This window comes from Myxococcus sp. AM009 (genome assembly GCF_013372605.1).
Classification (GTDB): Bacteria; Myxococcota; Myxococcia; order Myxococcales; family Myxococcaceae; genus Myxococcus; species Myxococcus vastator.
The window spans coordinates 1-52,212 of record NZ_JABXEP010000045.1 but is presented as its reverse complement, the minus strand read 5'-3'; the positions used below and the strand labels follow the sequence as shown (position 1 = coordinate 52,212).

At 70.0% G+C, this 52,212-nt stretch carries 40 protein-coding genes and 2 pseudogenes; 14 read left to right on the top strand and 28 right to left on the bottom strand.

Features of this window, described 5'->3' with window-relative positions; translation table 11 throughout:
- From HV824_RS13850 to HV824_RS13830, 5 genes are all read right to left on the bottom strand, one after another.
- Window positions 1–830 (bottom strand): RNA 3'-terminal phosphate cyclase (locus HV824_RS13850; protein WP_176423476.1); only part of this gene is annotated, 830 nt, incomplete at its 3' end.
- A gap of 154 nt (window positions 831–984) precedes the next feature.
- Window positions 985–2,922 carry a CocE/NonD family hydrolase gene (locus HV824_RS13845; protein WP_176417872.1) on the bottom strand — a complete coding sequence of 646 codons (1,938 nt, stop codon included), beginning with the start codon at window positions 2,920–2,922 and terminating at the stop codon, window positions 985–987.
- A 132-nt stretch (window positions 2,923–3,054) separates the two neighbouring features.
- Entirely contained in the window at window positions 3,055–3,255 is a 201-nt protein-coding gene (locus HV824_RS13840; RefSeq protein ID WP_176417871.1) for a hypothetical protein, read from the bottom strand.
- A 260-nt stretch (window positions 3,256–3,515) separates the two neighbouring features.
- The gene (locus tag HV824_RS13835; protein WP_176417870.1) at window positions 3,516–4,127 is read right to left on the bottom strand and encodes a YdeI family protein; all 612 of its coding nucleotides are present in this window, start codon (window positions 4,125–4,127) and stop codon (window positions 3,516–3,518) included.
- A 46-nt stretch (window positions 4,128–4,173) separates the two neighbouring features.
- Complete coding sequence (locus HV824_RS13830) at window positions 4,174–5,454, bottom strand: hypothetical protein (protein ID WP_255208017.1); 1,281 nt, start codon at window positions 5,452–5,454, stop codon at window positions 4,174–4,176.
- Window positions 5,455–5,603: 149 nt separating this feature from the next.
- On the opposite strand from HV824_RS13830, the gene HV824_RS13825 reads away from it, so the two are divergent.
- Window positions 5,604–6,911: an MFS transporter gene (locus HV824_RS13825; RefSeq protein ID WP_176423481.1), complete on the top strand. Its 1,308-nt coding sequence runs from the start codon at window positions 5,604–5,606 to the stop codon at window positions 6,909–6,911.
- Window positions 6,912–6,934: 23 nt separating this feature from the next.
- On the opposite strand, the gene HV824_RS13820 is transcribed toward HV824_RS13825, so the two are convergent.
- A complete protein-coding gene (locus tag HV824_RS13820) occupies window positions 6,935–8,149 on the bottom strand; it encodes a low specificity L-threonine aldolase (RefSeq protein ID WP_176423475.1) in 1,215 nt (404 codons plus the stop codon).
- A gap of 292 nt (window positions 8,150–8,441) precedes the next feature.
- Between HV824_RS13820 and HV824_RS13815 the strand changes: the two genes are divergently transcribed.
- The 3 genes from HV824_RS13815 (at window position 8,442) to HV824_RS13805 (ending at window position 12,778) form a co-directional block, all read left to right on the top strand.
- The gene (locus HV824_RS13815) at window positions 8,442–9,863 is read left to right on the top strand and encodes a triacylglycerol lipase (protein ID WP_217917374.1); all 1,422 of its coding nucleotides are present in this window, start codon (window positions 8,442–8,444) and stop codon (window positions 9,861–9,863) included.
- A gap of 110 nt (window positions 9,864–9,973) precedes the next feature.
- On the top strand, window positions 9,974–11,389 hold the full coding sequence (locus HV824_RS13810) for a hypothetical protein (RefSeq protein WP_176423473.1): 1,416 nt from the start codon (window positions 9,974–9,976) through the stop codon (window positions 11,387–11,389).
- Between the two features lie 33 nt (window positions 11,390–11,422).
- Window positions 11,423–12,778 carry an MFS transporter gene (locus HV824_RS13805; protein ID WP_176417865.1) on the top strand — a complete coding sequence of 452 codons (1,356 nt, stop codon included), beginning with the start codon at window positions 11,423–11,425 and terminating at the stop codon, window positions 12,776–12,778.
- Here the strand turns inward: HV824_RS13805 and HV824_RS13800 are convergent.
- The gene (locus tag HV824_RS13800; RefSeq protein ID WP_217917373.1) at window positions 12,732–13,502 is read right to left on the bottom strand and encodes a 3-hydroxybutyrate dehydrogenase; all 771 of its coding nucleotides are present in this window, start codon (window positions 13,500–13,502) and stop codon (window positions 12,732–12,734) included. The genes HV824_RS13805 and HV824_RS13800 overlap by 47 nt on opposite strands.
- A 111-nt stretch (window positions 13,503–13,613) precedes the next feature.
- Here HV824_RS13800 and HV824_RS13795 point away from each other — a divergent pair, with 111 nt between their 5' ends.
- The 3 genes from HV824_RS13795 to HV824_RS13785 all read left to right on the top strand — a co-directional run bounded on the left by HV824_RS13795 (window position 13,614) and on the right by HV824_RS13785 (window position 16,451).
- Window positions 13,614–14,612 carry a bile acid:sodium symporter family protein gene (locus HV824_RS13795; protein ID WP_176423472.1) on the top strand — a complete coding sequence of 333 codons (999 nt, stop codon included), beginning with the start codon at window positions 13,614–13,616 and terminating at the stop codon, window positions 14,610–14,612.
- A 126-nt stretch (window positions 14,613–14,738) separates the two neighbouring features.
- Window positions 14,739–15,293, top strand: coding sequence for a DUF2378 family protein (locus HV824_RS13790; RefSeq protein WP_217917372.1), 555 nt, complete (start codon window positions 14,739–14,741; stop codon window positions 15,291–15,293).
- A gap of 81 nt (window positions 15,294–15,374) precedes the next feature.
- Complete coding sequence (locus tag HV824_RS13785) at window positions 15,375–16,451, top strand: hypothetical protein (RefSeq protein WP_176423471.1); 1,077 nt, start codon at window positions 15,375–15,377, stop codon at window positions 16,449–16,451.
- A gap of 11 nt (window positions 16,452–16,462) precedes the next feature.
- Here the strand turns inward: HV824_RS13785 and HV824_RS13780 are convergent, their stop codons facing one another.
- From HV824_RS13780 to HV824_RS13765, 4 genes are read right to left on the bottom strand one after another with little or no spacing between them, the layout of a single operon-like run.
- Window positions 16,463–17,752 carry an Nramp family divalent metal transporter gene (locus HV824_RS13780; protein ID WP_255208016.1) on the bottom strand — a complete coding sequence of 430 codons (1,290 nt, stop codon included), beginning with the start codon at window positions 17,750–17,752 and terminating at the stop codon, window positions 16,463–16,465.
- A 36-nt stretch (window positions 17,753–17,788) separates the two neighbouring features.
- Entirely contained in the window at window positions 17,789–18,832 is a 1,044-nt protein-coding gene (locus HV824_RS13775; protein ID WP_176423470.1) for an alpha/beta fold hydrolase, read from the bottom strand.
- Window positions 18,829–20,400, bottom strand: a complete 1,572-nt coding sequence (locus HV824_RS38215) for a GMC oxidoreductase (RefSeq protein WP_368670935.1) — start codon at window positions 20,398–20,400, stop codon at window positions 18,829–18,831. The genes HV824_RS13775 and HV824_RS38215 overlap by 4 nt, the downstream gene beginning before the upstream one ends.
- A 12-nt stretch (window positions 20,401–20,412) precedes the next feature.
- Window positions 20,413–22,776 carry a GMC oxidoreductase gene (locus HV824_RS13765; RefSeq protein ID WP_176423469.1) on the bottom strand — a complete coding sequence of 788 codons (2,364 nt, stop codon included), beginning with the start codon at window positions 22,774–22,776 and terminating at the stop codon, window positions 20,413–20,415.
- A 532-nt stretch (window positions 22,777–23,308) separates the two neighbouring features.
- Between HV824_RS13765 and HV824_RS13760 the strand changes: the two genes are divergently transcribed.
- Window positions 23,309–23,650, top strand: a complete 342-nt coding sequence (locus tag HV824_RS13760) for a hypothetical protein (RefSeq protein ID WP_176417858.1) — start codon at window positions 23,309–23,311, stop codon at window positions 23,648–23,650.
- A 417-nt stretch (window positions 23,651–24,067) separates the two neighbouring features.
- Here HV824_RS13760 and HV824_RS13755 read toward each other — a convergent pair whose 3' ends face one another.
- On the bottom strand, window positions 24,068–25,543 hold the full coding sequence (locus HV824_RS13755) for an ELWxxDGT repeat protein (protein WP_176423468.1): 1,476 nt from the start codon (window positions 25,541–25,543) through the stop codon (window positions 24,068–24,070).
- Window positions 25,544–25,844: 301 nt separating this feature from the next.
- Between HV824_RS13755 and gspG the strand changes: the two genes are divergently transcribed.
- On the top strand, window positions 25,845–26,297 hold the full coding sequence (gene gspG / locus HV824_RS13750) for a type II secretion system major pseudopilin GspG (protein ID WP_176423467.1): 453 nt from the start codon (window positions 25,845–25,847) through the stop codon (window positions 26,295–26,297).
- A gap of 251 nt (window positions 26,298–26,548) precedes the next feature.
- Here the strand turns inward: gspG and HV824_RS38050 are convergent.
- The 4 genes and pseudogenes from HV824_RS38050 to tesB form a co-directional block, all read right to left on the bottom strand.
- Window positions 26,549–26,927: pseudogene (locus HV824_RS38050) on the bottom strand (hypothetical protein).
- 40 nt (window positions 26,928–26,967) lie between these two features.
- The gene (locus HV824_RS13740) at window positions 26,968–27,246 is read right to left on the bottom strand and encodes a hypothetical protein (RefSeq protein WP_255208014.1); all 279 of its coding nucleotides are present in this window, start codon (window positions 27,244–27,246) and stop codon (window positions 26,968–26,970) included.
- 116 nt (window positions 27,247–27,362) lie between these two features.
- Window positions 27,363–28,739 carry a DUF1552 domain-containing protein gene (locus HV824_RS13735; RefSeq protein ID WP_368738057.1) on the bottom strand — a complete coding sequence of 459 codons (1,377 nt, stop codon included), beginning with the start codon at window positions 28,737–28,739 and terminating at the stop codon, window positions 27,363–27,365.
- A 158-nt stretch (window positions 28,740–28,897) separates the two neighbouring features.
- Complete coding sequence (gene tesB, locus HV824_RS13730) at window positions 28,898–29,767, bottom strand: acyl-CoA thioesterase II (RefSeq protein ID WP_176423466.1); 870 nt, start codon at window positions 29,765–29,767, stop codon at window positions 28,898–28,900.
- A gap of 189 nt (window positions 29,768–29,956) precedes the next feature.
- Here tesB and HV824_RS13725 point away from each other — a divergent pair, with 189 nt between their 5' ends.
- Together HV824_RS13725 and HV824_RS13720 are read left to right on the top strand one after the other, a co-directional pair.
- Window positions 29,957–30,877 carry a bile acid:sodium symporter family protein gene (locus HV824_RS13725; RefSeq protein ID WP_176417854.1) on the top strand — a complete coding sequence of 307 codons (921 nt, stop codon included), beginning with the start codon at window positions 29,957–29,959 and terminating at the stop codon, window positions 30,875–30,877.
- The gene (locus HV824_RS13720) at window positions 30,877–31,854 is read left to right on the top strand and encodes a hypothetical protein (RefSeq protein WP_176417853.1); all 978 of its coding nucleotides are present in this window, start codon (window positions 30,877–30,879) and stop codon (window positions 31,852–31,854) included. The genes HV824_RS13725 and HV824_RS13720 overlap by 1 nt, the downstream gene beginning before the upstream one ends.
- A gap of 82 nt (window positions 31,855–31,936) precedes the next feature.
- Here HV824_RS13720 and HV824_RS13715 read toward each other — a convergent pair whose 3' ends face one another.
- From HV824_RS13715 to HV824_RS13705, 3 genes are all read right to left on the bottom strand, one after another.
- Window positions 31,937–32,422 (bottom strand): peptidylprolyl isomerase, encoded by a 486-nt coding sequence (locus tag HV824_RS13715; protein ID WP_176417852.1) that lies wholly within the window; start codon window positions 32,420–32,422, stop codon window positions 31,937–31,939.
- 118 nt (window positions 32,423–32,540) lie between these two features.
- Entirely contained in the window at window positions 32,541–34,082 is a 1,542-nt protein-coding gene (locus HV824_RS13710) for a ribonuclease H-like domain-containing protein (RefSeq protein ID WP_176417851.1), read from the bottom strand.
- Window positions 34,083–34,097: 15 nt separating this feature from the next.
- Complete coding sequence (locus HV824_RS13705; RefSeq protein WP_255208013.1) at window positions 34,098–36,515, bottom strand: DEAD/DEAH box helicase; 2,418 nt, start codon at window positions 36,513–36,515, stop codon at window positions 34,098–34,100.
- 121 nt (window positions 36,516–36,636) lie between these two features.
- Between HV824_RS13705 and HV824_RS13700 the strand changes: the two genes are divergently transcribed.
- Entirely contained in the window at window positions 36,637–37,884 is a 1,248-nt protein-coding gene (locus HV824_RS13700) for an SLC13 family permease (RefSeq protein WP_176423477.1), read from the top strand.
- Window positions 37,885–37,899: 15 nt separating this feature from the next.
- Here HV824_RS13700 and HV824_RS13695 read toward each other — a convergent pair whose 3' ends face one another.
- Window positions 37,900–38,730: a hypothetical protein gene (locus HV824_RS13695; RefSeq protein ID WP_176417850.1), complete on the bottom strand. Its 831-nt coding sequence runs from the start codon at window positions 38,728–38,730 to the stop codon at window positions 37,900–37,902.
- Between the two features lie 173 nt (window positions 38,731–38,903).
- Here HV824_RS13695 and HV824_RS13690 point away from each other — a divergent pair, with 173 nt between their 5' ends.
- Complete coding sequence (locus HV824_RS13690) at window positions 38,904–39,605, top strand: general secretion pathway protein GspE (protein ID WP_176417849.1); 702 nt, start codon at window positions 38,904–38,906, stop codon at window positions 39,603–39,605.
- Between the two features lie 2 nt (window positions 39,606–39,607).
- Here HV824_RS13690 and HV824_RS13685 read toward each other — a convergent pair whose 3' ends face one another.
- From HV824_RS13685 to trpS, 6 genes are all read right to left on the bottom strand, one after another.
- A complete protein-coding gene (locus HV824_RS13685; protein WP_176417848.1) occupies window positions 39,608–41,653 on the bottom strand; it encodes a cyclic nucleotide-binding domain-containing protein in 2,046 nt (681 codons plus the stop codon).
- Window positions 41,653–43,773, bottom strand: coding sequence for a HEAT repeat domain-containing protein (locus HV824_RS13680; RefSeq protein WP_176417847.1), 2,121 nt, complete (start codon window positions 43,771–43,773; stop codon window positions 41,653–41,655). Before HV824_RS13680 ends, HV824_RS13685 begins: the two co-directional genes overlap by 1 nt.
- An 86-nt stretch (window positions 43,774–43,859) precedes the next feature.
- Window positions 43,860–46,208, bottom strand: a complete 2,349-nt coding sequence (locus HV824_RS13675) for a pseudouridine synthase (protein ID WP_176423465.1) — start codon at window positions 46,206–46,208, stop codon at window positions 43,860–43,862.
- A gap of 24 nt (window positions 46,209–46,232) precedes the next feature.
- Window positions 46,233–47,222, bottom strand: a complete 990-nt coding sequence (gene scpB, locus HV824_RS13670; RefSeq protein WP_176417845.1) for an SMC-Scp complex subunit ScpB — start codon at window positions 47,220–47,222, stop codon at window positions 46,233–46,235.
- Window positions 47,209–48,078 carry a segregation/condensation protein A gene (locus HV824_RS13665; protein WP_176417844.1) on the bottom strand — a complete coding sequence of 290 codons (870 nt, stop codon included), beginning with the start codon at window positions 48,076–48,078 and terminating at the stop codon, window positions 47,209–47,211. The genes scpB and HV824_RS13665 overlap by 14 nt, the downstream gene beginning before the upstream one ends.
- 163 nt (window positions 48,079–48,241) lie before the next feature.
- Window positions 48,242–49,285 carry a tryptophan--tRNA ligase gene (gene trpS, locus HV824_RS13660; protein ID WP_176417843.1) on the bottom strand — a complete coding sequence of 348 codons (1,044 nt, stop codon included), beginning with the start codon at window positions 49,283–49,285 and terminating at the stop codon, window positions 48,242–48,244.
- 248 nt (window positions 49,286–49,533) lie between these two features.
- Between trpS and HV824_RS13655 the strand changes: the two genes are divergently transcribed.
- Window positions 49,534–50,706 carry a DUF4388 domain-containing protein gene (locus HV824_RS13655; RefSeq protein WP_176417842.1) on the top strand — a complete coding sequence of 391 codons (1,173 nt, stop codon included), beginning with the start codon at window positions 49,534–49,536 and terminating at the stop codon, window positions 50,704–50,706.
- 16 nt (window positions 50,707–50,722) lie between these two features.
- Here HV824_RS13655 and xerD read toward each other — a convergent pair whose 3' ends face one another.
- Together xerD and HV824_RS13645 are read right to left on the bottom strand one after the other, a co-directional pair.
- Window positions 50,723–51,655, bottom strand: coding sequence for a site-specific tyrosine recombinase XerD (gene xerD, locus HV824_RS13650; protein WP_176423464.1), 933 nt, complete (start codon window positions 51,653–51,655; stop codon window positions 50,723–50,725).
- 45 nt (window positions 51,656–51,700) lie between these two features.
- A pseudogene (locus HV824_RS13645) lies at window positions 51,701–52,212 on the bottom strand (hypothetical protein); the annotation flags it as partial.

Below are 52,212 nucleotides of genomic sequence, written 5' to 3'. Positions count from 1 at the left end.
CGCCCCACGTCCTCGGCGAGACGGCCCCGCTCCCCCAGCGCGGTGAAGCCCGCGATGGTGTGCTCGAACTGGGCCAGCACGAACGTCACGGTCCCCACCGAGCGTGTCACCGCCAGCGGGCGGTTGTCCGCCTCCGCCAGGATGCCGCGCTCACGCAGCGCCCCCACGGCGGCACGGGACTGGCGCTCGGCGATGGTGAAGGGCAGCCCGCCGGTGAAGGACGACACGCGGACCTCGCGCAGCATGCCGCGCGCGGGCAGCTCCACCAGCCGGGGTGGCTCCTGCGGAGGCCCCACCTCCGCGACAAGCTCCCCCGCGCCCTCCGGGTAGAAGCCGGCATGCACCAGGGACAGCAACACGGGCAGGCCATACGCGTGCGCCACCGGCTGCCAGACGGTGGCCACGTAGTGGAAGCTGGGGCTGTGCGGCAGGTGCGTGCCGCCTCGCAACGTCAGGCGCCCCCCGCCGGCCAGGGCCAGCGGATAGACGAGGCACTGGAAGAGCAACGGCGTGCTGCCCGCGGTGCCCACCTCCAGCAGGTAGTCGCCGGCGCGCACGGGGGCCGGGGTGAAGGCGAGCTCAGACGCGCCGACGGTGGCGCCCTCGGCGGAGGCGCCGCCACCACACAGCGCCTCGGCGCCGCGCACGCAGGCCAGGTGCTGGGGACGCAGACCGGGCGGCTCACGCCGCTCGCGCAGGCGGGTGAGGTGGAACGGGCGGCCGGTGATGAGGGACAGCGACAGCGCGGTGCGGAGAATCTGCCCGCCCCCCTCGCCCTCACTCCCATCCAGCCGCACCAGCCCGGTGTCGGGCCCCTGGGTGCCGGTCATGTCCCTCCCGTCTCGGGTGCCACCGCGTGAACAATCAGGCTAACAGGAACGCAAGTCAGGCACCCCCAGGAGAACACCCGTCCCTCCACCGCTGCACAGAAGCAGCCCTGATGGCGTGACGCATGGTGGGTTCCCCGTGGGAGTGCCCTTCGCGCTACTCGTCCAGGCCGGGCAGCACGCCCACCTTGATGAAGCTGGGGTTCGCCGCGGAGTGGTAGACGCGGTGGAAGGCGCGCGTGAAGTGCTCCTCTTTCGCCTCGAAGATGTTGGGCACGTACGTCTGCGGGTTGCGGTCGATGAACGGGAACCAGCTCGACTGCACTTGAATCATCACGCGGTGCCCGCGCTGGAAGGTGTGGAACACGTCGTTGATGACGAAGCGCACCTTCGTCACCTCGCCAGGCTTGAAGGGCTTGGGTTCGCTGTAGCTGTCGCGGAACCGGCCCCGGAAGGGCTCGCCGCGCACCAGCGTCTGCTGATGGCCCCGGTTCTTCGTCCCCTGCGCGTCATCCCCCTTGCGCCACCCGCGCACCTTGCCCGGGTTGACGTCCACCAGCTTCACCACCCAGTCCGCGTCGGTGCCCGTCGTGGAGACCCACAGCTCCGCCTCCAGCGGGCCCGCCAGCGTGAGGTCGCGCTCCAGCGGCTCCGTCTCGAACACCAGCACGTCCGGCCGGCGCGCGGCGAAGCGCTGGTCCTCCGTCATGTAGTCCTTGCTCCAGCCCGTCATCATCTCCTGCGTGTACGGCACGGGCTTGGCCGGGTCGCTCACGTACTCCGCGAAGGACGCGCCCGTCGTCTTCGGCGCCGTCGTGGCCAGTCCCCCCTTGGGCTGGAAGTACAGCCGCGTCTCGCGCAGCCCCTTGGGCGGCCACGTGTCGAAGCGGCGCCAGCGGTTGGCGCCCGTCTCGAACACCAGGGCCTCCGGAACGTCCGGCTTCCCCCCGCCCTTGAGGTGGTGCTTGAAGAAGTCGAACGCCAGCGCCTGGTAGGCCTCGCTGGTGGCGAAGCCGAAGTCCGCGTCGCCCAGGGACTCGCCACCGCCGCGCTGCCAGCCGCCGTGCGGCCACGGGCCCATGATGAGGCTGTTGGAGATGCCGGGGTTCTGCTTCTCGATGGCGGCGTAGGTCCGCAGCGGGCCGTACAGGTCCTCGGTGTCGTACCAGCCGCCAACCGTGAGCACCGCCGCCTTGATGTTCTTCAGGTGCGGCAGCAGGTTCCGCGCCTGCCAGAAGCTGTCGTAGTTGGGGTGCGCCGAGACGTCCTTCCAGAAGGCGACGTCCCCCTTCAGGTGCTTCGCGTCCGCGTTGCCCAGCGGCCCCAGGTCCAGGAAGAACTGGTAGCCGTCCGGCGTGCCGTGCTCGAAGCGCTGCCACTCCTCGTTGTCCGTGGGCTGGGGCCGGGGCTTGCCGAAGGTGGAGAAGAAGTTGAACGCCAGCGCCAGGTTGAAGGCCCCGTGGCGGTGCATGTCATCCCAGAACCAGTCCGCGATGGGGGCCTGCGGCGACACGGCCTTGAGCGCCGGGTGCGAATCAATGGCGCCCGCCGACGCGTAGAAGCCCGGGTACGAAATCCCCCACTGCCCCACGCGGCCGTTGTTGTGCGCCACGCGCTTCACCAGCCATTCAATGGTGTCGTACGTGTCGGTGCTCTCGTCGAAGTCCTTTGGCCCGGCCTTCTTCGGCTTGTGGGGGCGGACGTTGACGAACTCGCCTTCGGACATGTTGCGCCCGCGCACGTCCTGGAAGGCGAAGATGAAGCCGTCCTTCTCGAACGCCTCGGTGGGGGCCAGCGCGGGGGGATACCGGTCCACGCCATAGGGCGCGACGCTGTACGGCGTGCGCACCAGGAGGACGGGATAGCGCTTCCCCGGTGACGCGTCCGCGGGGACGTAGACGGAGGTGAACAGGCGCGTCCCGTCCCGCATGGGGATGCGGTACTCGAACTTGGTGTACCGCGAGCGGACGCGCTCGGTGCGCTCGGGAGAGATGCTGTAGGGGCGCTTCGGGGCTGGCGGGGTGGACTGCGCCTGCGCCGGGCCTGCGGCGGTGGCCAGCAGGACAGCCGCGAGGCATCGGGTCACGGGATGCATGGATGCTCCTGGAGCGATGACGCTGGAGGGACGGCCCGCAACACCCAAGCGGCCCGCTTGTTCCCGGAATCAGCTCCGCGCTTCCTCGCCGTCATCCCGCCAGGAGCAGGTGAAGGCGCTCCCCCGCCACGCTCATCGAGCGTCAGCCGCGCCCCCGTCAATGACCGTCAACCGGGGCGCCTCCCGCTCCGGGGCGCGCGCCTCGGCCGCGGCCTTCACTCCGGAAGCCGCGCGCTCGGCGGAGGACGTGAGGGGTTGGCTGGCCTGGGACGCAGCGCGGCGCGGCGCGGGCCGCAGTGGCAGGCCGAAGTACAGGTACATGTCGAGCAACATGGAGTGCCTTCCCCTTGGCGGATGCGGGGGCGATGAAACGCATCCGGCCTGGAGCAATGGTGATGCCACCGGCAGTCCGGCCATTCACCGGGGCATGCCGCGTCCCGAGGATGCAGCGAAACGCACCGTGCCATGGGCTCCATGCGCCCTTTCGTGAAAAAGGATGAAGTTGGTGGTGGCAACCCCCGAGGTGACGTGCACCTGAGCCCACCATGCGGGGTCGAGGCTCCGGAATGGGGCTTGCCGTGCCCCCGCCCGGCTCAAGCGCCCAGCGATTCGTGCCGGGCCAGCATCTCGACGAACTGCTCGATTCGCCGAGCCCGCGTCTCCGCCTTCTTCGCGGTGTGGACGCGCCACAGGATGGCGTACCGGTTCGCCGCGTTGAGCGTAGAGAAGAACGCGGCCGCCTTGGCGTTCGCGGCCAGGGCGCGAGCCAGGTCTTCGGGCACCGTGGCCTTGCTCTGGGAGGCGTAGGCCGCATCCCAGCGGCCATCCTTCCGGGCCTGCTCCACGACCGCCAGTCCGGACGGCTTCATCCGGCCCGCGGCGATGATCGCCTCCACCTTCTCGCGGTTGATCTGGGACCAGACGCTCTTCGCGCCCCGGGGGGTGAACTTCTGGAGCCACGCGGTGTCGTCGAAGGCGTTCTTCTGCCCGTCAATCCAGCCCCACTCGAGCGCGACGTCGAGCGCCTCGGCGTAGGTGACGGAGTCGATGCCCGAGCCCTTCTTCGCCAGCTTCAGCCAGAGGCCGCGCGACGAGGCGTGGTTCGCTTCGAGCCAGGACGCCCACGCCGCGGGCGACGCGAAGGCAATCGTGGGGAGCTCAGCGGCGGGGGCCTTCTTCGCGGCGGTCTTCTTCGTCGGGCTCATGGCGCCGTCAGCGGATAGCACGGCCCCCCAGCGCACCGCCAACACCCTACGGAGGACTCTCCGCCGCCGTCTTCGTGTCTCCCCCACCGCCCAGCAGCTTCTCCTTCAATGCGCTCAGCCCCTTGCCACCAGCGGCCCGCACGCCATCAAAGGAATCCCCCGCCGCGCGGGAGAAGTCGTCCATGGAGCGCTGTGCGAGGCCTTGACGCACCCGGTCCATCCAGAGGAGGGGCGCCAGGACCTGCCCGGCCCGCTCCGCGCCCAGGAGTGAGACGAGGATCTTCTCCGCCCCTCCCGCCCGCGCCAGCAGCGCCTGCCCCAGGATGGCGGCGGCCCGGGCCTGGAGGAAGATGGGCAGCCGTTCGCCGTGCTCGCGCATCGCGTCCGCGCTGGCCTGGAGGTCCCGCCGCTCGGTCTCGCCCAGGTACGGGCTCCTGGCCAGGGTGTCGAGGTAGCGCGCGGATTCGTCGTAGCGCTCCCGGCGGAAGTGGATGAAGGCCCAGCCCCACCACGTCAGCTCGTTCTCGATGCCAAGCTTCTCCAGGGAGCCCAGGCCCCGCTCCAGGTCGTCCTCCGCCGCACGCTCGCGCTTGAGGCCCATGCGGTTCCAGGCTCGCAGGAAGTACCCGGCGGCGAGCAGCGACTCACGCGTCTGTTCCGGCGAGGCATCCCGCAGCGCGGGAAAGTCGCTGGCGGGCAACGCCTCGGCTTCGGCCAGGAACGCGCTCAGCTCCTCCTCGGCCGCGTAATGATACCCCGCGCCGCAGAAGGCCATCCCCCGGCTGCCGCGAACCGACACGCGCAGCCCTGGCGGCCACGCGGGCTGAGGCGTGGCGCGCGACAGCTCGTAGAGCACCAGGTCGGTCGCGGGCACGCGGTTGCCCGAGTCCGCCGTATCCAGAACGAACCACAGCGCGGAGAGGAACGCGTGCTCCTGACCCGCGTCGTAGCCCGGCAGCGGAAACGGCTGGCCCGGCTGCATGCGGCTCCACAAGAGGGGAAACTCGTCCTCGTCGCGCTGCTCCAGCGTCTTCTTGGCCTTGTAGAACGCGACGCCCAGGTCCAGGTACGACTTCGCCACGCGGAGCGCCTCTTCCTCCGAGGCAGGCTTCGTCGGCAGCGCGCGCGTGGCCGACAGCATCTGCCCGAGCGCGACGACCTCGGCGGGAGCGTTCGGTTGGCCCTCCGCGCGCATCGTCAGCTTGAGCGCCCGGTACGGGACCAGCGAGTAGGCGTCGCGAATGCGCGCTTCGATTTCTTTCCGCTCCAGTGCGGCGCGCTCCGCGTCTGACTTGCGGCAGCCGCTCAGGACCGCCAGCAGCATCATTGCGATGACGCCTCCCGGGAGGCGCGGCGCCGAGCGTGGCTTGGCGCCCTGGCACACCCCGTCCTTCGCATCATTGTTCATCGGGAGCGGAAGGTACCACGCCGACGTTGGCGTACCCATGCCTCCTGGGGAGCCGACACACGCAGGCGGTGGCGCGCGACGGGCCCGTGGATTACAGCGCCGCGAGCATGACTCAACAGGCCGCGGCTTCCGGGCGCTCCATCTTCCAACATCGCGACTTCCGCTTCTATCTGCTGGCGCGCCTGTGCGCGGTGCTGGCCGTCCAGATTGAGTCGGTGGCCATCGGCTGGCAGGTCTACGAGCTCACGGGCAGCGCGCTCGCGCTCGGCTACACGGGCCTGGCGCAGTTCGTGCCGTTCCTGTCGCTGTGTCTGGTGGGCGGCCAGGTGGCGGACCGCGTGGACCGGCGGACCATCTTGGCGGTGTGCCAGACGGTGATGTGGGTCTGCAGCCTGTTGCTGCTCGCCTTCACCCTGGGCCACATCCGCGACGTGCGCTTCGTCTATGGCGTCCTGGTGCTGTTCGGCGCGGCGCGCGCGTTCCATGCCCCGGCGGGCTCCGCGCTCACCCCGCATCTGGTGCCGCCCGAGCACCTGACCCGCGCGGTGGCCATCAACTCCACCACCTGGCAGGTGGCCACCATTGGCGGCCCGGCCGTGGGCGGCATCCTCTATGGCTGGGCCGGCGCCACGGGCGCCTATACGGCCTCCGCGATGTTGTGTGCCCTCTCCGTCGTCTGGATTCTCACCCTCAAGGTGCGGACCGGGCGCGCGTCCGCCGAGCCGCTCTCCCTCTCGACCCTGGTCGCGGGGCTTGCCTTCGTTCGCCGGCAGCGCCTGCTGCTGGGCAGCATCACCCTGGACCTGTTCGCCGTGCTCTTCGGTGGCGCGGTGGCGCTCCTGCCCATCTACGCGCGGGACATCCTGCACACGGGGCCATGGGGCCTGGGGCTGCTGCGCTGTGCGCCCGCGTTCGGCGCGGCGGTGGTGGCCGTCTTCCTGGCCATGCGGCCCATGGGCGGCAACACCGGCCGGAAGATGTTCATCGCGGTCGCCATCTTCGGCGCGGCCACGCTCGTCTTCGGGATGAGCCGCTCGTTGCCCCTGTCGCTGGCGGCGCTGGCCATCGCGGGCGCCGCGGACATGATCAGCGTCGTGGTCCGCCACACGCTGGAGCTGATGGCCACCCCGGACGACATGCGCGGACGCGTGGGCGCGGTGAACATGATGTGCATTGGCGCCTCCAACGAGCTGGGCGAGTTCCGCGCGGGAGGGCTCGCCGAGTACGTGGGCGCCGTGCCCGCGGTGGTCGCGGGAGCGGTGGGCACGTTGGCGGTGGTCGCGCTCTGGGCCTGGGCCTTCCCCGAGCTGCGGCGGGTGGACCGCCTGGAGTCCTTCGCGAGGACGAAGGAGCCCCCAGCGGCGCCCGCGAGTTGAGGGCCCGCGGCTGGCCGCCGGGCTCAGTCCGCGTCCAGCAGCCGCTGGAACGCCTTCGCCGCGGCCTCCTCGGTCAGGTCGCTCAGCTCCTCGCTCACCTGCAGCTCCGTCTCCGAGACACCCGGAACGCGCGTGGCGCTGAAGCCGTTGGCCACCCAGACCTTGTCCTCGCGCGCGATGACATCTCTCCGGGCGGACAGCTCGACGGGGTCGCCCCGCAGGTAGACGCGGAACATGTTCGTCTGCACCGGCTGGGGCAGCACGCTCAGGCGCTCATCGGCGGCCAACGCGCCCGCCAGCAGCTTCGCGCGCCGGACGTGTTCAGGGATTCGCGCCAGCGCGTCATCCAGCCGCATGGCCGCCGAGGCCACGTACGGCAGCATCTGATAGAGGTTGCCCCCGTGGCGGTGCCGCCAGGTGCGAGCGCTCCGGATGAACTCACGCTCGCCGGCAATCATGGCCCCGCCGATGGCGCCCACCGTCTTGTAGAAGGACACGTAGACAGAGTCGAAGCCCCGGCAGATGTCCGCGTAGGCGCGCTGATAGAACGGCTGACACGCCCAGAGCCGCGCCCCATCCAGGTGGAGCTTCACGCCCTTCGAACGGCAGGTCCGCTTGAGGTCCTCCAGCTGCGCCCACGTGGGCAGCTGACCGCCCAGCCAGCGCACCGGCAGCTCCACGCTGACCGTCCCCAGGGGCTCTCTCGCCCCGCGCACGTCCGAGGCCCGCAGCGGCCGGTTCCACGGCGCGATGAGGACGTCACGCAGTCCGTGGAGCACCTCGTGGCTGTTGTTCTCGTGCAGCACGTGGTGTGACGACGGGTGCACGCCCACGTTCCGGTTCCCACTGGCGTCCGCGTAGATGCGCAGCGCGATGAGCTGGCCCATGGTGCCCGTGGGCATGAAGCACGCATCCTCACAGCCGAGCAGCTTCGCGATGCGCGCCTCGAAGTCCTGCACGAACGCGCCGTTGCCGTAGAAGTCTTTATCCAGCCCCTTGCCCTGGACCCATTCGCCAATGCGGATGAGCTCGGCGCCCGGGTCCACCGGCGCGCCAGATGACAGCGCGGCCCGACAGCTCCGGCGCAGCGCCGCGGAAGACACGGGCGTTGCCACCGTCACCTTCGGAGCTGGCGCGGCAGGCACGGCCGCCTGGGCGCCGCGAGGCAGGAGCGCGGACCCCGAAAGCAGCCCGGTCAGGGCCAGGAACTCACTCCGGCTGAGGTGGCGAGGACTCATGGGACATGAGCCTACCGCAGGTCCCAATACATGACGCACCGCAACGCCGACTCACCCAGCCCAACCCCTGACGCGGCGCGACGCACACGCCATCCCTCAGTTGACTGAACGATTGGAATACTGAATCACCATTCAACTCCTGACGCGCTGCGATGACGCCATGGGCCGGGGCCAGCGCGACCGAAATATGAATCACCCTTCAAGTCTGATTTGATTCATTGGCGTGGCATTTGGTACGGATCGTCATCCCTGTCAGCGATTGAAACGGAGCGAGCGAATGGCAACACGTCGCATGAGTGTGCGGACTGTAGCTGCGGTGATCGGTCTGTGTGGTCTGGCGTGCCAGAACCAGGATCCTGGCGAGGACCCGACGCCCACGGACCCGACGCCGGCCGATGTCGTGGCCTGCCGGGAGCGCATCGCCGCGAAGACGGCGGAGGTCACCGCCGCGGGCATCGACATCACGGCCTGGCCCATCACGGACGCGCCCGAGATGGCGGAGATCACCACCACGGTGCCGCAGAACCGGGACAACTACCAGAGCTACGACGGCCACTACCGGCCGCTCACGAACCACCCCGGTTGCTCCATCGAAAACCTCTACTACGACAGGGCCAACACCACGGGCACCACGCCGTACGTCGATGGCAACAACGACGGCAAGTGGACGGGCAACAGCGCCTTCGGCGGCCCCAACGCGACCAGCGGCTTCATCAACGGCCAGCGGGCGGTCATCGAGGGCTTCCCCTGCGCGGCCAAGGAGTACATCCAGAACAACGAGGACGCCACCAGGCCCATCATCATCCTGGTCCACGGCAACTCCACCCGGCCGCACACCTGGGAGAAGTTCCTCCTGCCAGCGGGCACCACCGTGGAAACCGCGTATGAGCAGGTGCAGTTCACCGCGGACAGCACGGCGCGGGAGCAGCTGGCGGAGCGGCTCATCGCCCAGCGCTACCGCGTGCTGGCGGTGGACTTCCGCACGGACATCGTCACCAACGTGGACCCGGCGGAGAACAGCCAGACGCAGAACTCGTCGGGCAACATCGACCATGGCTGGGCCACGCCCATCCTCCAGTCGATGGTGAAGGCCGTCATGCAGAACAACCCCAACCGGAAGGTAGCGCTCATCAGCCACTCCCTGGGCGTGACGGTGGCGCGCGACGCGCTCCGCCGGCTCTACGTCGACTGGACCCAGGGCCGGGCGGGCAGCTTCAACCCCTTCACCCAGGTCAGCCACGTCATCATGGGCTCGGGCGCCAACCACGGCGTGTCCACCTATGACCCCGCGCTGGGCGAGCTGTGCGCACGGAACCCGACGATGCGCGGCACCATCGTCTGTGAGATGGGCAGCCGCTCCAACTATGTCCAGACGTACTTCCACAAGCCGCTCAACGGCCCGCGCGACCTCTTCAGCACGCCCTGCGCGGACGGCGACTACGCCTTCGGCAAGACGGGCCAGTGCGGTGGGAACGTGGTCCGCTACTACACCATCACCATGACGGACAAGGAGCAGGGCCGGAACTACCAGGACCTCTACGTGTCCGAGGCCGCCTCGCGCATCGAGATGGACGGCTGCGTGACGAACACGCTCACCACGCTGAACGACTACGACACCAGCGGCTACTTCAACAAGGGCTTCATCGCCAACCACTTCGGCTCCATGCGCTCCAACGCCGGCATGGACCTGGTGCTGCGCTACCTGGCCGAGTAACGCGCCGCCCGCCCCTTCTGGCCGCCGCCGCGGGCCCGCGCCCCTCCCCTCCAGCGCGGGCCCGCGGCGGCGGCCTCTCACGTCACCGCGCCTCCTCCTCGAGCCTGTCCATGAAGCTGAAGCGACTCCCCGTCCTCGCCCCCCTGTGCGCGGTTGTCCTGGGCGCATCGCCCGGGGCCTGGGCCCAGACCGCCGCGCCCGCCTCCTCGGAGGTCTCCACCCCGCCGGAGGCCACCTCGGCCGCTCCGCCCTCCGGGAGCGAGCCTGTCTCCCAGGCGCCCCAGGAGGACGTGCTGGCGGCCTCCACACCCGAGGAGATGGCGGGCACCACCGAGGTGGTGGATTCCCGCCCGCCGCCCGTCATCCGGCCCCGCATCGCCGTGGGCAACGAGACGTTCTACGTGAAGCCCGTGCTGGCCATCGCGGGGGGCGTGCACGTGGAGAACCTCATCCAGACGCTCAACCGCAACCGGGAGAGCCGCGCCACCACGCTGGCCCTCACGCGCTTCGGCTTCGAAGGCCGCCTGGGCCCGTACGTCTCGTTCCGCAGCGAGTTCGAGCGCAACATCAAGGCGCACGGCTCGGGCGTGTGGGAAGGCACGGCCTCCCTCAGTGTCCGCGACCAGGTGATTCGGCTCCAGCGGTGGAACACCACCCTGGAGGCGGGCATCGTCCTGGACCCCGCGAGCGTGGACTTCATCTCCACCCACGTGGCGGACACGCTGCTGGCCGACAAGTACACGCGGGACCCGCTGCTCTACAGCGGCTTCAACCGGGGCCAGGGCGCCCAGGCGGCCTATGAATGGAACGGCTTCCGCGTGGGCATGGGCTTCACCGCCGCCAACCCGCTCAGCACCTCCAGCTCCTACCAGGTGGGCGGCTCGTTCGGCGGCGGCAGCCGCTTCTGGGAGCGGCCCCTGGCGAACTACCGCAACGGCCAGCCCGATGACGACCTGCACTTCCAGGTGCTCAGCCCGTCCCTCACCTATGCGAGCGACCTGGTGGAGTTCAAGGCGCAGGCCCAGGTGTTCGACGTGAACTACCAGACGTCGTCACGCACCGACCCGCTGCTGCGTGGCAACAACCTGCGCGGCAACGTGATGCTGAAGCTGCATACGAACGTGGGCATCCCCCTGTTCATCACGCCCTTCTTCAACATCGCGCGCGTGCAGAACGACGTCGTCAACAGCGCGCCCGGCTTCGCCGACCAGCTGCTCGACACGCACTACACCGCCACCACCGTCTCCGCGGGCATGGACATCAACGTCCTCGGCCGGTCCGGCATCGGCTTCCAGTTCGCGCGCGTCTCCGACCGCTCGCCCGGCTTCGTGGTCCCCACGGGAGAGACGCCGGCGAGCGAGCCCATCACCCGCACGCTCCAGACGTTCCTCAACGTGGGCGGCACCTACTGGTTCACCGACGACGTGGCCATTGGCGCCCGCTACGCGCGCTACCAGAAGAAGCAGGACGGGCTGCGGGACGAGATTGACGCGTCGTACTTCGCGACGCTGCGACTGGTGCTCTAACGTCGTCGGAAGTCCAACCCGGGAGGGGAAGGCATGGCTGGGACACAGGACTCCATCTTCAAGGTGGCGGTGGCCAGCTTCATTGGCACCGCCATCGAGTGGTACGACTTCTTCCTCTATGGAACAGCGGCGGCGCTCGTCTTCAACCGCCTCTTCTTCCCCTCCTTCGATGCGCTGACGGGCACGCTGGCCGCCTTCGGCACCTTCGCCGTGGGCTTCATCGCCCGGCCCCTGGGCGGCGTGGTGTTTGGCCACTACGGCGACCGGATTGGCCGCAAGGCCATGCTGAGCGCCACCCTGATGTTGATGGGCGTGGCCACCTTCGCCGTGGGGCTGCTGCCCACCTACGACACCGTGGGCCCCTGGGCCCCCGCCCTGCTCGTGCTGTTGCGGCTGGTCCAGGGCTTCGGGCTGGGCGGCGAATGGGGCGGCGCGGTGCTGATGGCCGTGGAGCACGCGCCCGCCCACCGCCGAGGCTTCTACGGGAGCTGGCCGCAGATGGGGGCGCCCGCGGGGCTGCTCGTCGCCACGGCGGTGTTCTCCGTGTTCTCCCGGCTCCCCGAGGCGCAGTTCCTCGCCTGGGGCTGGCGCGTCCCCTTCCTGCTCAGCGCGGTGCTGATTGGCATGGGCGTGTTCATCCGCCTGCGCGTGGCGGAGTCCCCCGTCTTCCAGCAGCGCCAGCAGGAGCCACACCCTCCCGGCCTCCCGGTGATGGAGGCGCTGCGCACGTACCCGAAGCAGATCCTCCTGGCCATGGGCGCGCGCTTCGCGGAGAACGGCTTCTTCTACATCATCACCACGTTCGTCCTCTCCTACGGAACCGAGCGCCTGGGCCTGCCCCGCTCCACGCTGCTCAACGGCGTGCTGGTGGCCACGGCGGTCCACCTGGTGGCGATTCCCCTCTTCGGCGCCGCGTCGGACCGCTTCGGGCGCCGCCCCGTGTACCTGGCGGGCGCCGTGGGCTGCGCGCTGATGGCCTTCCCCTTCTTCTGGCTCATCGACACGAAGGCGACGGCGCTCATCTGGCTGTCCATTGTCCTGGGCATCATCGCGCACGCGGCGATGTATGGCCCCCAGGCCAGCTTCTTCTCCGAGCTCTTCGGCACCCGCGTCCGCTACAGCGGCGCGTCGTTGGGGTATCAGCTGGCGTCGGTGTTCGCGGGCGGCCTGTCACCGGTGATTGCCACCGCGCTGCTCGCCTGGTCGGGTGGACAGTCCTGGCCGGTGTCGCTCTACATGGTCGCGCTGGCCGTCATCACGCTGGTGTCCGTCTACCTGTCCGCGGAGACGTTCCGGGAGCAGCTCACCGAAGCGCCTCCGGGAAGTCCGGCTCCGGACGCGCTCAGCGCGCCGTCCAGCCACAGTCCATCACCTGCGCCGCCCCGGTGATGCCGGCCGCGGCGTCCGAGCACAGGAAGGTGATGTAGGCGGCGACCTCGGAGGGCTCGAGCAGCCGCTTCACGGCCGCGGGCGCCAGCATGACCTTCTCCACGACCTCCGCCTCGCTGATGCCGTGGACGCGGGCCTGGTCGGCGATCTGCCGCTCCACCAGCGGCGTCCGGACGTAGGCGGGACAGACGGCGTTCACCGTGACGCCCTTGTCCGCGGCCTCCAGCGCCACCGTCTTCGTCAGCCCCATGAGGCCGTGCTTCGCGGAGACGTAGGCGGACTTGTAGGGCGACGCCACCAGGCCGTGCAGCGAGGACACGTTGATGATGCGTCCCCACTTGCGGGCGTACATCAGCGGCAGCGCGTAGCGCGTCAGCAGGAAGGGCCCCACCAGCATGATGCGGAGGAGCTGCTCCCAGCGGTCCTCGGGGAAGTCCTCCACCGGCGAGACATGCTGGACCCCCGCGTTGTTGACCAGGATGTCCAGGCGTCCCCATTCCCGCTCGGCGGTGGCCACCAGGGCCCGGCAGTCCTCGCGCGAGGAGACGTCCGCGCGCTGGAAGCGGGCGCCAGTCAGCCTTCTGGCCGCCTCCGCCCCGGCCACCTCGTCCAGGTCCGCCAGCAGCACCCGCGCGCCCTGCGCCGTGAGGGCCTCCGCCACCGCCAGGCCGATTCCATGAGCCGCCCCCGTGACCAGCGCGCACCGACCTGAATGTGGATTCATGTTCATGTCCGCATGGTGGACCATGGCGCCGGCGCCGGCAATGGCTCCGCCTGCCCGCCCCGCGCACTCCTCGGTGGAGGTCCGCCGCCGCCCGGAGTAAGGGGGGCGGACATGCCCCTTCGCCTCGTGAAACGACTTGCCCGGGACTGGTTCCTGCTGGGGATGCTCGGCGCCGTCCTCCTGGCCGCGCTCTTCCCGGCGTTCGGCGCGTCGGGCGGGCCGATGCACGCGGACGTCGTCGCCGACGTGGGCATCTTCGCGGTGTTCCTGCTCCACGGCCTGGGCCTGCCCGCGGCCCAGCTCCGCGCGGGCGTGGTGAAGTGGCGCGTCCATGTGGTGGTCCAGGCCTTCACCTTCGTTGTGTTCCCGCTGCTGTGGTGGCTGGGCGACGTGCTGGTGGGCCGCTGGCTGCCGTCCGACGTGTCGATGGGGCTGCTCTATCTCTGCGCGGTGCCGTCGACCATCTCCTCATCGGTCGCGATGACGGGCGCCGCCCGGGGCAACGTGCCCGCCGCCATCTTCAACGCCAGCCTGTCCAGCCTGCTGGGCATCGTGCTGACGCCGCTCATCATCGGCCTGTTCGCCAGCGCCACCGGCCAGTCGCTGTCCATGGGTCAGGCCGTCCTCAAGCTGGCGACCCTGTTGCTGCTCCCCCTGGCGCTGGGGCAGTTGCTGCGCCCGCTGGTGGGCGGCTGGTTCGCCCGCTACCGGCCCTACACGAACGCCTTCGACCGGGTGTTCATCCTGGTCCTCGTCTATTCGTCGTTCTGTGACTCCATTGCCTCGGGCCTGTTCTCCGACTACGGCGCGGAGGTGCTGGGCATCGCCTTCGTGGGCGCGGTGCTCCTCCTGGTCACCGTGCTGGTGTTGACCACGCGGACGGCTCGGGCGCTGGGCTTCTCCAAGGAGGACGAAATCGCGGTGGTCTTCTGTGGGTCCAAGAAGACACTGGCCTCGGGCGTTCCCATGGCGCGGCTGCTCTTTGGCGCCAACCCCGCCCTGGGGCTCATCGTCCTACCGTTGATGTTCTATCACCAGGCGCAGCTCCTCGTGTGCTCGCTCCTGGCGGAGCGCTACGCGAAGCGCCCGGCGGGACAACCCGCGGCGTAGGCCGCGGTGCGCATCCCCGGCGGACCGGCACTGTGATAGGTGCGCAACCCACGTATGTCAGCGCCGCATAGAACCTCAGGGGCCTGGCTTGACCCGGCGGGTACAGCCCGGGCTGGAATGCACTCCATGGCCGAAAGACTCGTCTTCCCTCCCATCGTGGAAGGGCTCTTCGTCCGGGGACTCTCCGGGCGGGTGACGCCCCTGCTCAAGGAGCAGTTGCGAAGCGAGGGCCTGAACCTGGACCGGCCACTGCTCCCCGCGTACTCCCTGGAGTCGTGGATTCGCTGCGTCTCGCTGACGGCGAAGGCGTTGCACCCCCAAGAGCCCGACGAGGTGGCGTGGCGGATGCTCGGCGAGCGGATGATTGACGGCTACCGCGACACGCTGATGGGCCGCGCCCTGCTCGGGGTGATGAAGCTGCTGGGGCCCCGGCGGATGCTGTCGAAGGCGCAGCATGGCTTCCGGACGAGCAACAACTACACCGAGGTCCGCATCACGGAGACGGGACCGACGGAGGCCGAGGTCTGGCTCAACGAGCCGGGCATGCTGCGCTACTTCAAGCAGGGCGTCATGCTCGCCATGTCCCGGGCCGCTGGCGGCGTGGCCGCGTCGGTGGAGGTCCGCGCCTTCGACGAGCACTGCGTCACGTACCGCGTCTCCTGGAAGGACTCGGGCCGCTGAGGCGGCTTGCCCTGGGGGCCGCCCCTCTGCGACGGTAGCCGACGCGATGGCGCCCTGGCGCCGTTGGTGAGGGGGGACGATATGCCGTCGAGCGAGCGCGCCAATCTTCCGCGCTGGAAGGGGCAGCAAGGCTTCTTCGAGATCTGGTTCCTGTGTGTGCTCGACCCTGGGGGTGAGCGCGCCTGGTGGTTCCGCTACACGCTCTTCACGCCCGCGCCGGGAGCGCCCGGTGCGCCTCGCGCCATGCTATGGGCGGCGGCCTTCGACTGCGCCACCGCCACGCCCGCGCTGGGATTGAAGGCCATCCATCCCCTCACCCGCTTCTCCACCGAGGCGCCTGGCCGCTTCGGCATCCGGCTGGGCGACGCGGAGCTCGCGCCGGGCCGGAGCCATGGCCGCGTCGCTTCGGGAGGCCACTCCATCGAATGGGATTTGCGCTACACGCCGGAGACCGCGGAGGCGGTGCGCCGCGCTCCACGGTGCGCCGACCTGCTGCCACTGACGACGCACGTGGCCCATGCCCATGACGCCATCACCTTCACCGGCGCCGTCACGGTGGATGGGCACCGGTATGACGTCCAGGGAGCGCCGGGGCTGCAGAAGCACCTGTGGGGACACCGCCGACTGGAGGAGCTGACGTGGCTCTACGTGCCGCGCTTCCAGGAGGACCCGGAGGCCCGCCTGGAGGTGCTGTCCGTGCGCGCCCGCCAGCATCCGCTCAGTCCCAGGCTGTCGCCCATCTACCTGCGCACCGCGCAGCGGGAGCACCGGTTCCACGAAGCCCCGGACCTGCTGTTCACGCGCCTGCGGTCGCCTCAGCCGGGGGAGCTGTGCTTCCAGGCCCGCTCGGCCACGGTGGCGGTGAAGGGCCGCGCGTGGTGCGACCCCAAGACGCTGGTGGGCTACGTGTACCGGGACCCGACGGGCTGGGACGTCCATGTGGCCCAGAGCGACGTGGCCACCTGTGCGCTGGAGCGCTTCACGCGCCCCCATCCCTTCGCGGCGTGGAGACCGGACGGACGGCTCACCTCCACCGTGGGCGCCCTGGAGTTCCACGCGCCCAAGCCACTGGAGGGCGTGCGCTACATCGGCTGGGATGAGACGTCTGTCTCGGAGACACCGGGCGAGGCCCCGCCCGCGGTGGCCGAAGGCGCGTAGCGGCGCGAGTGTCAGGGCGCCATCAACTTGCGGAGCGCGTCCAGCGCTTCGCTCGCCCCCACGCCCAGGAACAGGAGCAGCGTGGCGATGAGCGCGGCGTTGACGAGCCAGCCGTTGCGCAGCGCCCCCACCCACGCGCGGCGGTTGTTCATCCACAGCAGCGTCGCGGCGAGCAGCGGCATGAACAACGCGCCCATCAACGCGTAGGCCAGCTGGGCGCGTTGCAGGGGCACCCACAGCAGCGGCAGGGGCACCACCGCCAGCGCCACGAGGTAGCCGCGCCACGCCCGGGTGCTTCGCAGCGGCGCCGCGCGCGCGGGCTCCTGGCGGTGGACGCGCAGGAAGTCCGCGAAGAGATACGGGATGCCCTCCCAGACGCCCAGCAGGCTGGAGAACACGGCGGCCCAGAAGCCCCACAGGAAGAGCCAGTAGCCGAACGGCCCGATGATGTCGCCCAGCCGCTGCGCCAGCAAGGTCGTCACCCGGAGGCCGCTCCCCTGGAGCTGCACGGTGGAGCCGATGATGACCATCGCGATGCCGAACAGCGCCGTCAGCGAGTAGCCCAAGGCGAGGTCGGCCTGACACGTCCGCAGCCACCCCGCGCCTTCACGGCCTCGCTCCCGAATCCAGTAGCCGTAGGAGAGCACCGTCACGGTGCCACCCACGCCGCCCAGCAGGCCCAGCACCCAGGCGGTGCCGCCTTCGGGCATCGTCGGAAGCACCAGCCCGCGCGCGGCGGCGCTCCAGTCCGGTCCCGAGGCCGCGGCCGTGAAGATCACCGTGACGAACATCAAACCGATGCACGCCGCCATCAGCCGCTCGAAGAAGCGGAAGCCCCCGGCCCACACCAACCCCAGGCCCACGATCGAATGCACCACGCCCCAGAGGCGCCGCGACGTGTCCGGATCGCTCGACAGGGGCCACAGCGCGTCGCCCGCGGCGCCGCAGGCGGAGATGAGGGCCCCGCCCGTGAAGAAGCTCCAGCCCAGCAGATAGAGGAAGAAGCCGTAGCGCAGCCACGCGCCGAACCGCGCCCAGCCCTCCAGCACCGTGGTGCCCGTGGCGAGCTGCCAGCGCGCGATGCCCTCGTTGAGGAAGCCCTTCAGCACCGCGCCGACGACGGCGGCCCAGAGGATGGCCATCCCCACCGCGGAGCCTCCCAGGCTCGCGGTGAGCAGGTCCCCTGCCCCCACGCCCGTGGCCGCGACGAGCATGCCGGGGCCGAAGCGGGCCATCCAACCCAGGCCGGCCGGCGGCGCACCGGCGGGCGACTGCGCCGTTGAAGGTGAGGAGGTGTCCATGGGGCGGGAACCGGGACGGTACCCCGCCTCATCCGCTCAGGCCATGGCCTCCAGCGCGCCGCGTATCACCGGATACGTATCCTGCGACGCAGTGCTTCCCATGAAGGTGTCCAGGTGGCCGTACCCCGCCAGGACCTTCCTCTGGTAGTACGACTCACCGTTCTCTTCGCGCAGCCACTCGTAGGTGAGCTCCGTGGACGCGGGCATGTACGTGCCATTCTGCTCTCCGGACACGAAGGTGATGGGACGCTTCAGGTGCTCGGCGCGCAGGTACGACGGCGGCCGCTCCCGGCCATAGCGCCGGAGGTTCTCCTCCCGGCCATGGTCGAAGCCCACCGCGTAGCCCGAGCGCGCCATCTGCGCCAGGTGACGGAACGTCAGCATGTTGCAGGGGCCGAACTGCTCGTCGAGCCGGTCATGCGTCTCCCGGTTCATGCGCGCGTGCCGGAAGAGCTGCCCGTACATGAACGTCAGCCGGCGGCAGACGGTGCTGTCGCATTCATGACGGAGCAGGTCCACGAAGGTGCCGAAGGCCGCCTGGAACAAGGGGCTGCTCGGGTCCTCGTCCGGCGTCAGGTAGTCGCGGGTGATGTCCAGCACGTCCGGCAGCCGCAGCATCGCCTTGAGCTGCGTCGCGGGCGGGACGATGTGGTGCAGCGCCACCTGCGAGGCGACCACGCTCTGGACGTCCGGCAGCAGCCCCGCCGCCATCGCCATGAAGAACGTCGCCGAGCCCGCGCAGTGCACCACCGCCTGCACGGTGTCCACGCCGGTGCGCTCGCGGACACGCCGGACGGCGGCGGGCATGTCGTGGCGGGCGGCGTCATCCAGCGTGAACTGCCGCAGCGGCAGCTCCACGCTGGCGCGCCAGTCCAGCAGCCAGGTGTCGTAGCCGTGGCGCACCAGGTGCTGCACGAAGTTCTCCTGCACCGTGGGCAGCATGAACATGCCGCTCCACACCCCCGCGCCATGGACGAGGAGGACGGGCCCCTTCGCGCCGCCCTGGTAACGCGTGAGCTGCAACGGAACGCCGTCGCCCGCGGGAAAGTCGTGCCTCTCGGCGGAAGGCAGCGTGTTCATGAAGCGCTCCTCGAATGAGATGAGAATCCGTGCACCACGGCCTCGGCGATGCGCTCGGCCACCGCGCTGATGGTCATCACCGGGTGGAAGCCGAGGGCTGTCGGGATGACGGAGCCGTCCGCCACGTGCAGCCCGGGATGGTGGAAGACCTCGCCCTCGGTGGACACCACGCCGCGCTCGGGAGCTTCCGCCAGATGCGCGCCGCCAAGCGAATGCACCGTGAAAGGCCGCTTGAAGAGCTGCCAGGTGACCAGCGGCGCGAAGGTGGCGCCGTACTGGGCCGCCAGGTCCCGCATCGCGTCCGTCATCCGCCGCACCAGCTCCGCGTTCTCCCCGGCGAAGTCCCACGACACGTCGAGCTGCCCGTCCTCCAGGTGCATCCGCCCGTTGGCGTTGTCCTGGCCGATGCCGAAGAGATTGGACGTGCGAGCCGCGTCCACGTCGTCGCGCAGAGGCCGGCTCAGCAGCCCCTTCTTGAGGGCCGCGTGGAGGGCGGGCCCCAGGCAGGTCCACAGCGGCGCGCCCAGTCCCTGGAGCCGCCCGAGGCTCGGCTGTCCCAGGCCCGCGAGGACCTCCGTGGCGGGCTGGTTGAACGTGGCCTTCACCAGCGTGAAGCGCGGCTGATGGTCGGTGAAGCGCATCACCGTGGACACGTCGGGGCCCACCCAGGGCTGGATGTCCTCGCGCGCGCCCTGCATCGACGCCAGGAAGTCCCCGTTGCCCGAATAGCCGTGGCCCAGCCGCCGGCTCACGCGCGGCAGCGTCCGCGCCACGTCCCGGCTGCGCAGCAATATCTCCACCGTGCCCAGCGTCCCCGCGGCCAGCACCACCCGCGAGCCCTCCACGGTGTGCCGCTCCCCCGACACCAGGTCCCGGCAGTGGACGCGGTACCCCTCCCGCACCGGCTCCACGTGGGAGACGAGCGTGCGCGCCAGGACCAGCGCCCCCAGCGCCTCCGCCCGCGCCAGGTACGTCAGGTCCATGGTGTTCTTCGCGCCGTGCTGGCAGCCGAACTCGCACTCGGCGCAGAGCTGGCACACGCGCCGGCCCGGCCCCGGCGGCTCCGAGAAGGCCACGGCCACGGGCGGGTCGAACGTCTCGCGCCCCATGCCCCGGGCCGCGCGCTGGAAGAGGTCCCGCTTGCGCAGCGGAATCGAGGGTGGCACCGGGTTCAGCCGCAGCTCCCGCGCCACCTTGTCGAAGTAGGGCTCCAGCGAGTCCCGGCGGTACGCCTGGGGCCAGCGCGGGTCCTCGAACACCTCGGCGTCCGGCCGCACGTGGACGTTGGCGTAGATGAGCGAGCCGCCGCCGACGCCGCTGGCCGTCACCGTGCCAATGCCGGACAGGAAGCGCACGTCGAAGAGGCCCTGCGCCTTGCGCCGCTCGGCATGGCGCCAGAGCACCTCGTCCGTGCGCGTCACGTCCCGGGGAAAGCCGCCGGGCCGGTAGCGTTTGCCGCGCTCCAGGACCAACACCGACTTGCCCGCCTGGGCCAGGCGCAGCGCGCTGATGGAGCCTCCGAAGCCGGAGCCCACGACGACCACGTCGTACCGCGTTGCCTTCGCCACGATGCGCCTCTCCTATTCCAGCTTGGTTCGCGCGAAGACGTCCCAGAGGTTGCCCATGAACATGCTTCCAAAACGCTTCAGGGCCCGGGCCTTCGCCAGCGGTGACGTCGTCCCCAGCACGGCGAAGGTCGTGAGCTGCTGCAGGAAGTCCGGCATGCCCAGGCGGATGATGCCGCTGGCCACCGCGGGCGCGTGCTGGTCGCTGCCCCGGCGGATGACGGTGTAGAGCGTGGACGTGTCCGACCACATGTCGAAGCCGTCGTCGTCCCGGACGTGCTTGTAGCCGTCCAGCAGGTACGGCTGGCCGTCCGTGCCGGTGAAGGGCAGCAAGTAGAGCATCCGCCGCTCGTAGTAGCTGTCCGTGTCCACGAAGAGGTTGAAGACGCCGTGGTCCACCTTCGCGCCGCCAGGTGGCGTGAGGCCGTGGACGTGGACGGTGCCCTGCGCGATGCCCGAGTGGGCCTTCTCCGCGAGGAAGCGGTCGAGGTTGGGCAAGGTGATGGTGAGGACGAACTCGGCCACCCTGCCCTCTGACTTGCCTTCCTCCTCGGCGCCCGCGTAGTCCGTGTCCGGCAGGTGGCCGGGGTTGATGAAGCCGCGCATCCGTTCGGTGAAGCGCAGCCCCACCACGGGCGTTGGCGACAACACCGTTCCTCCCTCGGGAATCACCACGCTCCGCATCGGGTCCTCCCTTGGCACCACCGGCGTGGGTGCCACGCTCGCGCTCATCCGCATTGACGCGCGGAAGGGCTCCGCAGCCGCCTTGCCCGAGGCCGTCCCGGCGCGCTCGGGGGCGGTCCAGGTGGGGTTCCCCAGCACCTGGCGGATGGCGGCCTCGACGTTGCGCTCCGCCACCGCGGCGATGGTGGACGACGGATTCACCCCGGTGCTCGCCGGCAGCGCGGCGCCATCCAGCACGTACAGGCCGGGGTGGCCGTGCACCTCACCGTCCGGGGTCAGGACGCCGTAGGCGGGCTCCTCCGCCATGGTGCAGCCGCCCAGGTTGTGGACGGACACGGGGATGTGCAGCCGATCCCACAGGGGGTTGAAGACGGCGCGCGCCCCGAGCGCCCGAGCGATGTCCTGGCAGAGCTGCTCCTGCGTCCGGTACAGCGGCAGGTTGGAGGGCACGTCCCAGCGCACCTCCATGTCCCGAGTCAGTGGCCGCAGCGCGAGCCGCCCGTTGGAGCGGTCCCTCCCCATGGCCAGGAACACGGCCTGGAAGCGCTCGCGCTCCTTGCCCATGACGGTTTCAGGGCGGGCGCGCCGGCGCAGGGCGCGGACCAGCTCCTTCTGGAGCAGGTCCGCGGGGACACGGAGGTCCCGGCCCATGTCGATGACTTGAAGCAGCCCCGCCGCCTGCCCGGGGTGCCCGCCCTCCTGGAAGAGGAACCACGTCTTGTCCGCGCCCTGCCCCTGGTCCACCACCAGGCTGGTGGTGATGGTGGGTCCTTCGGAGGGTTCCCACACCTCGCGCGTCTCGAAGGCGAAGGCCAGGAAGTCGCCGTTGGCCGAATAGCGGCACCCCAGCCGGTCGCTGAGGCGCGGGAGCGTGCCCCACTGGTCGCGGCAGCGCAGCAGCAGCTCCGTGGTGTTCACCGTGCCGGCGCACAGGAACACGCGGCGGGCCTCCACGGTGCGCTCGGCGCCGCCCGCGGCGTGGTCCGTATAGGTGACGCGATAGCTCGCCGGAGACAGCGGCTCGATGCGCGTGGCCTCCGCCTGGGTGGTCATCTCCGCGCCCTGCTGTTCGGCGACGGCCAGGTAGTTGAGGTCCAGCGTGTTCTTCGCGCGGACGTTGCAGCCGATGTCACACTCGCCGCAGTAGTTGCAGCCCTCCTGGGCGACGCCGAACTTGTTGGGCAGCGGCTCCCCAGCGGGGGCGAAGCGCACGGCGAGGTCTGGGTAGAAGAACTGCTGCTCGCGGCCGAGCTTGCGCGCGACGTCCCGCATCCGCTTCGCCTTGGTGGGCAGGCCACGCGCGGACGCGGTGATGGGCTGGAGGTCCAGCATGTACGCGACCAGGTCGTAGTACGGGTCCAACGCGGCGCGGCTGTAGCCCTCCGGCCAGTCGGTGTCGAAGGTCTCCGCGGGCGGGCGCAGGTGGACGTTGGCGTAGATGAGCGAGCCGCCGCCGTAGCCCGCGGCCTGGACGATGCTCATCCCCGGCAGCAGCTTCACGTCGAAGAGGCCCTGATTGTACCGCCAGAGCCAGCCGTTGAGCGGGTTGCTCCAGTCGCGGGGAAAGCTCCCCTTCGGGTAGCGCAGGCCCCGCTCCAGCACGCGCACCGTCAGGCCGGCCTGCGCCAGCCGGCATGCCGCCACCGCTCCCCCAAAGCCGGTGCCAATGACCAGCGCGTCGTACGTCGGCGCCATGTTCCCCCTCGTCGCGACCCGTCCCCAGGGCAGGTTTCAACTGCCAACCTATTAACGCACGAGGGTCTGATCCTTCGACCTCCACACTTCGAGGCGGGCCAACCCCTTGAAATCAAATGCGGGATGTAAGCGGATGGAGCTCCATGCACGCCTGACAGCGGAGGAAGTGGTCGGGATGGAGCGCTTCCCAGCACCAGAAGGTGGGCAAAAGGCGATCCGTTGGTTGTCCGCAAACGGCGATGAGACGCTCCCCCTGGACTGCATGCGCGCGCGGCGTCCCTACTCGAACGGGGAAATCGCCCATCGAGTCGTCGTGGCATGTCACCTCACGAGAGTCGATGAGCTCAAACGCGCTCATGAGCGAAGACTGTTTATCCATCCGCGCATGTTGCCAAAGTCAGGACCAATCGTCCCTTCGCGCTTCGCATGGACCGCGCCACGATTGTCCCGGGAGAGACGGTGCGCGTTGCGCCCCGACGGCAGTCCAGGTCCGCAGGAGTGCCCGGAAGAATCAAAGAAGGCGATTCGCTACATGGGGCTGCGCGTTGGGGACAGCGTGTTGGTGGATCTCGACGCGAACCAGACCGAGAGCCGACGTGTCACGCTGTATGACGGCCCCATTGAGAGTGTCGCGAGGGAGGAGTTCGGCCCGTTTGGTGCGACGAGCCGCCTGTACGGGCAGGTCTGGACGACCGGCCCCCAGGTCGTCATCCGGTACTACGAGGCGCAGTCGCCGAACGGAGAAAAAGTTCCCATCTGCGCGGTGGCCCGGCTCGGCTATGACCAGATGAGGAAGCTGCCCGAGTCCAAGCCCGGAACCGCGATCCTCGACGGCTCTGTCGCAGCCGCGTTCATCGTCGATGCGTTCCGATGACTCGGACCACGCGGCCATCTCAGGGGGCCCCTCGCGGCGGGGGGACCGGAGTCACTCCCGTAGCTCGCTGTTCGGAAATGTCGGGGGTTTTGGCGCCACAAAAGTCCCGACATTTCCGAACAGCGATCCACCGGGCTGCGCGCCCGACCCACAGGAATGAAACGCCGTAGCCTGCTCGTGGCGTAGGCACAGAGGTTGGCGCGTCATGGGTGCAGGTGAGCCCGTCGAACAGTTGGGCCCGGAGCCTGGTGCGCCCCCGAATCCATGCTCACGGCCGCCCACCACCTGCCGCGCCAGGACCTTCCCTACAAGGACCTGGGCGCCGACTCCTTCGAGCGCTCCAGCAAGGCGCAGCGCGCCACAAGCGGCGACTACGCCCAACAGCCACCGGCTGCTCGCTTCATCCGCACGCCGCTATCAGTGGGCGTGGTGCGGATCGCACTCCCCCTTCGGACGGAACGGCAAGGCCCACAGCTCGCGTCCGGTCTCTCCGTCATCCGCCGAGAAGAACACGTCCCAGCCCGAGCGCACGAAGTCGCGCGGCGACGAAGACGCACTCCCATGTGCCAGACCCCGCAGCGCCTTCGTGCCCGAACGGGTGCCATCGCTCACCCAGGGCTCGTGCCCATGCACCCCATCGCTCGCGGAGAAGAACAACGTGCCTTCGATGGCGGTCAGCGCTTCGGGATCCGATGAGCCGCCACCGGGCGACAGGTCCTTGAAGAGCGCGGTCCCCGAACCGCTGCCGTTGCTCACCCAGAGCTCACGCCCCTTCCCCGCCCCATCATTCGCGGCGAAGAAGACTCGCGAGCCTAGAACCGCCAGGGCGCTGGGCGAGGAGCCCGTGGGCCCAGGCCAGATGTCCTTCACCCGCTTCGTGCCTGACGTCGAGCCGTTGCTGCTCCAGAGCTCCTCGCCCTCTGGCTCTCCGGCTCCGGCGCTGAAGACGACGCGCTTGCCCAGTGCGACCAGGTCGTGTGGATACTCTCCGAAGAAGTACCGCAGCTGGCGCGTGTTGGAGGCGGCCCCATCCGTCTTCCACAAGCTGGCCTCGCCCTCGTCGTTGTCCACGAGGAAGTAGAGGCGCGACTTCACTGCCAGGAGATCGAAGATGACGTTGTCCCCCACCCGCGTGAGGACGGGAATGACACCTGGCGCTCCGGTGCTACGCCAGAGATGAATCTCATCGCGCCGGGGGCCCCGCTGGGCCGCGACGAAGTAGAAGGCCTCGTTGCCCACGCGAACAAAGCTTCGCGGGGATGAGCTATTGGGGCCCGCCTCGATGTCCTCGACGAGATAGGTCCCCGCGTCCGTTCCGTCACTGCGCCACAGCTCGCGTCCATGCACGCCGTCGTTCGCGCCGAAGTACAGGACCCCCTCGAACTCAACCAGCAGGGGCTCGTTCCTCCTGATGAGGAGGTTCGGACGGAAGAGCCCATCCTCCGTCCCCGGGTAGATGTCCTTCACCAGGTACGTACCGGCCGACGTCCCGTCGGTCACCCAGAGCTCGTAGCCGTGGACGCCGTCATCGGCGGCGAAGAACAGCCGGTTCCCCACCCGCGTCAGATTCGAGATCTCCGACCCCACGAGCCCTGGGTGAATGTCCTTCACCAAGGACGTGCCGCTTCCACCCGTTCCGCTGCTTCGCCACAGCTCACGTCCGTGAGTCCCGTCATCCGCGGTGAAGTAGAGGGCTCGGTCGCCGTGCACCAGGTCCTCCGGCGCTGACCCCTCTGCGCCGGGGTGAATGTCCGCCAATCGAACGGCAGTCTTCCCACACAGCTCCCACTCCTGACTCAGGGCGGACCCGTGATTCGTGAAGTCGGCCTCGTCGACTTCGGTGCCACAACCCGCGGTGCCCAGGAGAATGAGCAGTGGAAGATGGGGCTTCATGACGGCCTCCGTACCTGGCGCGGTTCATCCGCGCCGATGCGGGAGGGTGAGAGTCACGCGCACCCGCATCTACCCGCGCAGAGGTGGCACTCAGCCGTTGGGAAGCGACAGTCGCTCACGCGGCACTGGCACTCCAGTCAGGCACGGCGACTGCACTGGCAAACGTCCGCGCCTGGAATCGAAGCCCTGCGCCAGGCGCACGCAGCCCGAGGCATGTGCAACGCCCCAGCTCCAGACGACATGGCGACACGTCGGGCCCGCGCGCGCCGGACACAACGTCACACGAGGTCAGAACCCAAAGATGAATCCAACCCAGCAGAAGCTACACGCGCGGCGGCGTCACGTTCGCGGATTCACGCTGATTGAAATCATGGTCGTCATCACCATCCTCGGCCTCATCGCCGCGGCGGTGGGCGTCTCCGTGATGTCGAACCTGGAGGAGGCCAAGCAGAAGACCGCCGCCCTGGACATCAAGGCGTTGGAGACGGGGCTCAAGCTCCACTACATGAAGACAGGCAGCTTCCCAGAGACACAGGCTGGCCTGGATGAGCTCCTTCAGGCGCGCTCGTTGGAGCGCCTGCCCAGCGACCCGTGGAACCGCGACTACGTGTACACGAATGAGGGCGGCCGCCCTGTCATCCTGTCGTATGGCGCGGATGGTGTCCCAGGGGGTGAAGGCAGCGACGCGGACATCTCCTCCCAGTTGGAGTCACCGTCCTCGAGCGCGGCCCGCCGCCCCAAGAAGCTCCGTTAGCCCGTCACGCGGGCGATGGCCGCGCCCAGGCCCTGCTCCACGACGTTCCGGTAGGGCCCCTCGGGCAGGTCTCGTAGTCGTCAGTGGCCACATCCCACGCCCGCTGGAAGCATGCCCGTGCCTCCTCCGGACGGCGGGCGGCTTCCTCCTGCATGCCCTGAGCGCGCAGCTTCACAACGGGGTTCTCCAGGTCCATGCCCTGCATGATGCCCGGAGCGCCTCCCCTCACGAAGCCCGCCGCGCCTGACGCTTCAGCGGCCCGCCGCCACCCGCGCGAAGTGGTGCGCCAGACGGTGCAGGACCTCCGTGTTGTCGGCCTCCGCGGCCTTCAGCTTGGGCAACTGCGCCTTCAGCTCCTGGAGGTTCTTCCCGCGCCGCTGGAGGCTGTCCGCCTCCAGGTCAATCCACCGCCCCAGCTCGCTCGCGGTCAGGCTCCTGCCGCAAGAAGGGGTGCTGCTCGGATTCGTAGACGGCCATACGGCCGCCCATGACGACCAGCAGCTCCGCGTCCACGTCCTCCCGGCGCAAGGCGCGGAAGCGGTTCACCAGCGCGAAGCCCGCCTCCTGCAACACCGGCCCCAGCAGGCCGGGCTCTTCGTGCTCCTCGTGCTGGAACACCACCGCGCGCATCGTCGTCACCTCCCGAGCCGCGGGCGCCCTGCCCGCGGGCTCAATCGTATGCGCACGACGTGCAGATGTTGAGGCAGGTCCCCACCTGCTCTCCGGAGTCCTTCACACACTCCTGGTTGCGGGCGCAGTTCACGTCGCTCGTACAGCCGGGCACACACTCGCTGAACGTGGCGTCCGCGCAGTACTGCCCCGGCTGGCAGGGGTCGTCACCCATGAACTCTCCGCACTCGGTGTACCCCTTCTGAAGGGGCGCCATGACACAGGCGCCGGTACCCAGGGAGAGCACGGCGAGGACGGCGGGCCAGAGACGGGTACGCATCGAAAGACCTTTCGGGAGCAAGCGGAGGATGCCCGCCTGCTCCCGACGTCCGTCCGGGCGCCGTATTCACGGCCCGTGCGTCGTTCTACTCCGCGGCCGGCACCGGGCAGCGCCCCTCACGCCAGTCCGGCCAGCGGTCCCTGTGCCAGGGGTCCGAAGGTGCCTCGTGGAATCTCGAAGGCCTGGAGGATGGAGAGCAGCACGTCCCCACACCGCTTGCCCTGCGCCCGCATGTGCCGGCCCGGCCGGATGGCACCGCCCGCGCGCCCCGCGAGCAGCACCGGCATGTCGTAGTGGTTGTGCCAGTCGCTGTGCGAGATGTCGCTCGAGTAGAAGACCGCCACGTTGTCGAGCAGCGTGCCCTCCCCCTCCGGCACCGCCTTCAGCCGCTGCACCAGGTGCGCGAAGCGGCCCACCTGCCACCGGTCGATCTCCACCTTCGCCGCCAGCTTCACCGGGTCATTGCCGTGGTGGGAGGCATCGCCGTGGTGGGAGAAGGCCCGGCCGTTGACGGTGAACATCATCGGGCTGACACACATGCCGAGCATCAGCGTGGCGACGCGGGTGGCGTCACACTCGAAGGACTTCACGATGAGGTCGCACATCAGGTTGGCGTAGGCCGTGCCATCCATGGGGATGCCCACCAGCCGCGCCCCCGGGGCGCCCTGCTCCGCCTTCTGGATGGCGACTTCGATTTCGCGGATGCCCGTGAGGTACTCGTCCAGTCGGAGCTTGTCCGCCTGACCCAGCCTGGCCTGAAGCGCCTTCGCCTGGCCCGTCATCCGGTCGAGCACGCTGCGCCGGTACATCCAGAGGCGCCGCTCCGCGTCCGTGGGGCCTTCGGCCTGGAGCGCCCCGAAGAGCCGGTCAAAGATGACGCGAGGGCTGTAGACGTTGGGCAGCCGCTGGCCGCGGGAGAACGTCGCCATGCAGTGATCCTCGCCACTGCAATGGTCCTGCGTGTCGTCATACGACGACGGCTTCGGGTCGATGAAGCCATCCCCGTTCGCGTCACGGTACCCCGGGTTGTCGTAGCCGTTGTTCTCCACGCTGAGCGTGAGCGCCGGCACGCGCACCTGCGCCGACGTGGCGCGCGCGATGACCTGGTCGACGGAGTCCGTGTTGCCCGCGACGATGCGCTCGGACGCGGTGAGCATCATCCAGAAGCCGCCCTCGTGCGTGCGCTCGTAGTAGTCCCATGCGCCCAGCCGCAGGCCGCTCAGCACCAGGACGTCATCCTTCACCGGCGCCAGCGGCGACAGCGTGGGCGGCAGCGCGTAGCTCGCGCCTTCAGTGGTCGGAAACCATTGGTCCGGGACGACGCCCGCGGAGTGGAACATGCCCACGAAGCGCAGCGGCGGCTTCGCACCGGACGCGTGCGCCCGTGCCAGGGAGGGCGCCATGGCCTCCAGCCAGGGCAAGGCGAGCGCCGCTCCCGTGGCCCCCCGCAGCAGACTGCGTCGCGACAGCTCCCAGGGTTTCGATTTCGGCACGGGGGATCCTTGTTGTCTGAGCCACGGGCTTGCTGAGCAACGAGGGTGCCACGACACCGCGTCGTCAGGAGTTCCGGGGAATTGCAACCTTCGTGGATTCCCGAGGGCACGACAAGGGGCTGGCCCCCCACCCGGGTGTGGGGTGTCGTCCTCGCTGCTCAGGCCTTGGGCTTGCGGATGCGCAGCAGCCCTTCCTGGGCCACCGAGGCAACCAGCCGGCCGTCACGCGTGTAGACGCTGCCGCGCGACAGGCCGCGCGCGTTGCCCGCCCACGGACTGTCCATGGCGTACAGCAGCCAGTCGCTCACCTTCAGGTCACCGTGGAACCACAGGGCATGATCCAGGCTGGCGCCCAAGATGCGGGGCTGGAAGAAGCTGGCCGCGTGGGGCAGGAGCGCGGTGCTGATGAGGTTGAAGTCGGACGCGTAGGCCAGCACATACCGGTGCACCTGCGGATCCTCCGGCAGGTCGCCGTTGGCGCGGAACCACACGTGCTTGATGGGCGCCTTCGCCTCCGGATTGAACGGATCCACCGGCGCCACGGGCCGGATCTCAATCGGCCGCTCCCCCAGGAACTTCTCCCTCAGGGCCTCCGGGATGCGGGCGGACAGGCGGCTCAGCAGCTCCTGCTCCGTGGCCAGCTCCTCCGGGCCCGGCACCTCCGGCATGGGCGCATGGTGGGCAAAGCCCTCTTCGTCCCCGTGGAAGGAGGCGATCATCGTCAGGATGGGCTCGCCCTTCTGCACGGCCACGACGCGGCGCGTAGTGATGCTGCCGCCGTCCCGCACCCGGTCCACCGTGTAGACGACCGGAAGCGTCGCGTCGCCCGGGCGCAGGAAGTAGCCGTGCAGGGAGTGGACATGGCGGTCGGCGGGCACCGTCTGGCTGCCCGCGGACAGCGCCTGGCCCAGGACCTGGCCGCCGAAGAGCTGGCGGAACCCCAGGTCCTGGCTCCGGCCACGAAACAGGTTTTCCTCGATTTTCTCCAGCTTGAGGAGCGACAACAGCTCGTCCAGGACTCGGCTCATGGCCCCTGTCCTAATCGACCCGGGGGTCGGTGTCTCGGGTAACGAGGCCCTGGCCGCGGTGCATCAATGACATACGGCGTCATGGGTTGCCTCCGCTTTTCGCGACCTTTGAGAGCGGAGGATCTTGAAGCGCCATGCCCTCCTGCGCGACGCTGATGCTCAACGCTGGACACTCCATCCGGGGGGCGAATGCAGGCGAATGTATTCACGGCGGTGCTGATGCCGCTGGCGCTGGCTGTCATCATGCTCGGGCTAGGCCTGACGCTGACGCTGGCGGACTTCAAGCGGGTCATTGTCTATCCGCGCGCCATCCTGGTGGGCCTTGGCTGCCAGATGTTGGTGTTGCCGGTGGCCTGCCTGCTCATTGCCCACGCCTTCCGTCTGCCGCCGGAGCTGGCGGTGGGGCTGATGCTGCTGGCCGCGTCCCCGGGCGGCGCGACGGCCAACCTCTTCAGCCACCTGGCCCGCGGAGACGTGGCGCTCAACATCACGCTGACGGCGGTGAACAGCGCGCTGTCGCTCGTCACGCTGCCGCTCATCATCAACCTGTCGCTGGCGCACTTCATGGACGAAGGCCGCGCGGTCCCCATGCAGTTCGCGAAGATTGTCCAGGTGGTGTTCATCGTCCTGGGGCCGGTGAGCCTGGGCATGTTCATCCGCTCGCGCAGCGCGGCCGTGGCGCAGCGCATGGACAAGCCCATTCGCATCCTGTCCACCGTCTTCCTCGTCGCCGTGATTGGGGCGTCCGTGTACACGGAGCGCGCAAATGCGCTCAGCTTCTTCCGCCAGGTGGGCCCGGCGGCGCTGGCCTTCAACGTGGTGAGCCTCGCGGTGGGCTACTTCGTGCCCGTCATCCTGCGCCTGCCCCGGCGGCAAGCGGTTGCCATTGGCATGGAGATTGGCATTCACAACGGAATGCTTGCGATTGCCATCGCGCTCAGCCCTACGCTGCTGGCGAACTCGACCATGGCCATTCCCCCGGCCATCTACAGCCTCATCATGTACTTCACCGCGGCGGCCTTCGGCTTCTATGTCAGCCGGCGCTACGCGGATGAGCCGTCCCCCGCTGTACACCGCCCCCCCACGTCACTCCCCGAGAAGGTGTCTTGATGACGCTGCGTCGACCGCTGTCCGTGCTCTCCCTGTCACTCTGCCTGGGATTCTCCGCGCCAGCCGCCGCCGAAGAGCCCGAAGCCGCTGCCCTGCCCTCGACTCCGCAGACAGCGCCCAAGCCCACGGACGCGCCCACGGCCCCCACGCTGCCGCCGTTGGGGCCCGACACTCGCCTGTACTTCGCCAACATCAACTTCCTGCGTTGGAACCCGCTGGGCATGGAGACCCAGAACCGGATCATCCTCCAGAAGCGGATGTTCGACGGCGAGTCCATGTTGACGCGCGACAACTTCGTCAACGGCGCGTTCGCCATCAAGGCCAACCCGGCCTCGGTGAAGATTGGCCCCGTCTTCGAGATTCAGCCGCTGGCCATCTTCAACCTGCGGGCGACCTATGAGTACGTCCGGTACTTCGGCACGTTCGGGTTCCTCCAGTCGTACACCAACCCGATGCTGGACTTCTCCGACGACGCGCGCGGCTTGACGCAGGATGACGCGTACAGCACCTCCGGGCACCACTACATGCTGGAGCCCACGCTCCAGGCGCGCTTCGGCTCCTTCGTGGTGCGGAGCAAGGCGTCCATCGAGTACTGGAACGTGGCGCTGCGCGAGGGCAACGGTGCGTCCTTCTACGACGCGCTGCTGGACACGCTCATCCCCGGCCGGGGATGGGTGTTCACCAACGACACCGACCTGATGATGCTGACGACGCCGCAGCTCACGCTGGGGGCTCGCTTCAGCGGTGTGTGGCCGCGCTACCAGGATGGCTCGGGCGGAGCGCAGAACGTGGACAACAGCCACACGCGCATCGGCCCCATTGTGGCCTACTCGTTGAACACGCGCGAGGGCTCGTCGTTCAACCGGCCGACGATCCTCTTGAACTTCGCGTGGTACCTGAACCACCCGAACCGTGGCGGCGCCCTGCCCTACATGATGGGCGCCTTCGCCTTCACGTCCGACTTCCTGGGCGGCTAGGCGGGACACTTCCGCCGGGCGCCCCTTCTTGGGGACGCCCGGCGTTGAAGCAGGGGTGAGCCCGCGAAGGCGCCCGCCCGGCTCAGTGCGCTTCGTCGTGGGGGCCGTGGGCGTGGCCGTGCTCCAGCTCCTCGGCCGTCGCGGCGCGGACGTCCCGCACGGTGACCTCGAAGTGCAGCGTCTTGCCGGCCAGCGGGTGGTTGAAGTCCACCATCACGGAGTCGGCCTTCACTTCCTTGATGAAGAAGTCCACCTCGTCCCCGTCCGGGTCGGTGGCGCTGAGCACGCCGCCCGCCACCAGCTCCAGGCCCTCCGGGAACTCCGTCTTCGGAACTTCCTCGACGCCCTCCGCGTCGTAGTCGCCGTAGCCCTCGTCGGGGCCCACCGTCACCTGGAGGGTGTCGCCACGCGCCTTGCCCTCGAGCGCCTTCTCCAGGCCCGGCACGATCTCCTCGTGCCCCTGCAGATAGACGAGCGGCTCCCCCGGCTCGCTCTCGTCCACGGCCTTGCCGTCGCCGAGATGGAGGCGGAAATCGATGGAGACGACGCTGTCCTTGGTAATTTTCATGAGGCCCTCATAGCGCACGGCCGTGACGCGTGCCTCAATGATGTGCCTGTCTGACAATGGGGCGAGCGTCCCGCCCCAACCGACTGTCCGATTCCAGCGGTGCGGAAGCCCTGGATGCTCAGGTCCCCGAGCGAGGGCTCCCCATTCCCAGGTCCAGTGAGGCCGCCCGAGTGCTCCGGGCCAGGCGTGTCTCCAGGCGAAGGAGTCGGCGGTGGTGGTCCACGGGCAGCTCCGCCGCCGAGGCCAGCTTCGCGTGGTGCAGCGCCCGCGCGAGGTCCTTGAGGCCGTGCTCGTACAGCTTGGTGAGCTGGAGGTGCAGCGTCGCGGCCTGGAAGCCCTGGGCCGTCTTCAGGGCCTGGTGCAGGTGCGCCGCCGCCGTCACGGCGTCACCCGCCTTGCGTGACAGCCGCGAGGCCAGGGCCAGGGCTTCAATGCCCACCGCGCCAGCGTCCCCCGCCGCCGCGGCACGGGCGAAGGCCTGGGCGCGCTCGTAGTCGCGAGCCCGGAGCGCCACGCCCGCGAAGCCGAGCAGATCCCGAGGGTCCGCGTCCCGGGGCACGGAGGCGCCTGGGCCGCCCGCCCGGAAGCGGCGGACCAGTTCGCCCAGCAGGGCCGCCAGGAGGAGGAGGTCGTTGACGTTGTGCTCCAGCACGGGCGTCAGCGCCGAGCCATCCCCGCCGCGCAGGTAGCGGAAGTACAGGTCGGGAATCAGCGAGCCGTCCACGTCGTCGACGCGCCGGAAGCCGAGGACCTGGTCTTCCAGGTGGACCAGCCGCGTGCCGGCGCCCCGGTGCTTGAAGACGCGGCGGGCGCAGTGGAGCAGGTCCAGGTGGGGCAGCTCCGCCGGCGCGGGGACGCGGTTGAGGACGAAGCGCGTGCGCAGGAGCGGCCAGTCGAAGCTCTTGCCGTTGAAGGTGACGAGGCAGGAGGACTCGGCCATGCGCTCGGCGAGCGAGCGCAGCATGGGGGCCTCTTCTCCCAGGCGTCGCAGGAAGAGCTGGTGCACCTTGAGCGAGCGGCCCTCGAACCACGCCAGCCCGACGAGGAACGGCACGGTGCCAGTCCCTCCGGCGAGCCCGGTGGTCTCCGTGTCCAGGAAGAGCATCCGCTGGAAGTCCACGCCCGCCAGGTCCGCGTGCAGCGCGAGGCTGGCGACCAGGGAGCCCTCCACGTCCAGCGCCGCGGCGAGGGGCGCCGAGCCGTGGTGGTGCTCCGGGGCGAGGATGCGCTCGGAGACGTGGACCGTGCCGTGGGCCGTGGCGCGGGACTCCACGGGCAGTGGGCCCGGCGGCGCCCGCGGTGGCGTGCCCCGTCGCGCGGCGGCCACGCCCTGGCGCTCCGACCAGTCCGACAGCATCCGCCGCAGGCTGTCGATGCGGGGATCTCTCGGGGCGGATGGAGGTGAGGGCTGCTCGGCGGGCGCGTCGGGCACGCCCGCCTTGGCACCGGGCATGGACGACTCATCCATGCGCCGGGCCTGAACCAGCTTCGCCAGTTGCGCGGCGAGCGCGTCGGGCACGCCCAGCTCCGCCCCAGTCGCGGGCCTGGCCTCCGCGCGCGCGGCGGGCTCGGCCTGTGGCTCCGCCACGGGGGGCTTCGGGGGTGACTTGCCCCCGGGGCCCACGCTCGTCAGGCGCGCCAGCTTCCGCTTGAGGTCCATGGCCGCGCCTCCCGGTTACTGCATCCCCGCGATGCCCAGCGCCGACAGCACTTCGAGCGTCAGTCGCTTGCGTGGATGCGGGTCCACGGGCGCCTGTCCCGGCATCGCACCCGCCGCGGGGCCGATGCACGCCGGACAGCCATCCTCACACGTGCACGACTCCAGCAGCCGGCGCGCACGGCTCAGCAGCTCATCCCGCTGGTCATACAGCCGCGCCGCCAGCCCCACGCCGCCGGGCACGTTGTCGTACAGGAACACCGTCGGGTCGAAGCCCACGCCCCCGTCCTTGCGCGGCGGTCCCTCCGCGTCATCCCGGCTTCCAAGCGTCTTGCCGATATCCCGAGGGTCAATCATCAACCCCACGCACGCCACCGTGCGCAGCGCCGTCGTCAGTCCACGAAGCGCATCGATGACCGCCGGTCGCGGCGCCCGCATGGCACGCACCACCGTCTCCGGCACCGTCAGCCACAGCGCCGTGGTGTGCATCTGCATCTCCGGCAGCGCCACGTCGCCGTAACCGACGTTCTCATGCGTGTGGTACTTGATCTTCTTGTACCCCACGACCTTCTCGATGACGCTCACCTCTCCCATGCCCGCCTGAAGGTCCGGGCCCATGGGCGCGGCCTGGTCCTCCTGGATGACGTGCACGCGCACGTAGGTCATCGCGTCGGTGAAGTAGTCCGGCGCCACCTTCCGCACGAAGGCCTTGTGGTTCTCGTAGTCGAAGCGCTCGACCTGATACTGTTCGGCCTCGTGTTGGTAGATGGCCTGCTCGTGCAGCATCGTGTGCGCCGAACGGAAGTCCATCTCCGCCAGCGTCCGGTCCGTGCCCTTCTCGATGATGACCACGTTGTCCCAGCCCACGCTGCGCAGTGACACGTGGTTGGCCGGATACGCATCCGTGGACCAATGGAACACGCGCCGGCCCGCCTCGCCCACGGTGGGGTGCACCACCTCATGCTGCGCGAGGAACCCGAGCGCCTCCGTGGTGGACTCCGGCGGCACGTCCCCGAAGGGCTCCCCCTCCTCGAACGGCAGCTCGAAGGACGCGCACTTGAGGTGCTGGACCAGGATCTCCACATTGTCCGGGTCGATGCGCGCGTGCTCCACCGGAGAGCCCACGAGGAAGCGCGGGTCGCCGGCGAGGTACTGATCCAGCGGCGCGCTCGACGTCACCAGCAGCGCCAGGCTCCCCTCACCGCGCCGCCCTGCCCGGCCGAACCGCTGCATCAGCGCCGCCACCGAACCCGGGTAGCCCGCGCACACCACCGCGTCCAGCGAGCCGATGTCGATGCCCAGCTCCAGCGCGTTGGTGGCCACCACGCAGCGCACCTCGCCCGCGCGCAGCGCCGCCTCCGTGGCGCGCCGCGTGCCCGGCAGGTACCCGCCGCGGTAGCCCTGGATGAGGGACGGATCCAGCTTCTCTTCCACGAAGCGGTCGCGGAGGTACTTGAGCATCACCTCGATGTTGTTGCGCGACTGCCCGAAGAGCAGCGTGGACACGCCCGCGCGCACCAGGTCCGCCGTCAGCCGCACCGCCGTCTTGAGGTAGCTGGCCCGGATGCCCAGCTCCGCGTTCACCACGGGCGGGTTGAACACCATGACGCGCCGCTCGCCGGAAGGCGCCCCGCTCTCCGACACCAGCGTCACGTCCCGCCCGAGCATCCGCCGCGCGTGGGCCTCTGGATTGCCAATGGTGGCCGACGCCGCGACGAACACCGGGTCCGCGCCGTGGAAGCGCGCCACGCGCTGGAGCCTGCGCAGCACGTTGGCCAGGTGTGAGCCGAAGACGCCCCGGTACGTGTGCAGCTCGTCGATGACGACGTAGCGCAGGTTGGAGAACAGGCGCGCCCAGCTCGCGTGATGCGGGAGGATGCCCGTGTGCAGCATGTCCGGGTTGGTGAGCAGCACGCCGCTGCGCTCCCGCGCGGCCCGGCGCGCATCCCCGGGTGTGTCACCGTCGAAGGTGATGGCGCCGTGGGACAGGCCCGCCTCGCGCATCAGCGCGCGCAGGGACTCTTCCTGGTCTCTGGACAGGGCCTTGGTGGGGAACAGGTACAGCGCGCGCGCCTGGGGCTCCCGCGCGAAGCGGTCCAGCAGCGGCAGGTTGTAACAGAGGCTCTTGCCGGAGGCGGTGGGCGTGGCGATGACCAGGCTCTGTCCCGCCCGGGCCAGCCGGTACGCCTCCGCCTGATGCGAGAAGAGCTGCTGGATGCCCCGCTTCTCCAGCGCCTCGCGCACCTGGGGCGCCACGTCCGCCGGAATGGGCGCGAAGACGCCGGCGCGCGCGGGGGTGGCCTCATCCAGGACGAAGCAGGAGCGGAGCTGCCGGTCCGCCCGCCACCCGTCCAGCACGGAGTCCAGCCCGCGAGGCGCGTTCCACGGCGTGCGACGGGCCCCTCCGAAAGCGCCCGGTTCCTTCTCTGGCTTCATGGGCCGGGCACTGTACAGACGTATACCGAGGCAAACAACGCGGGAGCGCGCCTCATTGGTTTGACCTCCAGCTAAAACGCGCGGAGGCGGACGCGTGGGCGCTCCACTAGTGTGCCGCGCCGTGGCCCTCGCCATCTTCCTGTTCACCTACGTCTTCATCGCCGGTGCGCGGCTTCCGTACCTGCGGCTGGACCGCCCCGGGGGCGCGCTGCTGGGCGCCGTGCTGATGGTCGTCGCCGGCGTCGTCACGCCCGCCGAGGTCTTCAACCACAGCGCCGACGCGAACCAACACGCCATCGACGCGGACACCATCGTCCTCCTGCTGGGGATGATGTTGCTGGCCGCGTACATGTCCCAGGCCGCCTTCTTCCGCACCGCGGGCGCGTGGGCCGTGCGCAAGGCCCATACGCCCCGGCGGCTGCTGCTCGCCGTGACGTTCATCTCGGCGGTGATGTCCGCGGTCCTGGTGAATGACACCGTGTGTTTGATGCTCACGCCGCTGGTGCTGGCCACCGTGGACGACGCGCGCCTGCCGCCCGCCCCGTACCTGCTCGCGGTGTGCATGGGCAGCAACAGCGGCTCGGTGGCGACCTTCACCGGCAACCCGCAGAACATGCTCATCCAGGGTGCGTCCGGGCTGTCCTACGCCAGCTTCGCCGCGTACATGGCCCTGCCCGCCCTGCTCTCCACGGCGGTGGTCGCCGCCGGGCTCCTGTACCTCTTCCGGCACGACCTGCCGACGAGGCGCTTCGAGCCCAAGCCGCCGCCGCCCCCCGTGGACCAGGGGCTCATGGTGCTCACGCTGGTGGTGCTGGCCGGGGTCGTCGTGGCCTTCTTCGCCGGCCTGCCCATGAGCTGGAGCGCCCTGGCCGGAGCGGCCCTGGTCATGGCCCTGTCCCGGCGCGAGCCACGCGAGGCGCTGGAGCGCGTGGACTGGGTGCTGCTGCTCTTCTTCGCCAGCCTGTTCGTCGTCGTCTACGGCGTGAACAAGCACGGCTGGGCCGAGGAGATCCGCGTCCTGTTCGGGCCCCTCATGGCGGGCCCGCCCCTGCGGGAGACGCTGGGCTTCGCGGGGCTGACGCTGGTGGCGTCCAACCTGTTCAGCAACGTGCCCTTCGTCATGCTGGCGCGGACGTGGGTGCCCGCGCTGCACGACGTGGAGCTGGGCTGGCACGTGCTCGCGCTCGGCTCCACGCTGGCGGGCAACCTCACGCTGGTGGGCAGCGTGGCCAACCTCATCGTGTTCGAGGCCGCGCGCGGCAAGGTCAACATGACCTTCCTCCGCTTCCTCCGCGTGGGCCTCCCGGTGACGCTCGTCAGCTTCTTCGTGGGGTTGACGGTGCTCCTGGTGGAGCACGCGCTGTTCTGAAGAAGGCCGGGTGACTCAGGGGTCGGGGTCCGGCAGCTCGCCGGGCGCCAGCCCGTCTTCCGGAGGCTTCGTCGCCTCGGGTGCCGGCGCCCCCGCCTTGCCGGGAGCGCCGTCCGACCCCGCCGCGGAGGCCCGGGCCGGCGGCGCGCCGCCGCGGTCGGTGGGCGTCAGGTCCTTCACGAACAGCCGCGCCACGTCGTCCAGCATGGCCGTCATCGCCTCGCGGAAGAGCGACGGGTCCTTGCCCACCTTGAACGGGTCCAGGTGCGCCTTGCCCTCGGCGACCTGGTCCATGGTGAACGAGCGGTGCCACACCTCCGCGCGCCCGTCCAGGGTGAACATGCGGCCATAGCCTCGCAGGTACGCGCCCGCGCGGCCGTCGTCGCTGCGCATGCCGTAGTCCTCGATGACGAACTCGACGATGGTGTCCGCGCCCAGCGACGCCACCAGGTCGTAGTCCGGCGCGTTGGCCGGCACCTCCTCCACCAGGAAGCTCTCCAGCACCGAGGCCACCTGCGCGGGGTCCACCACGTGCGTCCACGGGAACTCACGCGGCAGCTGCGACAACGTGGTGACCCGGAGGCGCTCGGAGATTTCGAAGCGCGTGACGGCCTGGAGCAGCTTCACCGTCAGCCGCCGGTCCGCCTCCACCGGCTCCAGCTTCTTGAGCTTGTTCCGGTACGCCGAGTCCTCGCGGAACACGTGGCTCTTGGGGCCGGCCCCGTCCTTGATGCGGGAGATGAAGGCCGGACGCCGGACGCGGTCCAGGTCCGCGCCAGCCAGGCGCTGCGACGCACAGCCCGAAGCCAGCAGCAGTGCGAGAAACGGCAGTATCCGTCGCGTCATGGAGGGACGGTTCTACCCCATTCCGTGCCCTCACGCTCCTCCCCGGCCTCCAGGGTGTTGGCGGGCCTCCGGTCGTGCCCGACTGGCTGCTATGCTTCACGGCCGTGAAACAGCCGCCTGTCACACCCTCTGCCTCGCTCCCTGGCCGCAAGCGCCGGCTTGGGGAGATTCTCATGGACGCCGGGCTCCTCTCGGAGACCCAGCTCCGCTCCGCCCTCGCCGAACAACGCAAATGGGGCGGAAAGCTGGGCCTCACCCTGGTGCAGATGGGGTTCGTGGACGAGAGCTCCATGGTCCACGCGCTGTCGCGACAGCTCGCCATCCCCACGGTGGATTTGGAGCAGCACACTCCGTCCGCGGTGGTGTTGCAGGCGCTCCGGGCGGACATCGCCGAGCGCTACACCGTCTTCCCCATCGCCGCGGACCCGGCCGCGAAGACGCTCACCGTCGCCTCCGCCGACCCCACCAACGTGGAGGCCTTCCAGGAGCTGGCCTTCCACTGCGGCCAGCGCCTGCAGGTGGTCGTCGCGAGCGCCTCGTCCATCGAGCGCGCCATCCGCCGCCACTACCACGGGGAGGTCACCTCCACGACGGCGACCCCGCTGTCCTTCGGCATGGACGAGCCCACCTTCGAGCTGGCGCCCCCGGTCGAGAGCGCGCCCCTGTCCCTGGCCGTGCGCGCGGTCTCCTCGGCGACCCTGGCGCAGCCCGGCCGTGAGACGGAGCTCACCCAGCGCGTGGAGGAGCTGACGCAGCAGGTGGCGGGGCTGGAGCGGATGGTGGCCCAGCAGGCCCGCTCGCTGCGGGCCATGCTGGAGCTCCTGGAGACGCGCGGCCTGGTGACGCGAGACGACTACCTCGCCAAGGTCCGCTGACGTCAGACGAGGATGAGGTCTTCCTCGACGCCGGCTTCGGTCAGCACGCGCTGCGTGCGACGGAGCCGTTCGTCGCTCAGGTCGGAGATCAGGGCCAGGATCTGCGGGTGGCTGGAGATGAGCGCGTCGAAGTCGGCGCGCGGCAGCCGCAGCAGCGTGGTGTGCCGGGTGGCGGTGACGGTCGCCGTGGCGGGCGTCTTCTGGAGCAGGGAAATCTCTCCGAACACCTCCCCTTCCCGGAGCTGCGTCAGCAGGTGGCCGTCCTTGCGCACCTCGACCTCGCCGGACAACACCACGTAGAGGCCGTCCGTCGGGTCGCCGTCGCGGATGACGACCGCGTCCCGTTCGACGTCACGGGAGCGGAAGCGCTCCACCAGGTCGCGCCGGTCCTTCCGCTCGAAGAGCCGGAACAGCTTCGACGTGTTCATGACGTTCGTCAGCATGCGCTGGCGGCAGAACTTCTTCAGGGCGAGGGCCACCTGCGGGTGGCTTCGCGACAGCTCGGCGAGCACCCCCGCGGAGATCTCCAGGAGCTGCGAGTCGTCGGACGCGGACTCCACGGAGGCCGTGCGAGCGGCGCCGGAGAGCAGGGCCATCTCCCCGAAGAAGGCGCCCCCTTCGAGCGTCGCGAGGTCGTGGCGCTGGCCGTCCTCCGTCCGGAAGACGCGCACCGCGCCCTCGCAGATGACGTAGAACGCGTCGCCGTGGCTGCCCTGGTCGATGATGCGCTCGCCCGGTCCGAAGCGGCGCAGCGGGCAGCGCTCGAACAGCTCGATGAAGGCGTCTCGAGGCAGGTCCGAGAAGAGCGGAATCGTGGGCAGCGCGTCCAGGGACGTCGCTTCGGGAGGGACCTCCTCCGTCAGGCTGTAGATCTCTTCCTCGAGGCCGTCGCTGATGGACGTGGCCCCCAGGCCTTGTCGACTCAAAGCCGCCTGCGCGGCCAGCTCCACCGCGTGCAACAGGGAGTCCGCCTCCAGCTCCAACTCCGTGAAGGAGGACGGGCTCGTCGCCGTCCGGAAGGAGGCGCCCAGCGCGGGTGACAGGTCGTGGCCCGGGAGCGCGGTGGCGCCCGCGGGGACCGGCGCGTCGGCACGGCGCGGCCGGAGTCCTGGAGGCGAGGAGGACGCCGCGGCGTCAGAAGCGGTGGGCGCCTCTGGCTGCGTGGTGATGGGAGACGACAGGGCCTGCCAGCGGCCGCTGTTCGAGACGGAGCGTGGCGGTGCGGCCGGCGCGGGTTCGGGCGCGCGCGCCGCACCCACGGCGGGCAGCCGCTGCGACGCACGCGGTGCCAGTCCTGGCGGCAAGGAGCTCGTCGCCGCACGCGCGCCTCCGGGCTGAACCGCGGGAATCCGGGTCGCGAGCGGCGGAGCCTCCGGTTCGGGGAGAGCCACCGCGTCGTCCACCCGCTCCCCTGCCACGACGGGCTCCACGTCCAACGTCACCTCCACGCCAGCGGTCCCTTCTTCCGAAGCCAGCCCCACCTCGACCGAGTGGACGACTTCCTCGGTGTCACGCGAGGACGCGTCGGTGGACAGCACCCGCGCTGGAGGCAGCTCCGCGGACAGGTCCGCCGAGGAACCGCCGGCCGCCTCATCCTCACCCAAATCAATGGCGGCGACGGCCGCCCGGACGGCCGCGGGCAGACGCGACGTCCCAGGAGGCTCGGCGGACGCCTTCACCGTCACGGACGACGCGTTGCTCATCGGGCCCCGGGCCCGGACGCCCATGGGCGTACCCCGGCGCGCGTACAGGTCCGCGAGCATCTGCTGCACGCCGCGGTGCGCGGGGTCCAGTTCGAGGATGAGCTTGCTCGCGGCGATGGCGCGCGGAAGGAAACCCTCGCGCGCGAAACCCTCCGCGGCGGATTGGTACGCCGAGATGGCCCGGTCCCGCTGTCCCGCCTTCACCCAGGCATCCCCGGAGCGCAGGCGCGACTGATGGTCCTTGGGCTCGGCCCGGCAGTAGTCCTCGTAGAGCTCCGCCGCCTTGGAAAAGCGTCCCTTGGTGAAAGCCTCGGACGCCTTGTCCTTGAGCTTGCGCAGCTCCATCAGCGAGCGCCCTCCGACGCGGTGCTCTCGGACCCCGGTGCGGCGCCCGCGGCCTCACGCACCGTCCGGAAGTAGTCCGCCTTGAGGGCCTCCAGCTGGTCCGCATGCGCGGCGCTGCCCAGCTTCCGGAGCGACGAAGCCGCCGCGGCGCGAATCTCGGGCAGGTCGTGGAACAGGTCCTTGGCCACCGCGTCCGCCGCCTGCGCGTCGCCAATGCTCCCCAGCGCCAGCAGCACGTCGCGGCGGGCCACGCTGTTGGGCTCGTCCAGCGCCTTCACCAGCGTGGGCACCGCGTCCTTCGCCTGGAGCCGTCCCAACAGGGCCGCCGCCAGCGCCGCTTCCGGTCCACCTTCGCGCACCACGGCCTGGAGCTGCGCGGAAGCGGAGCCCGGCACACCGCCGGCACGCGTGAGCGCATCCAGCACCAGCAGCTTCTCGCTCCCCATCTTCGGCAGCAGCTCGATGAGCGCGGCCTGCCCCGCCTCGCCGGCCTCCGCCAGCGCCTGGGCCAGGGCCTTCTGCAGGTCGCGGTCCGGCTCGACGAGCCCGGCCTTGGCCACGTTGACGCCCTCGGGGCCCAGCCGCGCCAGTCCCACCAAAGCCGCCACGCGCAGCGCGGCGCTGGAGTCCTGAGCGTAACCGGTGAGCAGCTCCAAGGCTCCGGGCGCCTTCAGCGTCCCCAACGCTCGCAGCAGCGTCGCCAGCGGAACCAGCCGCTCCGGCGCCACGTCGTCGTACAATTCGGTGGGCACGCGGTGCCGCACCACGTCCCGTCCGGACTCACGCACCCGGGCGGCATTGAGTACCTTCACGCGCTCCAGGAGGTCCGCGTGCCGCGACGGCCGGTCATCCTTCAGGCCAGGCGTCGACGGGGTGGGCGGCATGGTCGAAGGGTCGAACCCCACGCCAAACTTCTCCGGGAGCGCTTGGGTCACCCAGTCGGCGCGCAGCGCTTCCAGGCCCTTGGCCTCCTGCTCGTAGAGCAGCTGCAACGCGGGCACGACGGAGGCATCTCCCACCTCCGCCACGGCCTCCACCGCGAGCAGGCGCAGCGTGGCGTCCGGATGGCTCAGCCAGGGCACCACCTTGCCGAGCAGCGGCAGCGCCGCGGGTCCCAGCCCCTCGACGGCCTGGAGGCCGCTGGCGGCCGTGGCCGGCCGTGCCAGCCGCTCGCCAATGGGGTCCACCGGACAGCCCCCGCGCGTGCGCATGCTCCGGCCAGCGACGAGCGCCTCCGCCGGTGCGCCCTCCATGACGATGGCGCACAGCGAGGCATCGGTCTGCGGCGTCCGGGGGAAGGACACGATGGCTTCGATGGCCAGCGGGCTGACGACGCTCTTCTCCACCGCCACCATCTGGAGGCGCTGCGTGGCCACCGGATCCCGGAGCTTCATCAGCGCGTGGATGGCGGACTCGCGCAGCTCGGGGAAGTTCTCTTCCAGCAGCAGCGTGATGGGGCCCACCGCGCGCTTGTCCCCGGCGTCACCCAGCCCACGCACGGCGGCGGCGGCGAGGATGACCTGGCTGTCGCGAACCAAGGGTAGCAGCCGGTTGACGGCGTCGGGACGGCCGCTCTTGCCCAGCTCCTCGGCGGCGCCCACGCGCTCGGGCAGCGCGCCTTCGGTCAACGCGAGCTGGTTGCGATCCCACTGCGTGCGGGCCTCGGCGGCGACCACCTCCGCCATGGCGCCCGGAACGTTGGCGTTCTTCAGGGCCTGGACGATGACCTGCCGCGTGGCCCGGCCCCGCCGCCCGTACTGGAGCGTGAGGTAAGCCTTGGCCTTTTCGTTATTCACCTTGGACAGCGCCATGGCGGCGCGGCCCTGGACCTCTTCGTCTTGGTCCTCGAGCAATTCGCCCAGGAGGTCCACGACGCGGGCGTCCTGGCTCTCCCCCAGCGCCACGGCGGCTTCGGCCCGGACGATGGCGGCGAAGTCCTTCGCCGCGCGAGTGAAGAGGACCAGGTCATCCGGGTTGCCTTGCCCGGCCAGCTTCTTCACCGCGAGCGCGCGGACCTCTGGACGAGGACTCTGGAGGTCCGCGAGAAGCTGGTCCCTGCTGCCGTTGCAGCCGAGGAGCAGGGCAAGTGCGAGAATGAGGGGGCGTGCGCCGGTTCGCATCGGTCTCCGGTGAGGGAAACGGTGTAGGAGTCGGCGCCGGTTATATCAATCCCCCTCGATTCCCGCCCAATCCACCGCGTCAGGTATCAACGCGGACGGCGAGGCCCCCGGGGAGGCGGTCGGCCCGCGCCGCCGCGGGGAGGCGGCCGGCCCGCGCCGCCTCGGGGACGATCATTGCTCCAACTGGGGGCGCTTGCCCGCTCCTTCTTCTTGCCCCAGTCCTGGAATCCGCCGGACTTCTCGGAGGGAGGACCCTTGCGAGCCCCGGCCCGGACGACGCGTTCACGGGGATTCCCGCTTTCGTCGGTGGGCGTCCAGGTGGAGCGAGCGGGGCGTCCGCCCTCGGAGCCCTCACGGCGAGGGCCGCCCCGGCCACGCGGCGCGTCGGCCCCTTCAGCGCGAGGCTTCCACTCACGGCGCTCCGGGCGGCCAGCACCCGCGGCTCCGGAACGGGGCGAGTACGGACGGCCTTCACCCCGTGGAGCCCGGCCAGCGCCACCGCCAGCAGCCCATGTCTTGCGCTCAGGACGGCCTTCGCCACCCGCGCGCGGTGCGCGAGTACGAGGCGCGGCGTCACCGCCCGCGCTCCAGTCGCGGCGCTCGGGACGGCCCGGGCCACGGCTCTTGGGGGCGCCGCCCTCGGCACCACCGAAGGATCGACCCGGGCCACGGCTGCGAGGCGCGCCTGCCTTGTCGCCACCGAAGGAGCGGCCACGCGGCGGGCCTGCCTTGTCAGCGCCGAACGAACGGCGTGCGGGCTTGGCGTCATCCCCACCGAAGGAGCGACGCGCGGGCCTGGCGTCATCCCCACCGAAGGAGCGACGCGCGGGCCTGGCGTCATCCCCACCGAAGGAGCGACGCGCGGGCTTGGTGTCGTCCCCACCGAAGGAGCGTCCACGCGGCGCGGCTGCCTTGTCACCACCGAAGGACCGGCGCGCGGGCCTGGTGTCATCCCCACCGAAGGAGCGACGCGCGGGCTTGGTGTCGTCCCCACCGAAGGAGCGTCCACGCGGCGCGGCTGCCTTGTCACCACCGAAGGACCGGCGCGCGGGCTTGGCGTCATCCCCGCCGAAGGAGCGACGCGCGGGCCTGGCGTCATCCCCACCGAAGGAGCGACGCGCGGGCTTGGCGTCGTCCCCACCGAAGGAGCGACGCGCGGGCCTGGCGTCGTCCCCACCGAAGGAGCGACGTGCGGGCCTGGCGTCATCCCCACCGAAGGAGCGACGTGCGGGCTTGGTGTCGTCCCCACCGAAGGAGCGTCCACGCGGCGCGGCTGCCTTGTCACCACCGAAGGACCGGCGCGCGGGCTTGGTGTCATCCCCGCCGAAGGAGCGACGCGCGGGCTTGGTGTCATCCCCGCCGAAGGAGCGACGTGCGGGCCTGGCGGCGTCCCCACCGAAGGAGCGGCGCGCGGGCTTGGCGTCGTCCCCACCGAAGGAGCGACGCGCGGGCTTGGCGTCGTCACCACCGAAGGAGCGGCGCGCGGGCTTGCCCTCGGCCGACGCCCCCTTGGCCCGTCCGAAACGCGCCAGGCTCGCCCCGCCCGCCGCGGCCTTGGCCGCACGGGCCGGCGCCTTGCGCGCGGGCTTGGCCGCCACGGGCGCATCGTCATCCATGGACAGCTCCGCCTCGTCGTCCGAGTCGAAGCCCGGAGCCGCGCGGCCATGCCGGCGCGGAGGCAGCTTCAGCTCCCCCGTCGGCGGCACGCTCTTGCCATCCGACACCGAGTGCAGCAGCTCCACCTCGCTCGTCTTGAGCGGGCGCAGCTGGCCGGGGCGCAGACCTTCCACACCCACGCCGGCGTAGGACGGACGGAACAGCCGCACCACCGGGTGCCCCACCGCGGCGCACAGCCGCTTGATGAGGTGCGGGCGCCCTTCCGCCACGACAATCTTCAGCCAGGTGTTCCGCTCCGCGGCCTCGAACACACCCACCGACACAGGCGTGGCCATGCCGTCCTCGAGCCGCACGCCGCCGCGCAGCTTGTCCAGCGTGGCCACGTCCGGCTCGCCCTTCACCTTCGCCAGGTACATGCGCGGCACCTGGAAGCTGGGGTGCGTCAGCTTGTGCGCCAGCGCCCCATCATCCGTGAACAGCAGCGCGCCCTCGGCGTCGTAGTCCAGGCGTCCCACCGGGAACAGGCGCTTGCCCACCTCTTCCACGTAGTTGGCCACCGTGGGCCGGCCCTGCGGATCCGACAGCGTCGTCACGACGCCCACGGGCTTGTAGAGCAGGAAGTAGGAGGATTCATCCGGAGGCGTGACCAGCGTCCCGTCCACCGTCACCAGGTCCGTGCCGGGCTCCACCCGGCTGCCCAGCTCCGTCACCGTCTTGTTGTTCACCGCGACGCGGCCCGCGGTAATCAGCTCTTCTGCATGCCGGCGCGAAGCAACTCCCGCGCGGGCCAGGTACTTCTGTAGTCGTTCGGCCGCCATACCATCCTTCTTCCATGCTGCCCGTCACTCGGGCTTGGGCCCCGTCGTATCACCCGTCTCGGGTTTCGGGGGCGTCGTGTCCAGGACGCTGGAGCTGACCTTGTGTGTCCGGTCCGCGGCCGCCATGGCCTCCTCCAGGTCCTCCAGCGCGGCTTCACTGGCCGCCGCGCTCTTTTCCATCCGCTTCGTGAATGCCGGGTCCGACAGCGCTTCCACCGTCCCCGTCGCCGGGGGCGCCGGCTTGTCTTCCTTCTCGACGATCTCCCGGTGCTCCTGCGTCAGCTCGTGGAACTCACGCAGCGTGGGCAGGGCCGACAGGTCCTTCAGGGCGAAGAACTCCAGGAACTCACGGGACGTTCCATAGAGGATGGGCCGGCCCACCTCTTCGCGCTTGCCCAGGATCTTCACCAGCTTGCGGTCCATCAACGCCTTGATGACCGCGCCGCAGTCCACGCCGCGGATGTCCTCGATTTCCGGCCGCGTCACCGGCTGCCGGTACGCGATGATGGCCAGCGTCTCCACCGCCGCCCGGGTCAGCCGCTGTGGCTTCACCCGCAGGTAACGCCGGACATACTCACCTGAATGCGGGTCCGTCCGGAACTGCCACCCGCCCGCCACCTCATACAGCACGATGCCGCTGATGCCGTCGCGGTGGATGCCGGAGAGCTGGTTGAGGGCCTCGGCGATGAGCTCCCGCTCGATGCCGGTGGCCATGTACAGCTCGTCCACCGACAGCGGCCGCTCCGCCACGAAGAGCACGCTCTCGATGACGGTGCGGACGCGGTCCGTGGACAGCTTGCGGCTCTTGGAGAGGAGCTTCTCGAACGACGTCTCCAGGTCCGGAGGCGCCTCGTCCGAGTCCTCCTCGATGGAGGCCGCTTCCAGCTCGTCCAGCTCGTCCGCCGGGCCGGGGCCCGTGACAGCGGCGATTTCCTCTTCGGAGAACGGGCCGGGGCCGCCGGGCGTGCCCGGTTCGGGAGTCTCATCCTGCGGTCCGTTGCTACCGGTAGTCACTGTCGTCGACCTCCGTGGGAGCCAGCTTCTCCAGCGCGTCCCCGTTGGGCAGCAGCAGGATGGGCCCCATCGGCTCGTCCTGCACCACCCGGATGAGCCGCCGCTTCACCATCTCCAGGATGGCCAGGAAGGTGATGACCACCTCCTGCCGCGACGGGGTGTCCTCTTCCGTGAACAAGCTTTCAAACAGAACCTGTCCATGGGGGCGCAGACGCTCTACTACGCGGAGGATGGCCTCGGACAGCGTCACGCGCTCCCGGACCACCTCGTGCTGCAGTTTGGGCTGCAACCGCTCCAGCACCCGATCGAGCGCCTCCACCAGCTTGAGGACGCTGAACTCCTGGAGCCCCACCTCCTCTTCCGGGATGGGCACCGCCTCCACCGGGACGTTGCGGGCGAAGACGTCGCGGCCGAGCAGGTCCTGCGTGGCGAGCTGCTCGGCGGCGTCCTTGTACTTCTGGTACTCCAGCAGGCGCCGCACCAGCTCCGCGCGCGGGTCCTCGGTCTCCTCGGCGACCGAGAGCACCTCCGATCCCTCCTGCGCCGCGACGGCGTCCTGCCGGGGCAGCAGCATGCGGCTCTTGAGGTGCGCCAGCGTGGAGGCCATCACCAGGAACTCCCCGGCGATGTCGAGGTTGATCTCCCGCATCCGCTCCAGGTGCTCGAGGTACTTCTCCGTGATCAGCGCCAGCGGGATGTCGAAGATGTCGACCCGATGCTCCTTGATGAGATGGAGCAGCAGGTCCAGCGGACCTTCGAAATTGGGCAGCGCGATGCGGAAGTTGTCGCCAGGACTCCGCGGCAACTCCCCTTCACGAAGGGCCTCATCGGCCGGCGAGCGACGTTCCTCACTCACCGGATGTCCTGGGTGGCGTCAACGGGATGGGTGGGGGCGCGTCATCGCGTAAGGGCCCGACTTTCTTAGGCAGCGGGCACGAGCCTGGAGGACACACACCCATACCAGTGCCCCCCAGGTGGGTCAAACAATCGGCAGTGAAAGCCCGTTCAGGCACACCGCCTCATGGGATTCCCACGGCCTTGCGGACCTGGTCCATCAGCCGGGTCGCCTCGGCCCGGGCCCGGCTGGCGCCGTCCTGGAGGATGCGCTCCACCTCTCCCGGGTCGGCCGCCAGCTCGGCGTACCGCTGACGGGCCGGGCCAAAGGCCGCGTGGTAGGCCTCCAGGAGCTTCTTCTTGTAGTCGCCGTAGCCCTTCCCGCCCGCCTTCCAGGTGGCGTCCACCTCGGCGAAGTCGGACTCGGGCAACATCAGCTTGAGCAGGTCATAAAGCGGCGCGTCGCTGACCAGCCCCGCAGGGGGCGGGTTCGAGGGCACCGGCTTGGGCGCGTCCACCGGCGTGGAGTCCGTCTTGATGGACATGATGCGCTTCTTGATTTCCTTCTCGTCGCCGAAGAGCTCGATGGTGTTCCCGTAGGACTTGGACATCTTCTGCCCGTCGACGCCGGGCACCGTCTGGGTGGCCTCCTGGATGCGCGCCGCGGGCAGCTTGAGGATGCCGGGCGCGTGGCCCCGCTCCTTGCCCTCCGGGTCCGCCGGGTCGTAGCCGGGCACGTACTGGGTGTTGAACTTCACCGCCCAGTCGCGCGCGAACTCGATGTGCTGAATCTGGTCCTTGCCCACCGGGACGAAGTCCGCGCTGTAGAGCAGGATGTCGGCGGCCATCAGCACCGGGTAGGCGAAGAGGCCGAAGTCCGGGCTGATGCCCTTGGCCACCTTGTCCTTGTAGCTGTGCGCCCGCTCCAGGTGCGCGTGCGGCGTCACGGTGCCCAGAATCCAGTACAGCTCCAGCACCTCGCGCACGTCGCTCTGCCGGAAGAGCACGGCCTTCTTCGGATCCAACCCCAGCGACAGGTAGGCCATGGCGGCCTCGCGCGTCAGCGCCAGCGCGGCCTTGGGCTCCCGCACCGTGGTGAGCGCGTGCAGGTTGGCGATGAAGTAGTAGCCCTCCCCCTCATCCTGGAGCTGCACGAACTGGCGGAGCGCGCCGTAGTAGTTGCCGATGTGCAGCCTGCCGGACGACTGCACTCCTGAGAGAATCCGCATAGGGGCTTGAACCTTGAATCGGGAATCGACAGGGCTCGTTCGCACACCCGCCGCGGCCCTGCAACCGTCCGTTGCCCGAGTCACGACTCCGTCCAGTACTCGAAGTCAAGACGGACTCTCCCTGGAACTTTGCGTTCCGCCAGGAAATCCCGAGCAAATCCAGGCACTTGCAATTGAATCACGGTGGGGTGCACCGGTACCCTGGGGGTTCCTCACGCGGGCCCACCCACCTTGGAGGAAGCACCTGCATGGAGCCATTCAACGGAAGTCTCGCCAGCTATCGCTTGCAGTTGGTGATGCCGCCGCTGTTCAGCGCGCCCGGGGTTGAAGGGGTGCTGCGGGTGGAGCGCGGCGCGGTGCGGCGCTGCTTCCACGTCAAGGACGGCTACCTGGTGGGCGAGAGCTCCAACGACCCGCGCGAGCACCTGGCGCAGGTCCTGGTGAACCTCCGCATCCTGGACGCGCCCCGCGCCGCGGCGGCCTTCGAGGCGGCCGAGGGCGCGCGCATGCCCTACGGCACCTTCCTGGTCCAGCGCTGCTTCGTGGAGCTGCCCCGCCTCATCGAGGCCCTGGAGCACAAGGCGCGTGAGTCCCTCTTCGACTGCTACGCCTGGGAGTCCGGCGAGGTGGAGTTCACCCCCGGCCTGCCACCCGCGACCCGGGCGATTGGGCTCAAGCTGTCGCTGTCCACCCTGCACCGTGACGCGGTGACGCGGCAGCGCGAGTGGTCCATGTTCCGCGACATCTTCCCCCGCATGGACGCGACGTTCCGCGTCTTCCGAGAGTTCGCCGTGGAGACGTACTCGGAGGAGGAGGACGTCCTGCTGGACCTGGCGGCGAGCGGCGCCACGCTGGGAGAGATGCTGGCCAGCGCCCGGGAGGCCCCGCTCTTCGCCGCGCGCTGGGTGCTGCACCTGTACCGGCGGGGTGCCCTGGCCCCGCGCAAGGCCGGAGGCCCCCGGCTGGGCGAGGCCGCCGAGTTGGAGGAGCTGCTCACCCTGGTGAAGCGCTTCCTCGAAGCCGGCCAGTATGACCACGCCGTCGCCCTGGCCGCGCAGATCCTGGAGCGAGGCCCCGTCCCCGAGGCCCATGCCCTGTACCGCGAGGCGGAGATTCGCCTGACGCTGGCGCTCAGTGACGAGCTCTTCGCGCTGGACGGGCGACTGGTCTTCGAGCCGATTCCGCGCCCCACCCCGCCCGACCTGACGGCGGATGACCTGTACCTGTACTCGAAGCTGCGCGGCAGCCGGAGCATCCGGCAGGCCCTGCGCACGGCGGCCATGGGCGAGCTGGCCGCGTCCCGCTCCGTGCACCGGCTGATGGCCTCCGGGCTGATTCGCGTGGCCCCGCTGCCAGGGAGCGAGCCCCGGCGGGCCCACACGGACCCGTTCGGCCTGCCCATCCACAGCGTGGGGAGCTGAGCGCCCGGGCCGCCCCCTACCGCGCGGCGGCGCGCGGCTTCTTCGCCTTGGGGACGAAGACGTCGCTGCGCGGGTGGAACGCGTCGTACACGGACCGCAGCCGGGCCGCGTTGACGTGGGTATAGATTTGCGTCGTGGCGAGGTCCGCGTGCCCCAGCATCTGCTGGACGGCGCGCAGGTCCGCGCCGCGCTCCACCAGGTGCGTGGCGAACGAGTGCCGCAGCTTGTGCGGCGACAGCGGCTTGGCGATGCCCGCCTTCAGCGCGTACCGCTTGAGCAGCTTCCAGAAGCCCTGCCGGGTGAAGCCAGCGCCTCGCGGCGTGACGAACAACGCCTGGGACTTGCGCCGCCCCAGCACCGCGGGCCGGGACTCCGCCAGGTACGCCTGGACCTTCTCGATGGCCACGCTCCCCAGCGGGACGAGCCGCTCCTTGGCGCCCTTGCCCTTCGCCACCAGGTAGCCCGCCGTGAGCTGCACGTCGTTGATGCCCAGGCCGCACAGCTCGCTCACGCGCAGGCCGGTGGCGTACAGCACCTCCAGCATGGCCTTGTCGCGCAGGCCCGTGGACGTGCGCTCGTCCGGGGCCGCCAGGAGCTGCTCCACCTCTTCCAGGGTGAGGAACGACGGCAGCTTCCGGGGGGAGCGGGGCGTGTCCAGGTCCTCCGTCGGGTCCTTGTCCGCCATGCGCTCGGCGACGAGGAACCGGTGGAAGCCGCGCAGGGCCGCCAGGTGCCGGGCCTGGCTGCGCTTGCCCACGCCCCGCTTGCCCAGCGCGGCCAGGTGCGCGGACACGTCCTCCTGCCGCGCCCGCGTCACGTCGGAGACGCCGCGGGCGCGCAGGTCCTCGAAGTAGACGTTGATGTCGGCGGCGTAGGCGTCCACCGTCTTGCCAGACAGCCCGCGCTCCGCGCGGATGAAGGCGATGAACGCGTCGAGCATTCCTTCCATCACCGCGCAGGCTACCGGAGCCGCGCGGCGAGGCAACTCAGCGGCTCACGCCCGGGGCTCCCCTGCCCGCTCCGGTGACGCCGACTCCAGCGCCTGCACCACCCACGGCCAGCCCACCACGATGTTGCCCGGAGAGCGCAGGCAGGCATCCGCCACCGCCAGCACCTCCGCCGGCCGCGAGCGCACCGCCAGCGCCAGGTGTCGCCCCAGGAAGGGATGCGGCAGGTAGCTGAGGTTGTGGTGACGCACCGGCACCCAGCCCAGGGTGGGCCGCCCCGTCCAGCGCTCCACCGCATACGCCACCGCCGACGCCAGCACCTCCAGCGCGTACAGCGGGAGCCGGAACGCGCTCACCAGGAAGGCCACCAGCGCGCTGGCCGCCACCGCGCCGGCGTAGGACGCGTTCGTCGTCCCCGTCCAGAGCAGCATCGGCGTCAGGCTGGCGAGGATGGCCGCCATCTGGACCCGCGCCACGGTGGGGCCTCGGCCAATGGCGATGCCGCTGATGCTCCCACACGCCAGCCCCGCCACACCGCCCAGACACATCCCCACCACCA

Coding starts and splice junctions, on each gene's coding strand:
- HV824_RS13655 (WP_176417842.1), top strand. CDS start 49,534: ATGGAGCCATTCAACGGAAGTCTCGCCAGCTATCGCTTGCAGTTGGTG.
- HV824_RS13810 (WP_176423473.1), top strand. CDS start 9,974: ATGAAGCTGAAGCGACTCCCCGTCCTCGCCCCCCTGTGCGCGGTTGTC.
- HV824_RS13680 (WP_176417847.1), bottom strand. CDS start 43,773: ATGCGAACCGGCGCACGCCCCCTCATTCTCGCACTTGCCCTGCTCCTC.
- HV824_RS13785 (WP_176423471.1), top strand. CDS start 15,375: ATGCCGTCGAGCGAGCGCGCCAATCTTCCGCGCTGGAAGGGGCAGCAA.
- HV824_RS13675 (WP_176423465.1), bottom strand. CDS start 46,208: ATGGCGGCCGAACGACTACAGAAGTACCTGGCCCGCGCGGGAGTTGCT.
- tesB (WP_176423466.1), bottom strand. CDS start 29,767: ATGAGCCGAGTCCTGGACGAGCTGTTGTCGCTCCTCAAGCTGGAGAAA.
- HV824_RS13760 (WP_176417858.1), top strand. CDS start 23,309: ATGGGGCTGCGCGTTGGGGACAGCGTGTTGGTGGATCTCGACGCGAAC.
- trpS (WP_176417843.1), bottom strand. CDS start 49,285: ATGCGGATTCTCTCAGGAGTGCAGTCGTCCGGCAGGCTGCACATCGGC.
- HV824_RS13775 (WP_176423470.1), bottom strand. CDS start 18,832: ATGAACACGCTGCCTTCCGCCGAGAGGCACGACTTTCCCGCGGGCGAC.
- HV824_RS13790 (WP_217917372.1), top strand. CDS start 14,739: ATGGCCGAAAGACTCGTCTTCCCTCCCATCGTGGAAGGGCTCTTCGTC.
- HV824_RS13755 (WP_176423468.1), bottom strand. CDS start 25,543: ATGAAGCCCCATCTTCCACTGCTCATTCTCCTGGGCACCGCGGGTTGT.
- HV824_RS13820 (WP_176423475.1), bottom strand. CDS start 8,149: ATGAGTCCTCGCCACCTCAGCCGGAGTGAGTTCCTGGCCCTGACCGGG.
- HV824_RS13815 (WP_217917374.1), top strand. CDS start 8,442: ATGAGTGTGCGGACTGTAGCTGCGGTGATCGGTCTGTGTGGTCTGGCG.
- HV824_RS13795 (WP_176423472.1), top strand. CDS start 13,614: ATGCCCCTTCGCCTCGTGAAACGACTTGCCCGGGACTGGTTCCTGCTG.
- HV824_RS13685 (WP_176417848.1), bottom strand. CDS start 41,653: ATGGAGCTGCGCAAGCTCAAGGACAAGGCGTCCGAGGCTTTCACCAAG.
- xerD (WP_176423464.1), bottom strand. CDS start 51,655: ATGGAAGGAATGCTCGACGCGTTCATCGCCTTCATCCGCGCGGAGCGC.
- HV824_RS13690 (WP_176417849.1), top strand. CDS start 38,904: ATGGACGCCGGGCTCCTCTCGGAGACCCAGCTCCGCTCCGCCCTCGCC.
- HV824_RS13800 (WP_217917373.1), bottom strand. CDS start 13,502: ATGAATCCACATTCAGGTCGGTGCGCGCTGGTCACGGGGGCGGCTCAT.
- HV824_RS13710 (WP_176417851.1), bottom strand. CDS start 34,082: ATGGACCTCAAGCGGAAGCTGGCGCGCCTGACGAGCGTGGGCCCCGGG.
- HV824_RS13695 (WP_176417850.1), bottom strand. CDS start 38,730: ATGACGCGACGGATACTGCCGTTTCTCGCACTGCTGCTGGCTTCGGGC.
- HV824_RS13720 (WP_176417853.1), top strand. CDS start 30,877: ATGACGCTGCGTCGACCGCTGTCCGTGCTCTCCCTGTCACTCTGCCTG.
- gspG (WP_176423467.1), top strand. CDS start 25,845: ATGAATCCAACCCAGCAGAAGCTACACGCGCGGCGGCGTCACGTTCGC.
- HV824_RS13765 (WP_176423469.1), bottom strand. CDS start 22,776: ATGGCGCCGACGTACGACGCGCTGGTCATTGGCACCGGCTTTGGGGGA.
- HV824_RS13715 (WP_176417852.1), bottom strand. CDS start 32,422: ATGAAAATTACCAAGGACAGCGTCGTCTCCATCGATTTCCGCCTCCAT.
- HV824_RS13830 (WP_255208017.1), bottom strand. CDS start 5,454: ATGATGCTGCTGGCGGTCCTGAGCGGCTGCCGCAAGTCAGACGCGGAG.
- HV824_RS13780 (WP_255208016.1), bottom strand. CDS start 17,752: ATGGACACCTCCTCACCTTCAACGGCGCAGTCGCCCGCCGGTGCGCCG.
- HV824_RS13705 (WP_255208013.1), bottom strand. CDS start 36,515: ATGAAGCCAGAGAAGGAACCGGGCGCTTTCGGAGGGGCCCGTCGCACG.
- HV824_RS13845 (WP_176417872.1), bottom strand. CDS start 2,922: ATGCATCCCGTGACCCGATGCCTCGCGGCTGTCCTGCTGGCCACCGCC.
- HV824_RS13835 (WP_176417870.1), bottom strand. CDS start 4,127: ATGAGCCCGACGAAGAAGACCGCCGCGAAGAAGGCCCCCGCCGCTGAG.
- HV824_RS13740 (WP_255208014.1), bottom strand. CDS start 27,246: ATGCGTACCCGTCTCTGGCCCGCCGTCCTCGCCGTGCTCTCCCTGGGT.
- HV824_RS13840 (WP_176417871.1), bottom strand. CDS start 3,255: ATGTTGCTCGACATGTACCTGTACTTCGGCCTGCCACTGCGGCCCGCG.
- HV824_RS13805 (WP_176417865.1), top strand. CDS start 11,423: ATGGCTGGGACACAGGACTCCATCTTCAAGGTGGCGGTGGCCAGCTTC.
- HV824_RS13725 (WP_176417854.1), top strand. CDS start 29,957: ATGCAGGCGAATGTATTCACGGCGGTGCTGATGCCGCTGGCGCTGGCT.